General features: G+C 36.7%; 55 protein-coding genes and 1 tRNA gene (2 of these 56 running past the window's edge). 11 read left to right on the top strand and 45 right to left on the bottom strand.

Annotated elements, in window-relative coordinates; genetic code table 11:
- The 6 genes in view from OZX56_RS06520 to OZX56_RS06545 are tightly spaced (at most 57 nt apart) and all read right to left on the bottom strand, a layout consistent with a single transcriptional unit that may run on beyond the window.
- Positions 1-328, bottom strand: partial view of a PTS system mannose/fructose/sorbose family transporter subunit IID gene (locus tag OZX56_RS06520; RefSeq protein WP_277139334.1) — the 5' portion only. It extends 332 nt beyond the left edge of the window; only the first 328 of its 660 coding nucleotides appear in the window; the start codon lies at positions 326-328; the stop codon falls past the left edge of the window.
- 57 nt (positions 329-385) lie between these two features.
- A complete protein-coding gene (locus OZX56_RS06525) occupies positions 386-517 on the bottom strand; it encodes a hypothetical protein (protein ID WP_277139335.1) in 132 nt (43 codons plus the stop codon).
- A complete protein-coding gene (locus OZX56_RS06530) occupies positions 514-1,329 on the bottom strand; it encodes a PTS sugar transporter subunit IIC (protein ID WP_277139336.1) in 816 nt (271 codons plus the stop codon). The genes OZX56_RS06525 and OZX56_RS06530 overlap by 4 nt, the downstream gene beginning before the upstream one ends.
- Positions 1,326-1,802, bottom strand: a complete 477-nt coding sequence (locus tag OZX56_RS06535) for a PTS sugar transporter subunit IIB (protein WP_277139337.1) — start codon at positions 1,800-1,802, stop codon at positions 1,326-1,328. The genes OZX56_RS06530 and OZX56_RS06535 overlap by 4 nt, the downstream gene beginning before the upstream one ends.
- Positions 1,783-2,232 carry a PTS sugar transporter subunit IIA gene (locus OZX56_RS06540; protein WP_277139338.1) on the bottom strand — a complete coding sequence of 150 codons (450 nt, stop codon included), beginning with the start codon at positions 2,230-2,232 and terminating at the stop codon, positions 1,783-1,785. Before OZX56_RS06540 ends, OZX56_RS06535 begins: the two co-directional genes overlap by 20 nt.
- A complete protein-coding gene (locus tag OZX56_RS06545) occupies positions 2,225-3,202 on the bottom strand; it encodes a tyrosine-protein phosphatase (protein WP_277139339.1) in 978 nt (325 codons plus the stop codon). Before OZX56_RS06545 ends, OZX56_RS06540 begins: the two co-directional genes overlap by 8 nt.
- Before the next feature lie 277 nt (positions 3,203-3,479).
- On the opposite strand from OZX56_RS06545, the gene OZX56_RS06550 reads away from it, so the two are divergent.
- Both OZX56_RS06550 and OZX56_RS06555 read left to right on the top strand, forming a co-directional pair.
- Positions 3,480-4,280: a MurR/RpiR family transcriptional regulator gene (locus tag OZX56_RS06550; protein ID WP_277139340.1), complete on the top strand. Its 801-nt coding sequence runs from the start codon at positions 3,480-3,482 to the stop codon at positions 4,278-4,280.
- 88 nt (positions 4,281-4,368) lie between these two features.
- Positions 4,369-5,076, top strand: coding sequence for a Bax inhibitor-1/YccA family protein (locus OZX56_RS06555; protein WP_277139341.1), 708 nt, complete (start codon positions 4,369-4,371; stop codon positions 5,074-5,076).
- A gap of 47 nt (positions 5,077-5,123) precedes the next feature.
- Here the strand turns inward: OZX56_RS06555 and OZX56_RS06560 are convergent, their stop codons facing one another.
- The 9 genes from OZX56_RS06560 to OZX56_RS06600 form a co-directional block, all read right to left on the bottom strand.
- Positions 5,124-6,044 (bottom strand): diacylglycerol kinase family lipid kinase, encoded by a 921-nt coding sequence (locus OZX56_RS06560; protein WP_277126046.1) that lies wholly within the window; start codon positions 6,042-6,044, stop codon positions 5,124-5,126.
- 30 nt (positions 6,045-6,074) lie between these two features.
- The gene (gene gatB, locus OZX56_RS06565) at positions 6,075-7,505 is read right to left on the bottom strand and encodes an Asp-tRNA(Asn)/Glu-tRNA(Gln) amidotransferase subunit GatB (protein ID WP_277139342.1); all 1,431 of its coding nucleotides are present in this window, start codon (positions 7,503-7,505) and stop codon (positions 6,075-6,077) included.
- A gap of 3 nt (positions 7,506-7,508) precedes the next feature.
- Positions 7,509-8,951, bottom strand: a complete 1,443-nt coding sequence (gene gatA / locus OZX56_RS06570; protein WP_277139343.1) for an Asp-tRNA(Asn)/Glu-tRNA(Gln) amidotransferase subunit GatA — start codon at positions 8,949-8,951, stop codon at positions 7,509-7,511.
- Complete coding sequence (gatC, locus tag OZX56_RS06575; protein WP_277126043.1) at positions 8,951-9,253, bottom strand: Asp-tRNA(Asn)/Glu-tRNA(Gln) amidotransferase subunit GatC; 303 nt, start codon at positions 9,251-9,253, stop codon at positions 8,951-8,953. Before gatC ends, gatA begins: the two co-directional genes overlap by 1 nt.
- Before the next feature lie 12 nt (positions 9,254-9,265).
- Positions 9,266-10,405, bottom strand: a complete 1,140-nt coding sequence (locus OZX56_RS06580) for a CamS family sex pheromone protein (protein WP_277139344.1) — start codon at positions 10,403-10,405, stop codon at positions 9,266-9,268.
- Positions 10,406-10,417: 12 nt separating this feature from the next.
- Positions 10,418-12,430, bottom strand: a complete 2,013-nt coding sequence (gene ligA / locus OZX56_RS06585; RefSeq protein ID WP_277139345.1) for an NAD-dependent DNA ligase LigA — start codon at positions 12,428-12,430, stop codon at positions 10,418-10,420.
- A gap of 36 nt (positions 12,431-12,466) precedes the next feature.
- On the bottom strand, positions 12,467-14,701 hold the full coding sequence (gene pcrA, locus OZX56_RS06590) for a DNA helicase PcrA (protein WP_277140365.1): 2,235 nt from the start codon (positions 14,699-14,701) through the stop codon (positions 12,467-12,469).
- Between the two features lie 79 nt (positions 14,702-14,780).
- Positions 14,781-15,428, bottom strand: a complete 648-nt coding sequence (locus OZX56_RS06595; RefSeq protein ID WP_277139346.1) for a glycoside hydrolase family 73 protein — start codon at positions 15,426-15,428, stop codon at positions 14,781-14,783.
- 146 nt (positions 15,429-15,574) lie between these two features.
- Positions 15,575-15,660 (bottom strand) — tRNA-Leu (locus OZX56_RS06600).
- A 233-nt stretch (positions 15,661-15,893) separates the two neighbouring features.
- On the opposite strand from OZX56_RS06600, the gene OZX56_RS06605 reads away from it, so the two are divergent.
- Positions 15,894-17,099 (top strand): CPBP family intramembrane glutamic endopeptidase, encoded by a 1,206-nt coding sequence (locus OZX56_RS06605; protein ID WP_277139347.1) that lies wholly within the window; start codon positions 15,894-15,896, stop codon positions 17,097-17,099.
- A 164-nt stretch (positions 17,100-17,263) separates the two neighbouring features.
- On the opposite strand, the gene OZX56_RS06610 is transcribed toward OZX56_RS06605, so the two are convergent.
- The 5 genes from OZX56_RS06610 to OZX56_RS06630 all read right to left on the bottom strand — a co-directional run bounded on the left by OZX56_RS06610 (position 17,264) and on the right by OZX56_RS06630 (position 22,881).
- Positions 17,264-19,018 (bottom strand): ABC transporter ATP-binding protein, encoded by a 1,755-nt coding sequence (locus tag OZX56_RS06610; protein WP_277139348.1) that lies wholly within the window; start codon positions 19,016-19,018, stop codon positions 17,264-17,266.
- Positions 19,019-19,120: 102 nt separating this feature from the next.
- Positions 19,121-19,585, bottom strand: coding sequence for a SprT family protein (locus OZX56_RS06615; protein WP_277139349.1), 465 nt, complete (start codon positions 19,583-19,585; stop codon positions 19,121-19,123).
- Positions 19,586-20,284 carry a glycosyltransferase gene (locus OZX56_RS06620; RefSeq protein ID WP_277139350.1) on the bottom strand — a complete coding sequence of 233 codons (699 nt, stop codon included), beginning with the start codon at positions 20,282-20,284 and terminating at the stop codon, positions 19,586-19,588. It abuts the gene before it with no gap.
- Position 20,285: 1 nt separating this feature from the next.
- Positions 20,286-21,716, bottom strand: coding sequence for an oligosaccharide flippase family protein (locus OZX56_RS06625; RefSeq protein WP_277139351.1), 1,431 nt, complete (start codon positions 21,714-21,716; stop codon positions 20,286-20,288).
- Between the two features lie 10 nt (positions 21,717-21,726).
- Positions 21,727-22,881, bottom strand: coding sequence for a CDP-glycerol glycerophosphotransferase family protein (locus OZX56_RS06630; protein WP_277139352.1), 1,155 nt, complete (start codon positions 22,879-22,881; stop codon positions 21,727-21,729).
- Between the two features lie 182 nt (positions 22,882-23,063).
- Between OZX56_RS06630 and OZX56_RS06635 the strand changes: the two genes are divergently transcribed.
- A complete protein-coding gene (locus OZX56_RS06635; protein ID WP_277139353.1) occupies positions 23,064-23,819 on the top strand; it encodes a GntR family transcriptional regulator in 756 nt (251 codons plus the stop codon).
- A 7-nt stretch (positions 23,820-23,826) separates the two neighbouring features.
- On the opposite strand, the gene OZX56_RS06640 is transcribed toward OZX56_RS06635, so the two are convergent.
- From OZX56_RS06640 to OZX56_RS06695, 12 genes are all read right to left on the bottom strand, one after another.
- Entirely contained in the window at positions 23,827-24,726 is a 900-nt protein-coding gene (locus OZX56_RS06640) for an ATP-binding cassette domain-containing protein (RefSeq protein ID WP_277139354.1), read from the bottom strand.
- On the bottom strand, positions 24,719-25,795 hold the full coding sequence (locus tag OZX56_RS06645) for an ABC transporter ATP-binding protein (RefSeq protein ID WP_277126025.1): 1,077 nt from the start codon (positions 25,793-25,795) through the stop codon (positions 24,719-24,721). The genes OZX56_RS06640 and OZX56_RS06645 overlap by 8 nt, the downstream gene beginning before the upstream one ends.
- A 5-nt stretch (positions 25,796-25,800) precedes the next feature.
- The gene (locus OZX56_RS06650) at positions 25,801-26,709 is read right to left on the bottom strand and encodes an ABC transporter permease (protein ID WP_277139355.1); all 909 of its coding nucleotides are present in this window, start codon (positions 26,707-26,709) and stop codon (positions 25,801-25,803) included.
- A gap of 1 nt (position 26,710) precedes the next feature.
- Entirely contained in the window at positions 26,711-27,643 is a 933-nt protein-coding gene (locus OZX56_RS06655; protein ID WP_277139356.1) for an ABC transporter permease, read from the bottom strand.
- 77 nt (positions 27,644-27,720) lie between these two features.
- Complete coding sequence (locus tag OZX56_RS06660) at positions 27,721-29,343, bottom strand: peptide ABC transporter substrate-binding protein (RefSeq protein WP_277139357.1); 1,623 nt, start codon at positions 29,341-29,343, stop codon at positions 27,721-27,723.
- Positions 29,344-29,357: 14 nt separating this feature from the next.
- Entirely contained in the window at positions 29,358-30,170 is an 813-nt protein-coding gene (locus OZX56_RS06665) for a PfkB family carbohydrate kinase (protein ID WP_277139358.1), read from the bottom strand.
- Positions 30,171-30,181: 11 nt separating this feature from the next.
- Positions 30,182-31,159, bottom strand: coding sequence for an SIS domain-containing protein (locus OZX56_RS06670; RefSeq protein ID WP_277139359.1), 978 nt, complete (start codon positions 31,157-31,159; stop codon positions 30,182-30,184).
- 229 nt (positions 31,160-31,388) lie between these two features.
- Positions 31,389-32,042 carry an amino acid ABC transporter permease gene (locus OZX56_RS06675; RefSeq protein WP_277126014.1) on the bottom strand — a complete coding sequence of 218 codons (654 nt, stop codon included), beginning with the start codon at positions 32,040-32,042 and terminating at the stop codon, positions 31,389-31,391.
- 12 nt (positions 32,043-32,054) lie between these two features.
- Positions 32,055-32,693, bottom strand: coding sequence for an amino acid ABC transporter permease (locus OZX56_RS06680; protein ID WP_277126012.1), 639 nt, complete (start codon positions 32,691-32,693; stop codon positions 32,055-32,057).
- Positions 32,690-33,502 carry a transporter substrate-binding domain-containing protein gene (locus OZX56_RS06685; protein WP_277126010.1) on the bottom strand — a complete coding sequence of 271 codons (813 nt, stop codon included), beginning with the start codon at positions 33,500-33,502 and terminating at the stop codon, positions 32,690-32,692. The genes OZX56_RS06680 and OZX56_RS06685 overlap by 4 nt, the downstream gene beginning before the upstream one ends.
- 11 nt (positions 33,503-33,513) lie before the next feature.
- A complete protein-coding gene (locus tag OZX56_RS06690) occupies positions 33,514-34,251 on the bottom strand; it encodes an amino acid ABC transporter ATP-binding protein (RefSeq protein WP_277126008.1) in 738 nt (245 codons plus the stop codon).
- Between the two features lie 182 nt (positions 34,252-34,433).
- Entirely contained in the window at positions 34,434-35,840 is a 1,407-nt protein-coding gene (locus OZX56_RS06695; RefSeq protein ID WP_277140366.1) for a DHA2 family efflux MFS transporter permease subunit, read from the bottom strand.
- A gap of 142 nt (positions 35,841-35,982) precedes the next feature.
- On the opposite strand from OZX56_RS06695, the gene OZX56_RS06700 reads away from it, so the two are divergent.
- Positions 35,983-36,429 carry a GAF domain-containing protein gene (locus tag OZX56_RS06700; protein ID WP_277126005.1) on the top strand — a complete coding sequence of 149 codons (447 nt, stop codon included), beginning with the start codon at positions 35,983-35,985 and terminating at the stop codon, positions 36,427-36,429.
- An 85-nt stretch (positions 36,430-36,514) separates the two neighbouring features.
- Here the strand turns inward: OZX56_RS06700 and OZX56_RS06705 are convergent, their stop codons facing one another.
- From OZX56_RS06705 to OZX56_RS06730, 6 genes are all read right to left on the bottom strand, one after another.
- Positions 36,515-37,513 carry a glucosaminidase domain-containing protein gene (locus OZX56_RS06705; protein WP_277139360.1) on the bottom strand — a complete coding sequence of 333 codons (999 nt, stop codon included), beginning with the start codon at positions 37,511-37,513 and terminating at the stop codon, positions 36,515-36,517.
- Between the two features lie 20 nt (positions 37,514-37,533).
- Positions 37,534-38,973, bottom strand: coding sequence for a PTS transporter subunit EIIC (locus OZX56_RS06710; RefSeq protein ID WP_277139361.1), 1,440 nt, complete (start codon positions 38,971-38,973; stop codon positions 37,534-37,536).
- A 12-nt stretch (positions 38,974-38,985) separates the two neighbouring features.
- Complete coding sequence (locus OZX56_RS06715; protein ID WP_277139362.1) at positions 38,986-39,882, bottom strand: alpha/beta fold hydrolase; 897 nt, start codon at positions 39,880-39,882, stop codon at positions 38,986-38,988.
- Positions 39,883-39,910: 28 nt separating this feature from the next.
- On the bottom strand, positions 39,911-41,845 hold the full coding sequence (gene pbp4b, locus OZX56_RS06720; RefSeq protein ID WP_277139363.1) for a penicillin binding protein PBP4B: 1,935 nt from the start codon (positions 41,843-41,845) through the stop codon (positions 39,911-39,913).
- A 231-nt stretch (positions 41,846-42,076) separates the two neighbouring features.
- A complete protein-coding gene (locus OZX56_RS06725; RefSeq protein ID WP_277139364.1) occupies positions 42,077-43,171 on the bottom strand; it encodes an HlyD family efflux transporter periplasmic adaptor subunit in 1,095 nt (364 codons plus the stop codon).
- 15 nt (positions 43,172-43,186) lie between these two features.
- A complete protein-coding gene (locus OZX56_RS06730; protein WP_277139365.1) occupies positions 43,187-45,337 on the bottom strand; it encodes a peptide cleavage/export ABC transporter in 2,151 nt (716 codons plus the stop codon).
- Between the two features lie 171 nt (positions 45,338-45,508).
- Here OZX56_RS06730 and OZX56_RS06735 point away from each other — a divergent pair, with 171 nt between their 5' ends.
- From OZX56_RS06735 to OZX56_RS06755, 5 genes are all read left to right on the top strand, one after another.
- Positions 45,509-45,700, top strand: coding sequence for a hypothetical protein (locus OZX56_RS06735; RefSeq protein ID WP_277139366.1), 192 nt, complete (start codon positions 45,509-45,511; stop codon positions 45,698-45,700).
- Positions 45,701-45,731: 31 nt separating this feature from the next.
- Complete coding sequence (locus OZX56_RS06740; RefSeq protein ID WP_277139367.1) at positions 45,732-45,899, top strand: ComC/BlpC family leader-containing pheromone/bacteriocin; 168 nt, start codon at positions 45,732-45,734, stop codon at positions 45,897-45,899.
- A 97-nt stretch (positions 45,900-45,996) separates the two neighbouring features.
- Positions 45,997-47,193, top strand: coding sequence for a CPBP family intramembrane glutamic endopeptidase (locus OZX56_RS06745; RefSeq protein ID WP_277139368.1), 1,197 nt, complete (start codon positions 45,997-45,999; stop codon positions 47,191-47,193).
- 26 nt (positions 47,194-47,219) lie between these two features.
- The gene (locus tag OZX56_RS06750; protein ID WP_277139369.1) at positions 47,220-47,369 is read left to right on the top strand and encodes a bacteriocin; all 150 of its coding nucleotides are present in this window, start codon (positions 47,220-47,222) and stop codon (positions 47,367-47,369) included.
- A gap of 217 nt (positions 47,370-47,586) precedes the next feature.
- On the top strand, positions 47,587-47,730 hold the full coding sequence (locus OZX56_RS06755) for a hypothetical protein (RefSeq protein WP_277139370.1): 144 nt from the start codon (positions 47,587-47,589) through the stop codon (positions 47,728-47,730).
- Between the two features lie 93 nt (positions 47,731-47,823).
- Here OZX56_RS06755 and OZX56_RS06760 read toward each other — a convergent pair whose 3' ends face one another.
- Together OZX56_RS06760 and OZX56_RS06765 are read right to left on the bottom strand one after the other, a co-directional pair.
- Positions 47,824-50,493 carry a calcium-translocating P-type ATPase, PMCA-type gene (locus OZX56_RS06760; protein ID WP_277139371.1) on the bottom strand — a complete coding sequence of 890 codons (2,670 nt, stop codon included), beginning with the start codon at positions 50,491-50,493 and terminating at the stop codon, positions 47,824-47,826.
- 195 nt (positions 50,494-50,688) lie between these two features.
- Positions 50,689-53,088, bottom strand: coding sequence for a phosphoketolase family protein (locus tag OZX56_RS06765; protein ID WP_277139372.1), 2,400 nt, complete (start codon positions 53,086-53,088; stop codon positions 50,689-50,691).
- A 257-nt stretch (positions 53,089-53,345) separates the two neighbouring features.
- Here OZX56_RS06765 and OZX56_RS06770 point away from each other — a divergent pair, with 257 nt between their 5' ends.
- Positions 53,346-54,119 (top strand): DeoR/GlpR family DNA-binding transcription regulator, encoded by a 774-nt coding sequence (locus OZX56_RS06770; RefSeq protein WP_277139373.1) that lies wholly within the window; start codon positions 53,346-53,348, stop codon positions 54,117-54,119.
- 89 nt (positions 54,120-54,208) lie between these two features.
- Here OZX56_RS06770 and OZX56_RS06775 read toward each other — a convergent pair whose 3' ends face one another.
- The 5 genes from OZX56_RS06775 to OZX56_RS06795 form a co-directional block, all read right to left on the bottom strand.
- The gene (locus OZX56_RS06775) at positions 54,209-54,934 is read right to left on the bottom strand and encodes a GntR family transcriptional regulator (protein WP_277139374.1); all 726 of its coding nucleotides are present in this window, start codon (positions 54,932-54,934) and stop codon (positions 54,209-54,211) included.
- 11 nt (positions 54,935-54,945) lie between these two features.
- Positions 54,946-55,866, bottom strand: a complete 921-nt coding sequence (locus tag OZX56_RS06780) for a nucleoside hydrolase (RefSeq protein ID WP_277139375.1) — start codon at positions 55,864-55,866, stop codon at positions 54,946-54,948.
- 111 nt (positions 55,867-55,977) lie between these two features.
- Entirely contained in the window at positions 55,978-56,673 is a 696-nt protein-coding gene (rpiA, locus tag OZX56_RS06785; protein WP_277139376.1) for a ribose-5-phosphate isomerase RpiA, read from the bottom strand.
- Positions 56,674-56,783: 110 nt separating this feature from the next.
- Positions 56,784-57,251: a DNA starvation/stationary phase protection protein gene (locus OZX56_RS06790; protein ID WP_277125966.1), complete on the bottom strand. Its 468-nt coding sequence runs from the start codon at positions 57,249-57,251 to the stop codon at positions 56,784-56,786.
- Between the two features lie 101 nt (positions 57,252-57,352).
- Positions 57,353-57,671, bottom strand: partial view of an ROK family protein gene (locus tag OZX56_RS06795; RefSeq protein ID WP_277139377.1) — the end only. Its footprint extends 542 nt past the window's final position; the window shows 319 of its 861 coding nt (coding positions 543-861); the start codon falls outside the window, past its right edge; it ends in the stop codon at positions 57,353-57,355.

The following is a 57,671-nucleotide window of genomic DNA, read 5'->3' on the forward strand; positions in this document are numbered from 1 at the left end:
AAAAGTCGATGCCTTTTTTATAACCGTAAACAACTGCATAATATCTACCAAAGACGTTAATGATGTTGTATAAAATAAACATCAAAATTGGACCAAATACATTACCGCTAAATGCCAATGAAGCACCAATACTACCAACTATTGGAATCCAAGTAAATTTAATTAAGCTATCACCTAGTCCAGCAAGTGGTCCCATTAAGCCAGTTTTTAGTGGATTAATACCTTCTTTTTCATCTGGTCTCGTTGTTTCTTCCATCGCTGCAGACAATCCTAGAATTGCCGCATCAAAATTGACATGTGAATTATAAAAGACTAAATGGCGTTTCATCGCCGCAGATAATTCTGCTTTATCTGGATAAATCTTGGCTAAAGCCGGTGCGATTGCTCACATAAAACCCACGCCTTGCAAAGTTTCATAATTCAGCGTAATTCTCATTGTATTCAAGCGTAAAAACATCTGCCACAAATCTCGTTGATTGAGTTTATGTTCTGGGGCCTGCAATTTTTCTTCTGTCATAGGTCATAATCCTCCTCATCAATATTGTCTGAACTTGTTACCTGGGCCATTGCTGGTTTAGTTGCTGAATTAGGTGTAGTTTCCCGTGTTGCTCTCTCATATAGAAAGGCAAAAACTAAAGCAATTAAAGTAATCGGCAAAATTTCCAGCTTTAGATATGAGGAAAGCACAAATCCCAAAATTAAAAACAGCCACAATTCAGCCTTTTTCAGCATCGACATCATCAATAATGCAATACCGACTGCTGGAATAATTGATCCCGCTGTGCTTAATCCATTAATGATAAATTTAGGTAAATCGCTCACAACTTTTTGAATGGCACCAGCGCCAAACTGTAATGCTAAAAAAGTTGGAAAAGCCCTAGTAAAGCCATACAAGATTGCTGGCGGCCAAGTTAACCAGAAAGTCCCCTTGACGTCCGCCTTATCAGCCAATCTTTTCGCCCAACCATTAAGTGAGCAATTAATAGTTTCAACTAAAATTAATAACTGCTGAGCCAAAATCGAAGTGGGAACTGCTAATGTAATTGCTGTTGCTACCATTGTTGAAATACTTCTACCTGGATTACCCATAATTGCTAATGCAGTACTTATCATTGTCCCAGTAATCAGGTCTGGTGCCATATAGGCACCAACATTGCCAATACCCATCCACATAATTTCTAGTGTTGCACCAATTATTAGGCCTGCCTGCAAATTCCCCAGAATTAACCCAACAATCGGAGCAATTAATAGCGGTCTGCGAAATAACTTGGTACTAACATCATCAATTCCTAAGAAAAACGCTAAAATCGTTATGATAAAAACTTTCATTTGCTCAATACCTCACTCAAACTAACCGCGCTATCGCTTGGAACCATTTGAATATTGATCTTGGTGCCTTGAGTAATTAATTTTTCAAGCACTGCTCTTTCTTCATCTGTTAAAAAGACCGCTTTGGTATATTGTTTACGCTGCTCGTTCCCCCGAATTCCACCAATGTTTAAGTCAGAAATTGGATAACCTCCTGCTACCACTTCTGCCACCGCAAATGGTGAGGCGAATAGTAACATAGTTCGCCTGCTAACAGGATGATTAGGTACTATCTTCAAAAATTTTTGAGGTGAAAAAATGTGCAGCTTAATATTTCGCGGTACACTCATTTGCAACACATTAGACTGAATTTTATCATTTGCTACTTGCTCATCAACAATAATTACCTGCTCAATTTGCTTAACATTAAGCCAAGTAGTCACTACTTGACCGTGAATTAAGCGATCATCAATTCTACAAAACTCCACTGCCATTTTCGTCTTCCTCCTGCTCCTCAAATCTAGCTGAAATATTCTGAAAACCAATTTCATATGAACTTGCCAATGACTGCGCCAGCTCTGGCAAACTACGCCCGCGATTAGTAAATAAATCCAGTAACATCGGTAAATTTAACCCACTTAACACTAAAACGTGATCCTTTTCTAAATAAAAAGTTCCACTAACATTCGATGGTGTGCCACCGAGAATATCAACTAAAATAATCGTGCCATTACTTGTATCAAGTGATTCATACTTGCGTGCCATCTGTTCCTTGGCCTGTGCCAAATTCATCTCTTCAGTAACTGCTAATACCGCACAATTAGTTTGTTTGCCAACAATCATTTCTGCACTCTTCAATGCTTCCTGAGCAAAATATCCGTGACTAGCTAAGATCACTGCTACTGATCCATCTTTTTCACTCATTGCTATTTCCTTTCTCTAAATAAAAATCCCTTACCTGCTGAATTTCTGTGTTACTAATTCCAAAATGTTCTTGCAGATAATTTTCAGGTGTTCCAAATAATTCCCTTATTTTATTAAGTGCTGCTTTGATGTAAGATTCTCTAGTATCAATCATTGCCATCAAATAATCTAAATACGCCTTTTCTTGAACCAATTCATGATACAACTCATATTTAAGGTGATTACGGTCTTTACGTATTACTTTGGTTAACATGTAATCCTTAACAATCTCATCTTCTTGTACATTTAATAGTAATAAAACTAACATTGAACCAAAGCCCGTTCGATCTTTGCCACCGCGGCAATGGTGGAGTATTGGTAAAGCCTCCTGCCTAACCACTGCTTTTAATAGGCTACCGTAAGCCTTTTGAGCAACTGACGAGATAACTAAGTCCTGATAACTTTCAATGACATTTTCCCCGCGATCGTTGAGATATTTTTGTGCAATCTCACCATTTTTCAATGATTGGACTAATTTTTCATTTTCGCCTTTCAAATCAACTACACTAGCAGCTGCTTCAGAAAAACTTGATTGTGGATCACAATTTAAAATTTGCGTGACTGTCGGAATAAATTTATTCGGGTGAATCTGCCTTTCATGTGGCGAACGATAATCCACAATTGTCTGTATCCCGTAATTAGTTAAGATTTGTTGATCTTCACTATTAAGATTGGTTAATTGATCACCACGGAATAGTTTTCCCCATCTGACAAAGCGTCCATCATTAGCCCGATACCCGCCCATATCTCGCAAATTAATCGCATTATCTAACGGCAGAACACGTTCAGCAAAAATATTCGTGGTAAAACTATCCGACCTGATAATAAAATATTTTGGTAACTGACTACGTGGTAGCTTTATTTGAAAAGCTCCAGTTTGACTTTCGCTAACTACTGTATCAATTTTTTGGCTCTGTGGCTGATTGCCCATCAGCAATTGACATTTTGTAGTTTTAGCAGTCTGCAATTTAACATTTAGATCATCACCAGATCGCTAAATTGCGACTCCTGGTATAACATATGGCTGTTTTTCCATTATTGCAACCCCTTTCAAAAGTATTATACTTTATGAAAAATATTTTATCAATATACTTTTTTAGAAAATAATTTTCATTTTTAAACAAAAATATAGTATAATTAGTAGCACATTGTTTATGCTTTAACTCTTAACTTAACGTTCTAAGTAATTTATAGAGGAGAAAATCATTTTGAATCCACTAATTTCTATCCAAAAAAAATATTTAACTTTTTCCAAGAATGAAAAAGTTATCGCTGATTTTATTTTGCAAAACAGTCCTGATATTAACAACATGAAAATTTCCGAATTAGCAAGCAAGACTAACACTTCTAATGCAACGATTACGCGCTTTGTCCATAAGCTCGGTTGTGCGAGCTATTCTGATATGAAAATTAATATTGGCAAGCATTTAATCCATGCCACTTCCAAAAATGAGAATAATATCTTAAATGAAGTTTTCAATTTTTACCAAACTGTGATTAAAAACACGCAACAAATGATTGATGAAAGTTCGATTAAGAAATTCATTAACTTACTTAAACAACAAAAGAACATCATTATTATTGGTGCCAGCAGTTCTGGTACTTCAGCACAAACTTTTGCATTACGGCTAATGCGCATGGGATTAAATGCACAAAGTTTTGCTGATCCCTATTGGATGCAGATGCGTGCTAGTATTGCATGTTCGCAAGATTTATTCTTAGCTATTTCTAACAGTGGCGTCACCGATTCAATTGTCAAAACCTTAAACTTTGCCCAAGAAAACCAGGCCAAGATTGTCTCAATTACAAGTTATTTAGCTAATCCAGTTGCTAAAATGAGTGACTTAACCTTTCACGTTTATAACCCTCGGTTTGCTAATAATGAAAAATTTATTAATTCACAGTTTTCCAATATGTATCTGATTGACGTGTTAACTTCATACTTGCAAGAAGATAATTGCTTTAATCAGACCATGAAAACTACCAGAAATTCAATTGGCGACAAATAATATCACTCCACCTTTTCCTTCAGTTCTCCTAATTTTTATGTTACTGTATGTTTTAACATCTAATATTTAGGAAAGGATGTTTTACTAGATGAATAATTTTACTAATCCTGAAAGACGTCAAGTACATTCGATTTCAGAAACCAACAGTTTTTTGACAAAAATGTACGGCTTAATGGGTATGGCTGTTTTAGTCTCAGCTTTGAGCGCTTATCTGACGATGACAACTTTTAGAAACGTCGTCATGCAAATGCCACCAGCAATGATGTGGATCATTTTATTAGTTCCACTTGGATTATCGATGGGAATAAGCTTTAAGGCTAATCGTAATCCAGTTGCTGGACTAGTGATGCTAATGTTGCTTTCAGTCATCTACGGGTTCGAATTTGCCCTCTTAGCTGGCTTTTATACTGGTAGTCAAATTGCCTCAGCCTTTGTTGCAGCAGCTGCCGTTTTCATTTCAATGGCTCTTTTCGGTACTTTTACAAAGAAGGACTTGACAAATTGGAATGCGTATTTAGGAGCTGCCTTAATCGGCTTTTTAGTTGCTTGGATTGTCAACATGTTTCTTAACAGTCCAACAATTACCTATATTTTCTCATTCATTGGCGTTATTATTTTCACCGGTTTGGTCGCAAGCGATGCCCAACAAATGAAGCGAATCTATACAAATTATGGTAATCAAGTTTCAACTAACGGCTTAGCTATTTTAGGAGCTTTGCAATTGTACCTGGACTTTGTTAATATTTTTATGTTCTTGTTAGAAATTATGGGTATCGGAAACGATAACAATAATTAAAATTATGACACACAAAAAGCAGTTGCTTTTCAAAGGCAACTGCTTTTTTATTTGCCAACATAAAATTCAATTCGTTGTTGCAGATTTTCAAAGGTAACTGGACAATAGGCACCAATTTCACCATCAAGGTTAACTGGCAATTTTTGCTCAGCACTTTTACCAACTAATTCAATCTTTAAATTACGGGTTTTGGTATAAATAATATCCGGATCGTCAACATGACGCCCATTTAAGGCTAACGCCATCAAACGTAATAACTTAACAGGATCTGCTGGCTTAACGATGATTAATTGGAATAATCCGTCGCTTAATTGTGCATCTGGCATAATCTGCTCGAAACCGCCGATTGAATTAGTCATCCCTAACAGCAACATTGACAACTCGCCTTCATAGACGCCTTCATCATACGTTAGACGCAATTCATTTTCAGTCAAATGTGGCAACATTTCAGCGCCCTTAATCAAGTAAGCTGCATACCCTAAAGCTGATTTAACTTCTGAAGGCACGCCATAAGTTAACTCAGTCAGCGATCCACAAGCGGCAATATTAACGAAATATTGCCCATCTTCAGCAAATGTTGCTCGTCCAATATCCATTTTGCGAGTTTGGTCAGCCAAAATTACTTGAGCAGCTGCTAGCGGGTTATCCCGCGGAATATTTAATGCCCTAGCATAATCATTAGTTGTACCGGCAGGAATGATGGCCATTTTAGGACGATGCTCCAAAAATGCAATTCCATTAACCACTTCGTTAATCGTACCATCTCCACCGGCAGCAACAATTAAATCAAATCCAGCATTAGCAGCACGGGTTGCTTCCGTTTGCGCACTCTTAGCCTGCGGAGTAGTCCGAAAACTACTTGCCTCATACCCGGCTTGCTCCAAAACATCTAAAATATCACCGACATTTTTGGGCATTTGCTCGTGACCGGAGACAGGATTATAAATTAATCTTGCTTTTTTAGTCATAGTTTTTACCTTATTATCTTAAACTCAATACTACCGTTTTTGTAATTCTTGATTCAGTAGTTGGTTAATTACCTTCGGATTGGCCTTACCACGAGTTTGTTTCATAATTTGACCAACAAGATAGCCAATTGCCCGATCTTTACCATTCTTAAAGTCTTCAACCGACTGCGGATTATTGTCAACTACTTCTTTAACCATTGGGGCTAGAACACTAGTATCTGACAACTGTACCATGCCTTGATCTTCAACAAATTTTTTAGGATCAGTTCCATGTTCAATAGTTTCTGCAAAAACTTTTTTGGCAATCTTAGAAGAAATCGTACCATCTTTAATTAACTTAATCATTGCAGCTAAGTTAGCCGGTGTTAACTTAATGTCAGCTAGTGATACCCGATTATCATTTAAATAACCATTAACTTGGGTATTCATCCAGTTAGCGGCTAATTGCGGATCAGCGCCAGCAGCTACAGTCTCATCAAAGAAATCAGAACTTTCTTTAGTCTGCAATAAAACATTTGCATCATATGGCTTTAAACCGTACTTGTTAACATAATCATCATAGCGATCTTGGGCAGATTTTGGCAAAGTTTGCGCAATTTCATCAATCCATTCTTGGCTGATACGATCTGGAGCTAAATCTGGTTCTGGGAAGTAACGATAATCTGCATCTCCTTCTTTAACCCGTTCCAATACAGTTTTGCCAGTTGCCTCATCGAACCGACGAGTTGAAAGCTGTACGCGACCACCAGAAAGTAAGACTTGTGCTTGCCGCTTTTCTTCATAAGCAAGTGACTTACGCACATGTTCAAAGGAATTAAGATTCTTCATTTCAACCTTAGTTCCCAATTCTTTTTGGCCAGCTGGTCTGATCGAAATATTAGTATCAACCCTCATCGATCCTTCTTCCATTTTAACGTCAGAAGCACCAGTAAACTGCACAATTTTACGTAATTTCTCTAGATAAGCATAGCCTTCATCAGGATCAGAAATCTCTGGTTCTGAAACCACCTCTAATAATGGCACACCTTGACGATTCAAGTCTACGTACGAAAAACCGTTTGTTCCGTGAGTATTCTTACCTGCATCTTCTTCAATATGCATTTCATGGATACCGATCCGTTTTTTCTTACCATGAACTTCAATTTCTATATAGCCATCACGTGCCAATGGTTCAAAAAATTGTGTAATCTGATACGCTTTAGGGCTATCAGGATAGTAATAATTCTTACGATCAAAATGTGTTACCGGCGTAATATGAGCATGAGTTGCTAGTGCAACCATAATTCCCAATCGATAAACATCTTTATTAACGTAGGGCAAGACACCTGGCATTGCCCAGTCAATGACGTTGGTTTCAGTATTTTGCTTAGCACCATAACTTACTGGCGAAGGTGAGAAAATTTTACTTTTAGTTTTTAATTCGAAGTGAACTTCGAATCCAATTGTCGATTTAAAATTCATCAGTTAATCCTCCATTCCAGCTGGCTTTTTTTCATAAAATTTATTTGTTCGTTCGATAAAATCAGCAGTCTTAAAGATACTACCCTCATCAAAGCGGTTAGCCATAATTTGTAACCCAATAGGCATACCATCAACTAATCCGGCTGGCACACTAGCTGCAGGAATTCCAGCTAAGTTAGCAGAAATAGTTAGAATATCATTGTTATACATTTTAATTGGATCTGAAATTTCGCTGCCAATATCAAATGCAGGAGTCGTCGTCGTTGGCCCTACTACTACATCATTTTGGGCAAAAATATCATCAAATTCTTGGCAAATTAGAGTTCTAACCTTAGCAGCTTGTCTAAAGAACCGGTCATAAGAACCAGCTGATAAAGCAAATGAGCCTAGCATAATCCGCCGCTTAACTTCCTCACCGAAACCCTCCGAACGAGACTTGACATAAACATCTAACAAATTCTTCGTATCATCTGCGCGGTAGCCATAGCGAATTCCGTCATAACGTTGCAAGTTAGAAGAAGCTTCACTGGACGCAATAATATAGTAATCTGGCACAACATATTTAGTTAGCGGTAGCGAAACTTCATTAATAATTGCACCAGCAGCTTCTAAAGCAGCAATTTGTTCTTCAACAACTGTGCGAATTCCCGCATCAACAGCATCACTCAGATATTCTTTAGGAACACCTACACGCAATCCCTTAATATCTTGACCGATAAACTGAGTAAAATCTGGTACATCCCTAGTTGATAAAGTTGAATCATGATCATCGCTGCCAGCAATTACGTTTAACACTTGTGCAGAAGTTTTGGCCCGCTTACTCATTACTCCAATTTGGTCAAGTGACGAAGCAAAAGCAATTAAGCCCCAACGGGATACTCGACCATAAGTCGGTTTAATCCCAAAAATTCCGTTAAAAGCTGCTGGCTGACGAATTGAGCCACCAGTATCAGAACCTAAGGCAGCAACTACTTGACCAGAGGCAACTGCTACTGCCGAGCCGCCTGACGAACCACCAGGAACCTTGTCCAAATTCCATGGATTATGAGTCACACCAAAGTACGAATGTTCAGTTGAAGAACCCATCGCAAATTCGTCAAGGTTAGTCTTGCCAACAAAAGTTGCTTGGGCCTTTTTTAGTCGCTCAATTACGGTTGCATCATAAACAGGCAGATAGTTGTCTAAAATATGACTCGCAGCTGTAGTCTTCACACCATCTGTCATAATATTATCTTTAATTGCAATTGGAATCCCGGCTAGCTTATTATGTGAAAAGTTCAGCTCTTCACTAACTTTAGCATCCTCTTGAACCGTTATCCACGCATTCAGCTTTTTATCAGTTTGCTTAATATTGGCCACAGTGTCTTGGGCTAGCTTATCAGCCGACAAAGTCCCCTGTGCCAATTTTTGATTTAATGAGTCAATATCTTCATTTAAGTAATTCATTACTCGTCCTCATCCTTATTAATAATTACCGGAACCTTGATAAAGCCATTAGCTTGTTCAGGAACATTTTTCATTAATTCTGTCCGATCCTGCCAATGTTCTGGTTTATCTTCTCTAAACACAGTATCACGGTCAACTACCTGAACTGTTTCTGAAACACCAGCTGTATCAACCTCAGATAATTGATCAGCCATATTAATAATTGAGTCCATCTGCTCCGTTATTTTACCCATCTCAGCTTGACCAAACTCAAGTCGCGATAAAGTCGCAACATGCTTAATTGTTTCTTCTGTAATTTTCATATAAATACCTCCTTATTCACCGCCATAAACATGGACTTGATAACTACTATCAGCAGTTTCTTTGGCAACTAGTGCTTGAATATCGTTGACTGAGCCAATCTTGATTTCAATTGGAACATTGTTAGCCAAATACTTTTTTGCCGTCGATAAGACTAACCGAGTAAAACTTTGTACTTGTTCATAACCATAAAATTGCGTCGTAATCGAAATATTTTCTTGCGCTAATTTACCATTTTCATACCGCAAAGTCGCCGTTACGCCACTGATATTAGGAAAATAGTTTTGAATTGATTCCTTAAAGCTGCTAAAGCTTGAAGCATCATTACTATTAATTGCCTTTTTATTTCCCACAGTTGGCAAGACTTCTGTTTGTGCAGAAATAGTTTTCCATTTAGCTATTTTACTACTATTAGCTGCTGCTGTCCCGCTCAAAAAGTAAGTTCCACCAACTAAAGAGTCTTTACTTTCTTTTGAAAATAGCCCAACAGTAATGGGGATATTTTTTAATGACTTCTTTTTGCGCAAACGTGCAACCACCTGCTCAGCTATTTGCTTACCAGCCTGCTTTTGTTGCGCACGCGTAATCTGCTGCTGATATTCTGGACCACCACTAGTCTTTTGATAATAATCAATCGAGTTTAAAGCCAAACCAATACTAATACCACCAATATGATAATTAGAGCCAGAGCCAGTTAAATAGTCCTGCTCTAAAATTTCTTCTAAGTAATAAGGATTATATTGCTTACCCTTAGCTTTTTCAGGGTTAAGCCCTACTGGATTAGTCTTAGACTTGCGAGCCAGCCATTTATTAACAGTTGCAGCACTGAGATACTGTCCTTCTTGAAAATAAAACGACTTGGTCGAATATTCTGCTTTAGAAATTTGCACCAAACCACGCTCAAGCTCGCGTGTATCAACGGAATTATCATTATCAGTGGCAGTTAATCCAGCAATCGGACTAGTAACATAATGACCATTCTTTAATAAAACCGTGTAACCATTATTACCCGTGTCAGTTGTTTGGTATGATTTTGTTTTTGTATTTTGCGTTGTCTTGGCATTATTAGCTAAATCAGAGTTTTTTAAATTACCACAAGCAGTCAAACTCAATCCTAATCCCAAGAGCGCAAACATCTGCAAATATTTTTTCAATGTAATATTCCTTTATTTAATTTGGTCAATCGCAGCTTCTTCAGTCAAAAGCGCTACACCAAGCTTCTTTGCCTTGGCATACTTAGAGCCCGCATCTTGACCATAAATAACATAATCAGTTTTACCAGATACTGATCCTGTAACCCTAGCACCCAGAGCTTGCAGTTTTTTAGTAAATTCAGGTCTAGTATAATGTGCTAGCGTCCCAGTAAGCACAACTGTCTTATTTTTGAAAAAGTTATCAGGGATTTCTGCAATCTCACTTTCGGTTTCACCTAAATAAGTTAGATTGACTCCATTTTTTTCTAATTGAGCAATTACTTGCTTAACTTCAGGTTGAGCAAAATAGGTAGTTAATGATTCCGCAATTGTCATCCCAATTGTATTAATTGCAACAATATCTTGCACATCAGCCTGCATAATTTTAGTCATATCTTTAAATTTTTGAGCGATTAATCGAGCAGCTTTAGCCCCAACATGGTCAATTCCTAAACCTGTCAGTAATAATTCAACTGAATTACGCTTAGAATCAGCAATCGCAGTTAACAAATTGTTAATTGCTTTATCCTTAAAATGATCTAGTTGTGCCAAATCAGTCGCAGTTAATTGGTATAAATCAGCCACATTATGAACTAAATCATGGTCGATTAACTGCCGCACAATCTTCGGCCCCAGACCAGCAATATCCATTGCAGGACGAGAGGCAAAATGCGTTATCCCCTCTTCAATCTGTGCGGGACATGATGGATTAACGCAGCGCAATGCCACTTCGTCTTGCAGATGAATTAGCTTCTGACCACATGATGGACAAGTAGTAGGAACCTCATAAGGAACGCTATCCTTGGGACGTTTAGCTAATACAACTTGTGAAATTTCCGGAATGATATCTCCAGCTTTATGCAACATGACTGTATCGCCAATACGGACATCTTTTTGTTTAAGCAATTCAGCATTATGCAAAACGGCGTGTGATACCGTTGTGCCAGCTAACTGCACCGGATCCATTATCGCCGTTGGCGTCACCACACCTGTCCGACCAACAGTCCACTTAATTTCATGAACGACTGTTGCCTGCTCTTCAGGCGGAAACTTATAAGCAATTTCCCAACGTGGCACCTTAACTGTATTACCTAACTCTTTTTGCAAGGCTAGACTATCAACTTTTAGTACAATGCCATCAATACCATAAGTTAAAGTATCTCTTTTAGCAGTGTATTCATCAATAAAATCAAAAATTTCTGTTAACTTAGCTAACTTTTGTCCAGTTTCATTGGTATGAAAGCCCAACTTAGCCATTTCAGTCATCGCTTGATGCTGACTAGTAATATCCTGTGGGGGATTGACCCAAGTATAAATAAACGTACTCAAATTACGCCGCTTAGTAACCTGTGGATTTAATTGCCTTAACGAACCCGCAGCAGCGTTACGGGGATTAGCAAAAACTGCTGCACCTTGCTGATCACGCTGTTCATTTAGCTTAGCAAAGGCTTCCTTGTCCATGTAGCATTCGCCACGTACTTCAGTCGTCAACTTTTTAGGTAATGTTTGCGGAATATCAGCTATATAGCGTGCATTCGCCGTTACATCCTCACCAACATTACCATTTCCCCTAGTAGACGCCCTAGTTAACTTACCATCAGTATATTCTAAGGCAATTGACAAACCATCAATTTTTAATTCAACATTGTAAGCTACAGCATGTCCCACCAGTTTTTGAACTCGCTCATCAAAATCAGTCAGTTCTTGTTTAGAAAACACATCGCCCATTGATAGCATTGGAATTTCATGTTCGACTTTGCTAAATTCGCTATCAACCTGACCGCCAATACGCTGAGTAATTGAATCAGGTGTAACTAATTGCGGAAACTCCTGCTCTAGTTTAACTAATCGCTGATAGTTTTGATCGTAAACACTATCTTCGACTGCAGGATTATCCTTAGTATAATAAGCATCAGCCCAACCATTCAGTTTTTTTCTCAGAGTAGCAACTTCCTGTTTAGCTTCATCAAAAGTTAAATCTGCCATTTTATTCCTCCTGACTAAAAACTAGCTTCAAATTCATTATACCTTTTTAATTGGTGCAAATGCTGCTAAAAGCCGCTTAATTCCTTGACCGGTAAAAGCAATGTCGAGTTCCATGTCTTCACCCGTACCATTAACCTTAGTCACCACACCGCGGCCCCATGATTTATGCTCTACTTGATCGCCAATCTGCCAACCTTCATGCTCAGCACCAATTGCTCCTTTAGGCTTGACTTTAGGTGTATAAACTTGCGCACGTGCGCGTTCATCAGCACGTGCAAACGGTGCAGCTTGTACCTCAAAGTTACTTGTTGGAATTTGCGGATTAACCACTTCCAAATCAGCGCTATCAATCTCTTCCAAAAATCTTGAAGGTGGATTATTTTGCGTACGACCATACATCATCCGTGAATAAGCATTAGTCAAAAATAGCTCTTGTTTAGCTCTAGTAATTCCCACATATGCTAAGCGACGTTCTTCTTCTAACTGATCGTCTTCTAGCAGGGCACGTGATAATGGAAAAATCCCATCTTCCATTCCTACTAAGAAAACTACCGGAAATTCCAGACCCTTAGCAGCATGCAAGGTCATTAAGGTCACTTGCTGCTCACTATCAACCAGGTCATCCTGATCACTTAATAGCGAAACTTCCGCCAAAAAATCACTTAACCTACTAGCATCATCACTATCTGCCTCATATTGATCGTCAAAATGTTTGGTAACTGATAAAAATTCATCTAAGTTTTCTAACCTAGTTTCAGCTTCAATCGTGTGCTCAGCCTTAAGTGCAGCAGTATAACCAAAGTCTTGCAAGATCTTTTCAGTTAAACCAGTTACGGTATGATCACCACTGTACTTAATTGCGTCTCGTAATTTAGCACCAAAATCACTCAACTTGCTGGCAGCACGCGTGGCTATCTTAGACATACCAATACTGCTTAGCGCATCTAACAGTGTAAAATTATTTTCCTGTGCAAAAGCCAAAAACTTATCAACTGTCACGGCACCAATTCCACGCTTAGGTGTATTAATAATCCGATTAAAACTGAGAGTATCACTAGGATTAGCTACTAACTTCAAATAAGCCATAATATCCAAGATTTCCTTACGATCATAGAATTTATGACCACCAACTATTTTGTAAGGAATATTAGCCTTCACAAAAGCTTCTTCAACCGTTCTTGATTGCGCGTTTGTGCGATATAATACGGCAAAATCTTGATATGAACGCTTTTTTTGGTCAACCTCCTCTTGAATTTTAGCTATGAGGTAGTGCGCCTCATCATCGCCGCTTTGTGCTTTATAATAGGTAACCTTAGCTCCTGATCCTTGATCGGTCCACAGATTTTTCGACTTACGATTACGATTATTTTTAATAACTGCGTTCGCAGCCGCTAAAATATGACCAGTAGAACGGTAATTTTGTTCCAACTTGACTGTTTGCACGCCATCAGCTTGATAGTCACGCTCAAAGTTCATAATATTTTCCATATTGGCACCCCGCCAACCATAAATTGATTGATCGGCGTCACCCACCACACAAATATTTTTATGTTGAGCAGCTAATTCATGACAAAGTTCATATTGCGCCTCATTGGTATCCTGATATTCGTCAACTAATAAATACCGAAATTTATTCTGATAATAATGTAAAACTGTTGGCTCTTGTTTAAACAAGACGAGCGTTTGCATAATTAGATCATCAAAATCCATAATCTGATCGCGCTTTAAGCGGTGTTGATACTCCTGATAAACTTTCGCCGCCATTTTTTCAAATGGTGAACTGCTACTAGCCGCATAAGCATCAGGAGTTAATAAATTATTCTTCGCATTAGAGATAGCCGATAAAATTCCACGCGGTTCATACATTTTAGGGTTAACATTTAATTCTTTTTCAATATGCTTGACCAAAGTCAATTGCTGAGCCGAATCAGCGATTGAAAAGTTATGAGTATAGCCAATTTTGTCCGCATCACGTCGTAAAATTCGGACACAAAGAGCATGGAAAGTCGACATCCAAATATCTCCAGCACTAGGACCTAGCAATTTTTGCTCACGTTCACGCATTTCACTAGCTGCCTTATTAGTGAAAGTAATTGCCAAAATATTCCAAGGCAAAACTTGCTTTTCTTCAACCAAATAAGCGATTCGTCTAGTTAACACGGAGGTCTTCCCCGATCCAGCTCCTGCAACAACTAACAATGGTCCTTCAGTTATTTTAACCGCTTTTTGCTGCTGCGGATTTAATCCTGCTAAAATTGCTTCTTCACTCATGAATTTTCCCTTCATTAAAAGCTTGCATAACTATTTTATTGTACCAAAAAACTCAGCACCTTTTGGGCAAATTATCTTACTAATTATCGTATTGCTCCAAATTATATTGCTTAATCAATTTGATCAATTTGTCCGCATAATTCGGATCAGTCGCATAACCATCTTGAACTAGGGCATGTGCCTGTTTTTCATAATCTTTAGCTGCCAAAACATGTCGGTATTGCCGATGATTCCAGGTTGTTCCTTTTTGAAAAAGTTCTGCATGAGCTCTAATTGAAGCTTCATATGAATCATAAATTTGAAAACGGGCTTTAACCTCAACCCACTTGCCTTTAACATATTCTTTAGTCGTCAAAACAGCTGAAGTATTAGGATTAGTTCCCTTAACTCCAAATAGGTTGTTGTATTTTTGTGATAAGCTACTTTGACCATAGTCACTTTCTAAACATGCTTGCGCAATCGTGATACTGGGTAGTAAGTCATAACTTTGATCAACTTTTTTGGCAATTGGACCAATCTGTTTAATAAACTGCTTGTGCTGCTTGATAACTTTTTCACGTGCTTCTTTGCGAGCCAATTGCTCTTGACGAATCTGTTCTGATTCAATCGCTTGATTTCGATAATATCGTGCACCAGCTAAAACTACAATTAATAAAAATAAGATAATAAAGGTAGTAATTATAATCCGCCAACTAGATTGTTTTTTACGTTTACGCTTTTTTGCCATGAAATTTTCCTTGCTTTAAAAATCCTGTCTTAAGTATAACCCGACTGCGGGTAATTGTTGATTACTGTAAACAATTTTTAACCAAAAAGTTTTGCTTTGAGGGTTTTTTAGGCAAAAAAAATAGAGCCAATAGCTCTATTACATCATGCGGGCAAGAAGACTCGAACTTCCACGATCTAAAAACGATCACAAGATCCTTAGTCTTGCGCGTCTGCCATTCCGCCATGCCCGCAATACATGTATTACTATACCCTAAAAATCGATTCAGCACAAGGTGTTGCGACCACTTTTTCCTAAAGAATGTACAACAGTATCTAAAAATTGGAGGCACACTAAACAATTACAACAAGCAAAATCATCAATCGTTTAGAAAAAATTGATATCTCAGTGCTATACTGAATAAAGTACTAATTGCGCAGGCTAGCATTAGCTGATTTGCTAAAAATTTGTAAGGAAGTATAAATTTTGAGAGAAAAAATTTTTCGTAAGTGGCATGTTTTTCAAACCATAGCTCAAATGATTTTTTGGATCGCTATTGGGATTTTTACTATAATTAATCCCAATCATCTTATTTTTAAAAAGCGACTGTCTAATGGAGTAATGTGTTTAATGCTTTTAGCAATGCTCATCTTACAATTAACAATATCAAAGCCAGAAAAACGAGACAACCATTGGACACAGCTTAATCACTACCTACAGGTTTTTCTAATCGGTATCACCCTTCAAGGTAGCGTAAGTACCTTTTTAGCATTTGTTCATAAATATCATATTTTAAACTTTAATTTTTGGACTATTTTAGCTACCCTCTATTCTCTTATAATGTACTTGCCACTAGCCCAGCTTGCTCTGGCTAAGATCAAAAACAATTGGGGTCGCATGTTTATGCTGGCATTTGTCATCTTTTCATTTGCGCTTAGTGGACCCACTTTGGCTGGCAACAGTTCTCACTTATACTTACAGCCATTGCAACTGCTAAATAACTCTGGCGTCACGGGAACTATTGCTCTGCTTTTAATCACATTACCAGTAATGCACGAATGGGGATTCGCCAGTCCTCATTTTAAAATAAGTAGGAATGCCGGTCTAGGAGTATTGACATTTATTGTGCTGGTAATCTTTGTTGACATTATGTTCAACAGCTTCAATGTTTCATCATCATTCAAAAACCTCTTCACAGCTTGGGATTTCAAATTCGTCAAAGTCAGTTGGATGTTCACATTAGAAGCTTGCGAAGCCGGTATTGCCGAGGAATGGCTTATGCGTTACTGCATGAGTCGCCTGCTAATGCGGCAATTCAGCAATAGTAAAAATATGATTATGTGGAGTGTCATAGGTAATGGCATACTTTTCGGTCTTTTTCACTTTGGCAATATTGCTGGACAACCTGCTAGTGCAACGTTTGAGCAGATGTTCTCTGTCGCCTCATGGGCATTATTGATGACTGCAATTTACCTGTATACAGATTCTTTGGCAATTAATATGGTTTATCATGGAATCTATGACATGCTGGCATTTTATACCAGCGGCTCAGTTCATGAAGCTGTTCCCGATGCTTTTACTTGGCAGATTGATATTTTACTTTTCTTTATTTATGCCTCTGTTGCCTATTTCCTAATTTCAGGAAAACGCAAAAAGACAATTGAACTAAACTTGGCTAATAATGGGATATAAAGAACATTCTTTATGAAAGTATACAGTCAGAATAACTAATAGATATTAACTAAATAATCTTTGATGAATAATGAAAAAACATGTATTTGCCCGTTCGCAAATACATGTTTTTTATCAAATTCCAAAAATTAAATTATAACTCTTAACCTCTTCCAATAAGAAAATTAATTAACCATTTGTTCATTGACATAGCGTGCATATAATTGATGGTGCTGCATCAAATATTGGTGCGTTCCCTGACCAGTAATTTGTCCGTGCTCAATAAAGTAAATCTGATCAGCATTCACAATCGTTGCTAGCCGATGCGCAATTACCAGAGTTGTTCTGCCCACCATCAATTGATCAAGCGCTTGTTGAACCTTGCTTTCTGATTCAGAATCTAAACTAGCCGTAGCCTCATCCAACATTAGAATCTTAGGATCCCGTAAAAAAGCACGTGCAATCGCAATTCGTTGCTTTTGACCACCAGATAAGTTAATGCCACGCTCACCAATCTTAGTTTCTAATTGATCTGGAAATTCACGCACAAATTGATCTGCATAAGCCAAACTTAAACCATGCCAAAGTTCAGCATCACTTAAACTTTTACCTAAGCCATATTCCAAATTATCGCGAATAGTACCAGAAAAAATTGCACTATTCTGAGACACATAACCAATTTGAGAACGCCAGTTATGTAAATCAACTTCAGCAATATCCTGATCGCCTACCTTGAATTGCCCCTGATCAGGCTGATAGAAACGTTCTAGCAGAGCAAAAATCGTTGACTTTCCGCCACCACTAGGACCAGCAAAAGCAATTACCGTATTGGGCTGAGCGCTAAAAGTAATGCTATGCAAAACTGGTTCACCAGAATGATAACTAAAACTAATATCGTTTGCAGTTAAAGTTTTACCCTCAACATTAATTTTATGATTAGCCAACCCTTCTTTTTCAGGAGCCAGCCTCAGAATAGACTGAATTCGCTCAGTTGAACCCATCGCCTTTTGTAATTGGGAAAAGAATGTCGCAAAGTTGGCTACTGGCTCGATTACATTGAACAAATATAGCAAAAAAGCAACCAAAGTCCCGTTAGATAGGGTTCCTTGACTGATTCGGAAAATGCCATACGCCAAAATTCCAGCAAAGACCGCCATCATGACCGTAGTCATAACTGGCTGCAAAATTGCCTCAACTCGTGCACTTTTAATCCCAATCCCAAAAATTTGGTTAATTAAACCTTGACCACGCTGTTGCTCAAATTTTTCACCATTACTGGCTTTAATCAAACGTACCTCGGATAATTTTTCACTCACATCACCATTAAACTTTGCCGTTGCCGTCTGTAATTTACGCCCAAGGTGGGCCATAATCCGACCTACTGGTAATAAAATCGCTACAACAATTGGTACCAAAACAAACATCAACGCTGCCATTTGCCAATCCATTACAAAGAGAATTATTAATGAAAACAGCAACTGGATTGCCCCAGTAATAAAATTAGGGAATTGTGAAGCAATCAAATCCTTAATTACGCCAGTATCATTGACCAACCGTGAACTACTTTCACCAGCTTTAGTGGAGTCAAAATAGCTTAGTGGTAATTTTAACAAATGTGACCAGAGCTTTTCCCGCAGTCTTTTAACAGCATCTTCACCAAAATAACGCAAAATATAGCCACTAATCGTACCCAAAATTAATTGAGCCACAAAAATAGCGATTAACGCGATTAAAATCGTAAAGTTAAACTTACTAAAACTGCTAGTATCAACTAAATTACGGGTCATAAGTGGCAAAATTAAATTAACACCGCTCGTAATCATGCTAAAACCAATCCCAACAAAAAATAACACTTTTTTCAGTTGTAATTCATTAAGCAGATGGAAAAAATCTTTTAATTTTACGCGATCTAACTCATCTTTACGTGACTTAAACGTCATTACTTTACCGACTTTCTCTTTTTGGTCTTAATTATATTTTCTAAATAAAAAACACTAAGTATACTTGATTAATTATATTGCATCCATATCGTTATGCAAAATTTATTTTGTAACATTAGAATTAATTAACTTAAGTTGACCGCCGCAGCGTCCACATCGGTAACGATACAGATTAACTCGGCGAACCCTAGCATATTTTTGTCCACAACTTTGACAAATATAATGATAATTTGTCTTTTTACAGCGTCTTAAACCAATATCTGGCGTATATCTCAGACCACCAACTTGTTTTAGCAAAACTTGAAAATCACGATCACAATGCCGATATCCCTGTCCTGATAAATGGAGATGATAATGCGTTAATTCATGCTTAATAATCCCAATTAAATCAGTCCGATATTTTTTTGCCAGAAAATGCGCATTAATTTCAAGATGATGATCACTTAAATGATAACGGCCACCAGTAGTTGTCATCCTCGTATTAATTTTAACTTGATGAGTAAATGGTAATCCGAAAAAATCTAATGAATCTTGTTGCACCAAATATTCTAATTCTGCTTGTGTCATTTATCTGAAAAACCGAGCATACAAAGCCGCTTGCCGTTTAGTTTTAATTCTAACTTTAAGTGCTGTTACCAATTTGCGTTTAAGCGGCTTAGCGCCTTCCATCCAAGTACCAGTGAAAACATGAATCGTTTTAGAATCAGCAGAGGGATTACATAAAACCCCATCTGGATAAACCTTAATACCAGTTTTGAGCATTTGAGCTTGATTGTTAGGCTTAGCGCCATACTTATTTTTGAGGATATCAGCAACCGATAATGTGTTAACTCCAGCTAGCTGATGGTCTTTATCAAAAGTAAAATCGCGATCATCATAATAGTCTAGCATGTCCTTAAGTAGCGGATGCCCTTTTTGCGCACCAAAAACTGCAGTAAAAGGATTATCAGAATTTTCAAAGCCAACAAAAGCTCGATTTGCTAGTAATGAATGTAAATTATCTAGTACTAATACATCAGTATCTAAATAAATACCACCCATTTCGTAAACTGCTTTGGCACGAATATAGTCAGATACAAAAGCCCACTTTTTTGCTTGATAAGCTTGCTCAACATACTTATTTTCATGAATATCAAAATTAGTTTCATTCCACTCTATTATTTGATAATCTGGTAAATGTTTTTGCCAAGTTCGCATACAGCGCTGAATATTTTTAGGTTTCGGATTACCGCCAACCCAAACGTAATGAATAATTTTGGGAATCATTTTAACCTCGTTTACAAAAGTTCTTAACTAGTTCAATTATATCTTGATTAAAGTCCAGTTTCAGTAAAAACATTAAGGCCATATACAAGACTAGCATAATCACCGATTTCAAAACCATATTGATAAAAGCGGACGAAGATAGCTGGGGCAACACCATGCCTACTGCTAATACTACTGCAGCAATTAAAAAATACTTCGGGATCTCTTGAAAAGAATACTTAAAATCATATCCATCTCGTACAATCCATAATCGTAAAATTAGCACAACAAATTCCGTTATCAAAATCGCACACATTGCCCCAGTTGCACCATACAGTTGATCCAAGAAAAAGCTCAAAATCACCTCTAAGATCGCACCGATAATTACAGGAAGCGCATAATCACGATCACGGTGATTTGCTAGCGCAAATTGATTAGCGAACACACCACCAGTTGGGATCATAATAATAGTTAAAGTAAAGAAAAACATCAATGGAATCATCGGTGTAAATTTTTCACCAAAAAAGAAGGGCACAAACTCTTTAGTATTAGCCATAATCACCACTGCAAACATAGTTCCGAGCCAAACTGTGGCTTCCAATGATTTTTTTAAAACAACTCGCTGCTCTTTTTGACTTTCACTAGCCATTTTGGGCATAATCACCAAAGAAATGCTAGTAATCACGCCTAAAACCATATTAGAAATTCGCTGTGAGTTATCATAATATGCTACTTGAGTGGAGTTTTGAAAAAAACCTAAAATCGGCTTATCAAGAGAAGTGTAGATTTGCGTGGCGATTTGCGGAATTAACAACGTAATGATGGTTTTGACCGTTGTTTGAAATTGATAAAAATGACCTACTGGCCGATCTACATAACGATGGATTTCAAACCAAAAAACTAGTGAACCAAGCATAGTCGATACTGACATAATTAACATGTACTTCCATAAGTCCGTTGGCTGCTTGACCCATAATAAAATTAGCACCACAGAAACCAATTTAACAGCAGTATTCTTTAATACTACCCGACCAAATTCTGCTAATCCTTGAAAAAACCAGGAAATATCGACCTGGGCTGAAATAAGGTATGGCACCATTAATAATAAATACTGCCAATATTTGATCCTGAAAAAGCTAGCAACCGTTACCACAATTATAATAGTAGCAATCCCTGCCAAAGCTTGAAAGTACCACAATCCCCAAAAGGCTTCAGTTAATTGCTGACGATTACCAAAAGCACGCTTTTGAGAAATCGTTCGCATCCCAATATAAGAAACTGATAAGGTACAAAAAATCATCAAGAATTGCACAGTGTTATTGACATTGCTGTATATCCCATAAGTTTTTGGACCCAGTATTCTTGACAAATATGGCACTGTAATTAGCGGCACTAACACAAGAAAAATCTGGTAAACTGCATTATATAAGATATTTAAAAAAGTTTTTTTCACAGTTTTCCCTCTAAAAATTACTAGTCAGGTAGTTAAAGATATCCTCGCAATAATTGGAACTATCAACTTGGTTAGTTAATGCTAACCAGTATTGCCTTAGCGATTCATATTTTTTCTGATTTTGTGGCAATTGCTGCAGACTTTGAACTAGCTCCATTTGATTATTAACACACGGTCCAGGAACAACCTGCTGATAAGGTCCAATTAGTAATCCACGAACTTTTTCATATTGCGGTAGATAATTGGTTAAAAAGATGATTGGCCGATCTAAATGAAGATAATCAAAATAAATCGAGGAAAAATCGGTCATCAAAAAATCGGTTGCACCTAATAATTCATATAAATCAATATCATTAGCAAATAAATAGTCATTTTTCAAGAGCGCAAAATTAGAATAGCTACTAGTTAACTGTTCAACTAACTGCATTTCGTAAGGATGTAATTTAATGATTAAATATTGGTGCCGCTTTTTAAGAGCGTCATTCAATGCTGCCGCATCAAAATCCGACAAACCCAAAAAATTTCCATTCTTAATTGCCTCTATCAGCTGCTCATCAGCTAATTCTTCACGAAAAGTTGGCACGTATATTCCTAGCTCAGCTTGTTCATCATGTTGGTTAAACAAATCTTTTAAAATTTGTTGTTTAGCAACTGCCGCTTGCTGCAGAGCATCCCATCGCGGAAAACCCAACTGCTGATACTTAGGAGCGCTAATCGGAATACAAGCGCTCATCAACGTTTCGTATAAATCAGAACTTGAGCAAACTACATCTGTTGTCTTAAGCCATAATCTTGTATTACGACGATTATCTTTAGCTTGAGTATTATAAGCAGCTAGACCCATGCGCTTGAGCGGAATTCCATGCCAAAACTGTAAATTTACTTGCCTTTTGTGTACCTTAAATGGTTGGTGAGTCGTTAACACAAATTTAGCCGCGCCAATTTCATACCAAGTTTGCCAAGATAAGTGAGCAGATGGCCACGGTTCAACTAGTGTAACCGTATATTCTGGGTGTGCATTTTTTAGATATTTGGCAAATAGATACCCATTAGAGCCAGACCTTCCCGAACCATTTAGCACCACAATTTTTGTTGCTTTTATTTTGACAAAACGTGCACAAAATTTCATCAAACTTAAATAGAGCCGAAATAAAAAACTTTTCATTAACTAACTTCCTAAATAATCTATTAACTTAAGAGTACAAAAAAAGCCTGAGCAAACTCAAGTACTTTTATGATATTTTTTATTTTTTTAAACTTAAAACTGTACCAGGTAAGTTTGCATTTGTTATTTCTGTGACTATTTACTAAAATTAATCTAGTAAAAATAATTAAGGAGTATCCGTCGTGAATTCTGAGCAAGCATTTTCTGCCATTCCACTTTATAAAAAAATCTATCTTGATTTGAAACAACAAATTACTAATGGTAGCCTCAAGCCACAACAAAAATTACCTAGTGAGCATTTTCTCTGTCAAAATTATCAAGTCAGTAGAATTACTGTACGCAAAGCATTGAAACTACTAGGTGATGAAAAATTAATCGTCTCAGTTCAAGGTAAAGGTTCGTATGTTTCTTCTACAAAGATGACGGGTAAGTTAAACCGAGTTCAAGGATTCTCAGAATTTGCCGTTTCACGCGACAAAGCCAGTAAACAAACAATTCTTAAACGAGAAATCTTAAAAAATCCTGCAATTGCTAAAGCATTGCTTCTACCTGAACAAGCAGATTTAATTTATATTAAACGGTTATTTCAAGTTGACGAAGTTTCAATTGCAATTGATGAAGCCTGGCTTTCAGCAAAACACTACCCTGATCTGCTAGTCAATATCAATGAGCAGACACCACTTTACGAATACCTTGAAAACAAATATCACGAAATTGCCACCAGTTCCCATCGTGAAATTAATAGTGTTTTACCCTCATCCACACAAAAAGAACTGCTTAGTCTGACTAAAACAGTTCCTTTATTTGAAGTCGAAAAGCTGGCTTACGATCAGTTTAAGCAGCCACTGGAATATTCACACTATGTGGTTCGCGGCGATAAAATGACTTATACTATCGACTCGACTTCTGATAGCCATATTCACTTAAATGATAAGTAATAATTAGTTAACTCCATGAGCCATCATCTAAAACAAAATGATCATTGCCAAGATTGATCATGGCTTTAGCTTCATATTGTTTTCTGGTTGCCTGATAATTAGGCAGCTTTTTATTTTGTTCTGCAATTGGATTCGTAGTAGGAATGGCAGCTAATAAACTCTTAGTATAGGGGTGAGTTGGATGAGCAAAGATTTCTGCAGTTGGACCCGATTCAACGATATGACCTAAATGAATTACTCCAAGATGACTTGAAATATGTTTGACCATTGCCAAATCATGGGCTATAAATAGCATTGCACTTCCAGTTTCTTGCTGAATTTTTTGCAGCAAATTAACCACTTGTGCCTGAACAGAAACATCTAACGCCGAAATTGCTTCATCAGCAATAATTAGCCTTGGACGCATAATTACCACGCGAGCAATCCCAATTCGCTGTCTTTGCCCTCCAGAAAGTTCTCTTGGATAACGATTAATAAATGAACTATCCAGTCCTACCACTTGCAGCATATCTACCACACGTTGCACTTTTTCATCATCAGTCAATTCAGGAAAATGAATATCTAGTCCCAATTTAATAATTTCGCCAACTTTTTTACGCGGATTTAAAGACGACATCGGATCCTGAAAGATCATTTGCATATCTTTGCGCAACTTCGTTGTTTGAACTTTAGTAAGCTTACCAGCAATTGGCATCCCTTCAAATGAGACTTCACCACTAGTTGGTTGGTACAAACGGATAATTGATCTGCCAATCGTAGTTTTTCCACTCCCCGATTCACCTACTAAACCATAAGTTTCGCCACCCTTAATATTAAAAGAAACATCATCAACGGCTTTAACAGTTTTTTTATTTGCCATCGGAAAGTATTGCTTCAGATGGCGCACTTCAAGAATATTATCAGTCATTTAGATCAGCTTCTTTCATTTTTCGGATACGCTTTTGCAAGATTGCTGGAACCGCTACTTTAGGTGCACGTGAATCAAGTAACCAAGTTGCCGCATAATGATGATCATTGATCTTAAACATTGGTGGTTCTTGTTTAAAATCTACATTTAATGCATAAGGATTACGTGGTGCAAAGGCATCACCAACAATTGGTTGAGTCAAGTCAGGGATCGTTCCTGAAATTGTCGGTAATACAGACACATCTTCATTAATATCTGGTACAGATTCAAGTAGTCCCCAAGTATAGGGATGCCTTGGATCAAAAAAGATATCTTTACTTGTACCTGTTTCAACAATCTTGCCAGCATACATCACATTTACATAGTTAGCAATGTTAGCTACCACTCCCAGATTATGAGTTATAAAAATTACTGACAATTGTCGATTGCGCTGAATTTCTTTAATTAAGTTCAAAATACGAGCTTGAATTGTCACATCGAGACCAGTAGTTGGCTCATCACAAATCAATAATCTTGGATCCCCAGCTAATGCAATTGCAATTACAATTCTCTGCCGCATACCACCAGAGAGTTGGTGCGGGTATTGGTTTTGGACAACCTTTGCATTATGAATTCCAACTGTCGTAATTAGATCCAAAACCCTTTTGTTTATTTCCGTTCGCTCAAGTCGTGGATTAGCTGCCTTAACAGCTTCAGCAATTTGTTGCTTAATTCTCATTGTTGGATCAAGAGAGGTCATTGGATCTTGAAAAACCATGGCAATTTCTTTGCCTTTAATTTGATTTTGCAGAACTTTAGATTTAGTTTTAAGCAAATTAATCGTTTTTTGTCCTGCAGCTGTTTGATAGGTAAAGTTGATAGCATCCGCGCTAACAGATTGATTAGCCTCTGGCTGTCCCATAATTGGTTTAACACTAGCAGATTTACCGCAGCCAGATTCACCAACTAAAGCAACAGTCTCCCCCTGTTTAACTTGATAACTAATTCCCCTAACAGCCTGAACATCACCACGGTCAGTATGGTAAACTACTCGTAAATTTTTTATTTCTAAAACAGTTTGTTTCATCATCTCACCTAGTTTCCTTCAATCGCATCGCGCAAGCCATCGGCAATTATATTAAATGTCAACATAATTGCTGCTAAAAATAGCACCGGGAAAATCACCATATATGGATAAACAATTGCTTGAGTGTAGCCATCATTAATCATTGTCCCAAGTGATGCTAAAGGTGCAGGGACTCCCAACCCAATAAAGGCCAAAAAGGCTTCCAAGAAAATAGCATTAGGTACAGACAACATGAAAGTGGTAATAATTTGTCCGAGCGCATTAGGCAAAATTTGTGAAAAAATAATTTTTAAATTACTTTCCCCCATAGTTCTAGCAGACAAAACGTACTCACTAGTTTTCAATTCCAAGACTTGTGCACGTACAATTCGGCTCATATTAATCCAACCAACTAATACCATGGCCATAATGATACTAACTAATCCTGGCTTCATTACTAAAACCAGCAAAGTAACAATAATAATCATTGGTATGGTGCTTAGAATTTCAGTAATCCGCTGCATAAATAGATCAACTTTACCGCCAAAATAACCTGAAACTAAGCCAAAGCTAGTACCAATTACCAAATCAATTATCATGGCAACCATAGCCACTTCTAAAGAAACTGAAGTACCTGCTGCTACCCGGACAAAAATATCTCGACCCAGATTATCCGTACCAAACCAGTGTCCTTTCATTCCAGGTGCTAAATTCGAATCACTAGGATAAGGAGTATTAGGTGAAAATCGACTAAAGTGTGGCGCCAAAAAAGCAATTAAAACGATTATAATTAATACAAAGACACTAATGACCGCTGCCTTATTTTTTAAAAAACGTCGCCAAACTAACTGACCAAAAGAATATGACTTACCTGCATAATGATCAGATGTGGTAGATTTAGGAGCAAATTCGAAATCAGTCTTTTCATTATTGTTCATCTTACTCACCCTCATCCAATCTAATTCGTGGATCAATTAAGCCATACAAAATATCAACTACTAGCATAATTCCGATAAAAAGCAGTGCATAAAAAAACGTAATACCCAAGACAACGTTATAGTCATTTGCTTGAATTGCACTAATATACAAGGTCCCTAATCCTGGAATTGCAAAAGCTTTCTCGATTACCATACTACCAGCAATTAAATCGATCATTAATGGTGCTAAAACAGTAATCACAGAAATTAAAGTATTTCGTAAAACGTGATGACCGATTAATTGATATTTTTTAATTCCCTTAGAATCAGCCAAACGATAATAATCAGAATTCATGATTTCAACCATATCGTTACGGACATATTTTTCAATACTTGCCATCGTAAATGTACTCAAAGCCACAGTTGGCAAAATACTGGATAAAAATGGCTGATTAGGTTGATAAGTGCTTGGGAAAAACATCAATTTGTAAGAAAATAACAAAGAAATAATTAGTGCAACTACAAAGTTTGGTAAACTAATTCCTAAAACTGATACTCCAGTCATTAAGTTATCCCAAATGGTATTTTGCTTTAAAGCAGCAACAACACCCATTAAAAAACCAGTAACTGCTCCTAAGGCAGTAGCTTGCAGCCCAATTTGAAGTGACACAGTAAAATGTTGCAAAATCATGGTTGTTACTGGTGTATTAACTTGAATTGAATATGACACTCCAAAATCACCAGTTAGCATATTCTTCAAATAATTCACAAATTGCAACCAGACTGGTCCGTCTAAGCCATATTTATGATAAAGTGCTGCAACTTGAGCATGGGTCATTTTTTCATCATTAAACGGTGATCCCGGCATGACCTTTTCCATCATAAACAGAATTAAAGTAATCAAAAATAAGGTAACAATTGCAATTAGAATTCTTTTTAAAACATATTTTTTCAAATTCATCCCTTCTAACTATTTAATATAATAATGGAGCTGAGATTAACTCCCAGCCCCGATTAAAAATTCCTTGATTTCTATTTAATTGATGCATATTTAAAGACAAATGGTACACCAGCAATGTGCATCTCTAAGCCTTTAATATTAGGTCTAATTAAAATCGGATAACCATTTTGGTATAGCGGTGGACAAGAAGCGCTGTTAATTAAAACATTATTAGCTTTAAGGAGCTTGTCATAGCGCTTAGCCTGATTGGTCATTTGATTAGAATCAGCTAACAGTTGATCAAATTCTGCATTTGACCAGCGACCATAGTTACTATCATTTTTGGATTGGTACATACTTAAAATCGCTGTTGGATCAGCATAGTCAGGTCCCCAACGAGTAAGGGTTGCATCATAATTGGCCTTCATCATCTTATCAACCCGTGTCTTCTTAGAAACCTGTTGCAGATTAACTTTCATCCCTGGCAAATTCTTTTCAATTTGCGCTTTAATATAAGCTGCCACGTTCGCATAAGAAGGATCACTATCATCATAAAGTAGCGTAAACGATCTTAGTTGTGTACTTGACTTAGCTTTCTTCCAATAACGCTTAGCCTCAGTAGGTGAATATTGTGAATAATTTGTCGTTGACTCATCTGCAAAATCTTTACCAGTTTTAGGATTGGTAACTAAATCCTTCATAACCATTGAATGGGTTGGAACAGATCCGTCTTTTAGAATATGTTTTGTTATCTCTTGGCGATCAATACTTGCAGAAATTGCCTTACGTAAATCAGCATTATCTAAGCCAGGCTTTTTAACATTAAACATTACATATTGGGTAAAATTACCAACCTTATTCTTAAAGCCTTTATCCTTGCGATACTTAGAAACCAATTGACCACTTAAGTGAACATAATCGGCACTACCATTTTGATAAGCTATTGCTGCCTTTTCAGGATCAGTAATCACATTAAGCTTAACTTCTTTGATGTTAACGTTCTTAGCATTCCAGTATTTAGGATTTTTTACTAAATTAACGTTATTATCGCCTGACTTCCAATCTTTTAATTGGTAAGGTCCCTCATATACAAGATGCTTAGAATCTTGAGCAAACTTCTTACCTACCTTTTTAAAGTATTGATGATTGACTGGCGAAAAAGCGCTAAACGCCAATAATTTAGATAGGTATGGCACTTCCCTATCGAGTTCAACTACTAATGTTTTCTTATCTTTAGCTGAAACACCTAATGATTTTACCGGCTTTTTTCCTGCCACAATAGCATCTGCATTTTTAATTCCAGCAGCGCCTGGCTGAAAATTGAACGCAGAAGCAATCTTAGGATCAGCTAGACGTCGCCAAGAAAAGACAAAGTCATCAGCTGTGACTGGATCTCCATTTGACCATTTGGCATTCTTACGAATAGTGTAGGTCTTAGTCAAGCCATGATTACTGCTTTTTACTTTTGAAGCTAAGGCTAATTCTGCTTTTCCCTTAGGATCAATTGTATAAAGTCCTTCATTAATATTATCAACTACAGTAGATGAAGTATTTTGATATGCTAATACTGGATCAAGTGAGTCAACTGGCACATCTTGAACGACCGTTATTTTGCTTTGCTCTTTATTACTTGAATTGGAATTGTTCTGACAACCTGTTAACAGCATGCCAAAGCAAGCCAACGTAGCCGTAGCAAATATTGCTCTTTTTTTCATAATCTCCCTCTTTTCTAAAATGATTTTTGATGTCCAAAGCCACCAGAAATCTTGCAAGTAGCTGCTGCACTCTTACTAGCTGCCACAGCTGCTTTACATAAATCTGGTTCATCCAAATAGGAAACTAAAAAACCAGCGATAAAGCTGTCACCAGCTCCCATGGTATCAGTTACCGTAATACTTTGAGCTGGTTGATAATATCCACTTTCAGCATTGAGCAAAAAAGCGCTGTTCGAACCGCGAGTTATGACTATAACTTCTGGTCCTAATGTTAAGCAAGATTTCGCAAAAGCTTCAGCCTCTTGATCACTTAAATCAGCTCCAGAGAAAAAAGCATAATTAATATTAGGTAAAACTTGCTTTAAATAATGCTCCTTGCGACAATCAGAAAAATCAAATGCTACTTTAGTTACATCATGTAAGTCTGACAAATAATTTTCTAAACTGGCATAAATCCCAGTATGGACAACATCGAATTTTTTGATTTCAGCAAAATCATCTGGTGTCAGCTGCAAAGCTAATAAATGCTGTACAGAATTTTTTGGTCCTGCCTGAAATTCACGCTCACCATCGTTAATGACAACTCTTGGCTGAGCTGTAGGTGCATAAGCTTTACGACAATTCACTAACTCAACCTGTTCTTGTTTTAGCGATTCATTAATGTGGGTTGCACGATCATCATTGCCAAAGATTCCCAAATATGCTGCAGTAGTTGCACCTGCTCTTTTAGCATCGACTGCAACATTAACACAATTTCCACCAGGAAAATATATTTTTTGCTGGATATAAGTATCAGCAACATTATCCCCAATTGCAATTAGTTTCATGGATTACACCTTTAATAGTCCAAATGCCACATGTAACGACGAGCTTCTAGTGAATGTCCACGATGATATTCAAACCCTTCTGCTAGCTGCCTATATACAACACCAGACAAAATTTGAGAATAATAATCTCTAAAGTCTTCCGCAATTTCATGCATATCAAAATCAGCATTATCAATAACATAAACTTTTTGACTATGTTGCTTAGCAAAATCAACTACGCGTTGATCCATTTCTCTAGAAACACCCATACCTTCACAAATAATAAATGGTACGTCGTAATCTGTAACTTCGAAAGGACCATGGAAATATTCGGCTGAATTAATATAGCTACTATTAATCCATTGCATTTCCTGTAGCCAGCATGCTGAAAACGAATAAGTTTCACCAGCATTAATTCCTGAACCAACAGCATAGATCAATTTCTCGCGCTTTAATTCGCTAGTCCATTGATCCGTAATTGATTTATATTGTTTACGCGTGCGAGCTGCAATCGTTTCTAAGTCATCTAGACCCTTTAAACCTTGGTCATATTTAGCATCTCCAGTTAGTTCTTTCAAAAAGCCAAATGTAAAACCGTACAATACTCCAGTATTTAAATCTGCAGCATCTGTACCCTTACCCCAACTATAGTGCAAAGTATAATCTGCAGCTTTTTCCAAAGCGGAGTCTGCTGTAAAGGTAATTGCTACGGTCATTGCTCCCTTTTGTTTAGCAAACTTGGTAGCTTCAACTGTTTCAGGAGTACTTCCAGAATGTGAACAGGTCACTACTAAACTGTGCTTGCCTAAATCATGGGGATCACGACTAATAAATTCACGAGCAGGCAGAATTGTAGCCGGAACATCACATTCGCGACCTAAAATATATTCTGCTGGCTGCATAAATGCTAAAGAACCTCCACAGGCTGCAAAATAAACATGATTAATGGGCATAATCTTTTTTGTTGCAGCAACTGCCTGCTTAATTTCTTGTTGATATTCTTTCTTCATAAATAATTCCTTTCTAATTACTTGTTATATGATGTTATATAATAAGATAGTAGTATTATTTTAATCTGTCAAGCTTTTTTTAAAAAATATTTCATATAATATCCAGACTAATTAAGGGAATCACTTTTTACTAGCTGTATGGTATTGAATTAAAGGTTATGTTCACAACAAAAAAGCTTTCACAAGTTTGTGAAAGCTTTTTTAAATTTATTAATTTTTGTTTTATCTTTTACGACAAATGTTTACCGATTTGATTACCAATAAGTGATAAGGTAAAACAAACCACAAAGTACAGCACCGCTAATGCCGCAAACATTGGTAAAATGTAGTTGGCATTTTGCCCATAAATAACTTGAGCATGCTGCATCATCTCGGGTACCACAATAATTGTCGCTAAGGATGTATCTTTGATCAACGAAACAAATTGACTAATAATCGTGGGAATCATATTCTTATACGCCTGCGGAAGCACCACATGCCACAAAGCCTGGACGAAAGTCATCCCAGTTGAACGTGCGCCTTCCAGTTGCCCCGGATCAACAGATTGGATACCTGAGCGAACTATTTCGGCTAACATGCTTGATTCAAAAACGGTCATGGCGATAATCGCTGCAGGAATGGTTTCCGGTCTTAAGCCAAAATTCGGTAAGCCAAAATAAGTAAAGAAAATAATCAACAACAGCGGTACATTGCGGACAATATCGACAATAAAACCAACAATTTTTGACAAATACTTAATCTTAGAATAGCGAATTATTCCTAAAATTGAACCAAAAATAAAACTTAAAATAACAGAAATTACAGAAATATAAATCGTTACCCAGAGGCCCATTAACAAAAAACGTATATTAAGCCACGAAAACGCGTTAATCCAGTTTTGCATTGTTTGTCCTCCTTAACTAAGCTTCTTCTCTAAGTGCTGCATATAATAACTGATTGGTAAGGTGATAATCAAATACAGTACCCCTACTACCAAATAGGTATTAATCGTATCAAAAGTAGTTGAAGCAATTGAGTTAGCCTGATACATCAGATCAAATCCAGCTACAAAAGCTAGCACTGATGAATTCTTGACCAAGTTGACAAATTGATTACCTAAAGGCGGAATCACAATCTTGAAGGCTTGCGGTAAAATAATATACCGCATCGCCTGCCAATAGGTCATCCCTGTCGAACGTGCACCTTCCATTTGACCAGCACTAACTGATTGAATCCCTGAGCGAATTGTTTCAGCTATAAAAGCGGATGTATACAAAGTTAATCCGATTGTACCAGCTGTAAAACCATTAATCTTTACCAAATACATTGGAATCACCAAGTAGAAGAACATTGTAACTACCAGCAGTGGCACATTACGAAAAATTTCTACATAGGCATGCCCAATTATTCGGGCCACCTTATTAGGCAGCACTTCCATAATGGCAAAAACAGTACCAATTATCAAACTAAAAAATAACGCAATTATACTAGAAAGGACTGTCCAGCCCAATCCAACTAATAAGTCATTACTAAAATGGGTAAAAATATTAATCATCGGCGATACAGCTCCTTATATTTAAAACCGGGAACATTGCCAAACCATTTTTTAATTAACTGGTTATATTCACCATTATGTTGCATTTCAAGGACTGCTTTATCAACAGCCTTAGTAAATGAGGATTGCCCCTTATTTACTGCTACACCATAAGGCTCATAGGTAAATGTGCCACCTCTAACTTCATAACCTGGGTTTTCAACTGCTAATCCCATTAAAATACCATTATCACTGGTCAAAACATCACCTTGACCAGACTTCAAAGCATTCATTGCCTGAGCATAATCTTGTAATTCAATTACTTTAGCTTTAGGAGCAACTTTCTTAATATTGGCAACATTATTAGCTCCTACGACACCAATAACGGTTTTACCTGCCAAATCCTTAGTAGACTTTATCTTGGAATCTTTGGGTACTAACAGCGACTGACCTGCACTAAAATATGGTTTAGAAAAAGTAATCATTTTTTTACGTTCAGGTGTAATTGATAAAGTAGCAATTACCGCGTCAATATTATTATTTTTTAATAGCGGTATTCTAGATTGTGAAGTAGTAGTAACAAACTCGGCTTTACCCTTAGGCCCCAATATGTGCTTGGTAATGTGCTTGGCCATATCTACATCAAAGCCCTTTTGCTGACCATCACGAACATCTATTAACCCAAATAATTTAACATCACCTTTAACACCCCAGGTAATAGTATTGGATTGCCGCACATTATTTAAAACAGACTGATCCTTGTTATTTCCACATCCAGTTAGAAACAAGATACTAAACAACAAAGGAAATAGCCAGAATTTCTTTTTCATGATTGGCCTCCTTAATGGTCGATAATTTTACTTAAGAATTGTTGTGCCCTTTCTGTCTTAGGTTGCTTGAAGAAGATATCACTATCGTCATCTTCAACTACTCTACCTTGATCCATAAAGATTACTCGATTAGCAACTTCTTTAGCAAAGCCCATTTCATGAGTAACAATTAGCGAAGTCATGCCACTATCATTAGCCACTTTCTTGATAACCTGCAAAACATCATCAATCATTTCAGGATCAAGAGCAGAAGTTGGTTCATCATATAAAATGAGCTGTGGTCGCATTGCTAGCGTTCGCGCAATTGCTACACGTTGCTTTTGTCCACCAGAAATTTGTGCAGGCATATTGTGAGCCCACTTTTCTAAGCCGACCATCTTAAGCAGCTCCATAGCCTGCTCTTCATTTTCTTTTTCAGGCAGATGGCTAACTATACGTGGTGCTAGCATAATATTTTCTAGCACGTCTTTATTTTTATAAAGATTAAAATGTTGAAATACCATTCCAACATCACGTCGCAAAATGTTAGGGTCAGTCTTAGGATCAGAAAGATCATGATTATTAACAATCAATTTACCTTCTTGGAATGATTCTAATCCATTAACTGTTCGAACCAGTGTACTCTTTCCTGAACCAGAAGGCCCAATCAAAACAACGGTTTCACCCTTGTCAATTTCTAAATTAATGTCGTGCAAAGCATGGAAATGACCATAATACTTTTGCACGTTATGGAATTCTATCATCGACATTTTATCACTTCTTTCATAATTTTTTTGGTTACGCCGACTTCTATTTTACTATACCGATAAAGAATTTAGAAAAATATTCTCTTTTTTTAATAAAAAATTATATTATTTTTATAATTATTAGTCACCAAAAAAGCCTTGACGCAGACGCATCAAGACTTAAGCTGTTGTTTAATTGTTAAATTTTATTCATTAATATCTTTACTTGGAGTTCGCTTGCCAAAGTTTAAAGCTAACATTACTCCAATAATTGCTAGAACTAAAGTAAAGTACAGTCCATAATGAACACCATTAGTAAACTTAGCTGCGACATTGGCACCTGAATAAGCATTTTGTCCCCAGCTCAAAAAGCTCGTAGCTAAAGCAGTAGCAACGGCACCAATAATTTGCTGCATTGTATTCAAAATCGTACTACCATCAGCAGATTCCGCGCCCTGCAGTGAATTTAGCGCGTGTGTTTGAGCTGGCGACATTGCCAGCGGACAACCAATCATTAAAACAATATGAGCAGCAATCACATAACCTAGTGATGAATTGCTATTAGAAAAAATCAACATTACGATTCCGATAACCGCAATCACAAAACCGGCTACTGCTGGCTTTTTAGCACCAAACGAATCATACAAGCGACCAGCAAATGCTGAAACGATCGCATTGATAATACCACCAGGTAACATAATCATTCCCGTTATCGCAACTGGTAATGATAAACCTTTTTGCAAATATTGTGGCAATAAATACATCGCCGATAAAATAATGGCAAAATCAATCATCACTCCGCATGCTCCCAAAGCAAAAGCACGCTGATTGAAAACATGAAGATTCAAGACTGGTTCACTTAAACTGAGTTGCCGTTTGGCATAAAGCACCAAAACGATCACTCCGATAATCAACAGACCAATAATTACTGGTGAAGTCCAGCCTAATTCACTCGCTAGACTCACACCCATTACTAGGGCTGAAAAACCAACAATAGATTCAATTACTGACAACAGATCAATCTTGGGTTTGGTCAATTGACCCACATTTTTCAAAGCAAAAATCGCTAAAATTAATGCAATTACTAAAAAAGGTACAAACATCCAAAAAACGTAGTTCCAGGATAAAGCTCCTAACACAATCCCAGTTAAAGTTGGCCCAATTGCGGGAGCCAGCATAATTACTAATGCGCAAACTCCCATGGCTGTACCCAATTTTTGTGGTGAAAAAATTAGCATCGCAACTGTGAACATTAACGGCAAAATTAACCCGGTTCCAATACCTTGAATCATTCTACCAGTTAACAAAATCGCGAAGTTAGGTGCCATTGCCGAAACAATAGCTCCAACGATAAAATCAACCAAACCAAAAATCACAATTTGTCTAGTAGTAAACCATTTTGATAAAACGCTTGAAAATGGCAAAATAATGCCAATTAATAGCATATAGCCTGTAACTAGTAGCTGAACCTGCGAGGCACCAACATTAAATTCTTTCATTAACTGTGGTAAAGCAATATTCAGAGATGTTTCTGAAAGCATCCCCACAAATGCACCAATCAACATGCTGGACATGACTAGCCACGGCTTTTCAACCTTGACAATTGCATCCATTTTTTTCATTTAATAAACTCCTCCTATGCGCTCCATTTTCGAGCGACTCGATTATCATAGCAAAACAAATTTTTTTGTGTAAGTTTGATAGCACTTCCAAAATAAAAAAAGTTAGTTTACACTATTTTAAAAGGAGAGAATTATGGAAAAAACTGAAAAATATCAATTGCTTGTTAACCAAGCTCGCAGCTTACTTGAGAATGAACATGATCTAATCGCCAATATGAGTAACATTAGCGCTCTACTATTTACTTTACCAAATGTCAGCTATGCTGGATTTTATCGCTATCAAAATCACGAGCTAATTTTGGGACCATTCCAAGGACCAGTTGCTTGCATGCATATTGCGCTTGGCAAAGGAGTTTGCGGTGTTGCTGCCAAAACTCAAAAAACGCAAATCGTATCTAACGTTCATAAATTTGCTGGACACATTGCCTGCGATGCTGCTACTAATTCGGAAATTGTAGTTCCAGTAATCAAAGATAATCAGCTGATTGCGGTCTTAGATCTTGACAGTAACGACTTTAATACCTTTGATGAAATAGATGCCAAATTCTTGGAAAAAATTGCCCAACTAGTCGTAAAATAAACGGGGAATTGAACCGATTTTTAATACAAGCAAAAAGCCTAGCTAAAACTAGGCTTTTTTAATTAGCTAATTTTCAGAATTGATATCACTTAACAAAAGCAGTCTTTTTAACATACTTATTCTTACCTATCTTGTAGAATTTCTTTCCTGAGATTTTTGTCAGATTACTTTCTGTATTAACTTTGGTCCCCTTTTTAAGTTTTTTCTTGGATATTACTTTGCCCTTTTTATTATAAACACGAGCATTATGCTGCAACTTTCTTGAAACTTTAGGCTGCTTTTTAGTAAGACAACTACCATTAATCCAACCCTGGCCTGAAATGTACATTCTTTGCGTAGCATTATAATACGTAATAGTCTTAGTTACTGTAACTTTTTGCTTTGAAGTAACAGTTGATGCTTTATCCGTTTCAGTATGATCAGTTGGCCACTGATAAGTTGGACCATTCTTTTTAACATAATAAGTTATTTTAGCATTCGAAATTTGTGGATCATATTTCGTTAAATCATAATCAACAATTCTTTTATCAAGAGTTTGATAATAATCGTGGGCTGTAGCATAAGTTCCGGTCAACGCCTTAGTCACATCATGAAAAGTTGGTGCATTTTCAATCCAAGTTTTTTGATAAAACAATGGATCAGTAGAAATGCCATGACGTAATTTAGTTCCATTATCATTAAATGAATCATTGAAAGTCGCATATTTTCTAAAATCAGCAGTTATATAATAACTATTACCGTTGGCATCTTCTTCTCGAGTTTTCTTAGCATATTTATCACCTGTCCACGTATCATTAGCTTTCATACCAAATAAGTTATTGGCATTAACCGCTAACTCAGATTGTCCCCAGTTTGATTCAACAATTGCTTGGGCCAACATTACTGATGGATAAACACCATATTTTTTAGCTGATTTTTCTGCCTGAACTGCCGCAACATCTAAAAATTCTTCTTGTTGATCAGTTAACAGAGCTGTTTTGGATTTTGACGAAGCTGAGTCTGCCAAAGCTATTTGACTAACATTAAATGGAGTAGCTGCTACAAAAATTGCTGCTGCTACCAGACTAGTTATTATTTTTTTCATAATTAAAACACCTTCCATATCTACTCTGGAAATAGCTCATTGATTCTATTTTCATCAAAGCCGAAAAACCAAGTTAATAAAAATCCACCTAAATACGCAATTAGCATGGCAATGATAAATTGTAATTGCTGACCAGGTTGAATAATCAATAATCCAAAGATTCCTGATACACCTTGAGACACTGTCCCTAAGTGAAACAATGATGCTGCAACACCACCAAAACCAGCACCTAAACAAGCGGTAATAAATGACTTACCTAATGGTAAAGTTACAGCATACATTAGTGGCTCGCCAACACCTAAAATTGCAACTGGGATTGAACTCATTGCCAATTTTTTAAAGCGCTTATTTTTACTTCTAAAATACAAGGCTAGTCCAGATCCTACTTGACCACCACCGGCCATTGTTATGATTGGCAGCAAATAATTGATACCATGCGTTGGCCCCGTTGGGTCGTTTAACATTACATGGATTGGCGTTAAAGCCTGATGCAACCCAACTGATACTAAACCTAAGAATGAAGATGACAGAATATAGCCACCAATCCAACTGAGCTTAGTATACATAAAGTCCATTACAACATATATGATATTAGTTAACCAACTACCAAAAGGCTGCAAGAATACCACGGATACTAGACAACAAAAGACAAGCGTTAAGATAGGTGTAAAGAAAGTATCTAAAATATTTGGCATCCAAGTTCTTATCCATCTTTCAGTTAGAGCAATAAAAATACCCATAAATAACGCAGTCATCAACCCGCCAATTCCTGTAACATACGGTTGATTAGTAATTGGCATCGAAATAGCTAATGAGGCCAAAGGAAATGACGGGATTCCACTTAAACAAAAAATACCGCCAATCCCACCTAAAATTGCTGAACCCTTGAATTCCTTTGCAGCATTCATTCCAACAAAGACGGGTAAAAAGGCAAATAGTCCCCAGCCAATAGTCTTAATGGTTATATACCACCAATCATTAGCAAAAGCATTACCTGTCTGATAATCAATTACGTTAGTTATTCCGTTAACTAGTCCTGCAGCAATAATACCTGGTAGTAATGGAACAAATACATTGGCAATATGGTGTAATCCTCTTTGAAGAGGTTTATCATGCTTAGCCTTTTGTGTAGCCTTATTCTTCTGGGCTTGTACTTTAACATCATCTAAATTGCCAACATCATCGTCGTCTTGTCCCAAGTCCAAATTAGCCAAAGCAGAAAATTCTGCCGCCACTTTAGCTACCTTCCCAGGTCCAAGTACAACTTGCAAATCATTATCTTGACTAACAACACCCAAAACACCATCTGTACTCTTTAGTTCATCAATATTAGCCTTAGATTTGTCAATAAGAGTTAGACGCAAGCGAGTCATACAAGAAATAACTGCTTTTACATTTTCTTTACCTCCCACTGAATCCAGAATTTTTTTGGCTAAAATTTGTTCGCTATCTTTCTTCATTGTAGTTACCCTTTAATTTAATTGATCTAAAGCCCAACCATAAGCATTTGGTGCAACTTTAGTCCAGTAAGTCCAATTGTGATTATCGCCAGAATCCTTAACGAACTTAACATTAACATCATTAGTCTCTAGCTCTTTAACAAATCTAGAAACATCTTTAATTGGTACAGTCGTATCAGCTGAAGTCGATTCTACAAAAAACTTTACCTTGCGTGAATCAGAGTTTATATATCTAGTTGGAAAAACCGAATTATAAAATTTATCAGACCAGCTAACATCACCGTCCATAAAAGCATGCATCCTCATTCTAATTGGATTATCTTTAGGCAAATGCCGCCAAACCGCTGGAGAAATTAAGACTGCTTTATTAAAAATAGTTGGGTACTTCAAAGCTAAACGAGCAGCACCATAACCGCCCATAGAAATACCACCAATTGCGGTACTATTTGGATCAGTCTTAGTCTTATATAGCTTATTGATTGTTGGGATCAAGTCATCAACAATCGCACTCTCCATTTGCATTCCACCATTTTTTTGATTGATGTAGAAGCTGTTAAAACCATCAATAAAAACCACAATCATTTTTTCATTTTTACGGTGAATTAACCCATCCAAAATCTGTTGCGAATTAAAGCGTTCTAGCAAATTTCGGTGATTGCCATCAACTCCATGCATCATATAGAGGACTGGATAACGCTTGTTACTATTTGCGTTATATCCTGCAGGCAAATAAACATCATAATCCCAATCCATATGGAGTTTTTTCGAATACATTGTTGTCGTTACAACTTGACTTTGATTCGGTTTAACCGCAGAATCAGCAGCAGCTTTTTTCTGTCCACAACCAGTTAACAATAATCCTAGAGGTAATACTGCTAATGCTGAAAGCCAATATTTTCTTGATTTCATTACTTTTTCTCTTTCTAAAGTAAGAATGTTATTTATCTAAAACATAATCTTTTATTTGCTTACCAAGCTTTGATTTTAAAAACTGATCAATGCTATTTCCACGCTTGCTTCTAGCTTTTAAAGTATCAAATATCGCATGGAGATCATTTTTATCAGAATAGCTTTGATCACCAGAATTTTTCTGAATTTCATTATAACGTTGGGTCGCTAAGCTAATTAGTTTACTATTATTAGCAGAAGTGGAATCATTATTAATTCCTGCATACGCTAGTCCAACAATATCACCATATTTAGCAAGTAAATAATGGCTGCCAGCAAAATCATTCGGGGTTTCTTTAGCATTAATAATCGGTGTGTTTCGACAATTCGTTAGCAATATAACTGCTGTATTATCACGAGGATCAACAACTGTTAAAGTTCCTGTCCAACCTGTATGACCTACAGTATTTGCATCAGACAAGTTAGAAAAGGCCCATGAATATTTCCCACTAGCTTCACGCCTCCAACCCAAACCGTATGAAGAATCTGTAGATTTAGGCTTTATAAATTCATCCAAAGTGTCCTCATCAAAAATTTTACTTTCACCGTAACCGCCATGATTAATGACAGTTTGTGCTAAAACGGCTAAATCGCTCGCATTACTAAACAATCCGGCATGTCCGCTGACACCTTTCATCGTATAGTAAGCTTTCTCATCGTGAACTTCGCCTTGAATCGTATGTGTTCTAATGTTGTTAAAATTAATCGTATGATCTCGAGTATTACCATTTAATTCAGTTGCCGCAATTTGATTCTTAGAAAATCCTTTCTTTAAAGGGTTAAAAAGAGTATGCGTCAAATTTAATTGCTGATATATATTATTTTCAACATAGTCATCTTCAGACTGGCCAGTTACTTTTTCAACAATTAATCCTAATAACATATAATCTACATCTGAATAAATAGTTTTAGTTCCTGGCTTATAAGCAAGCGGAGTTGCAATTATTTTTTTCAAAACTTCAGACCGCTCTTGTGTATACACCGGGTTGATATTTTTACTAGTTTTATCAGAACCAGTTGGATCATAATTATTGTTATGATATTGCGGATCTGCTGGAAAACCAGCTTGATGCATTAAAATATCACGAATAGTTAAATTGGATTTACCCTTAATTGCGTCACTGGCTCCATCTTGAAAATCAGGAAAAATTGTTGCTACTTTTGCATTAATGTCTAATTTACCTTCTGAAACCAGTTTTTGAATTGCAAAATTAGTGGCATACATTTTGGTATTGGAAGCCAAATCATACAAGGTATTATTATTTACTTTAGTACCTGTTTTTAGCCGCTTATCGTTTTCAGAGTAACTATTTAGTAATCCATATGCACTTTTCTTGATAATCTTACCATTATGCACAATGGCTAATTGAGCTGAACTAAATCCATGATTAATTTCTTGTTTAATTAATGTATCTAATAATTTAAACGAATTGTTCTGTAAATTAGCTTTTTTCTTTGAAGCGTCAGTTAGAGTTGGATATGGAACCCTAACTTTAAGGATATCTTTTTCATTAATCGCTTTATTTACTGAAATTTGTAATGAATTATTGCCATTCTTGGTTAAAGATCCGATTTTTAACTTAGTCCAAGTATTTGACTTGACCGAACTTAAGTTAACTTTTTGACCATTAACATATAAGCCAAATTTTTTTGGCTTATTAGAATAAACTGAAACTTCCCCTTGTCCAGCAAATCCATAAAACTTTCTTGTAACATTATTAAGCAAAGACCAAGTATCAAAATCAGGATTATCATCTTTTTCATCAATTGGAAAAGTCTGAGATAGTTGATAGTCTTTTTTATCATTTGAAGTAGCCAAAACACTCGCCTCTACATTACTCGCTGCCATACTATGACTTATTAAAATTCCAATCAGTAGAACTGAAAATACAACAAAATACTTGTTAAGAATCCTTTTTTTCATTCTAATCCCCTTCATATCGCATTTTAAATTGCTTACATTTTTGAATTCGCTTTCAGTATATAGCAAAGGAAAATAATTTTCAATAAATTTCAAAAAAATAAAAATTTATTTTTTAAGTAAAAGGTGAATCTATAGATAGCAGTATCTTCAATTTTAAAAGAAAAAAGCAGTGGCTTAATATCTCATTGAATATCAAGCCACTACTAGGTTAGTGTATTTTGTGTTAAAGCTTTAATTTTGATTTAGTAATTTATCCTTATAATAATTAAAGAAACTCTTCTTGCCTGTAATAATTGAAGTTGACCCTACCATACCGTATTTTAAAAGTTTTCTAGTTGCTGGGGATACTTGCGCTGTCGAAGTCACAACATAAGCAGTTTGTTGTTTATCAATATTAACTGGTGAAACACTAATTTGTTTAATCTTACCTGTAATGATGACTGGTTTAGGAACATTACGGGTAATTTTAAAGCGGATTTTTTGTCCTCGTTTTACTGAAGAAATATCTGCTGTTGACACGTATGACTTAAGTTGCAGTTCCGTCTGTTTTTGTAAAACCGGATAAATTTGTGCTACTTCACTACCAGCTGGGATATACTGCGCCTTTTGATATTGGTCATTAATATGCAAAACTCCACTTTTAGGTGCTTTAATCCGATAAGTCTTAGCTTGATCTGTCAAATTATCAATATTAGCAGCAACTTCCTGTAACTTTTGACGGTTATCAACTAATTGCTGAGACACTTTCTCTAGTTCCTGCATTTGTAATGAATCAAGCTTGGAGTTATTTTCTTGTAATTGATAATCTGTATCTTTTTTAGATTGCTGATGGTCTTTATGTTGTTGATTTGCTTGCTCATTCTGCGTCAGCACTATCTGCCTTTGTGCCAAATAGTCCTTCAAAATAGCGCGATAACCATATTCATCATCAGTAGTAAAAACATCTTGATTTTGCGAAATTCCCTGCTTTAACAAATTTAAGTTCGTCTGTTGTTGTTGCAAATTCGATTGCTGTTGCTTATAGTATTGCTGCTTATGTTGATCTGCACTAGCATTGTAAACTAATAATAACTCTCCTCGCTTAACTAGCTTACCTTCATGTAATAAATTACGCTTAATTACATTAGTAGAGGATGATTGCACGACCGCTGCCGCGTGTTTAGGTTCAATCGTACCCATACCAGCAATCGTAATCTCCTTTTGTCCCCAAAAAGAAAAAGCTAGAACCACTACAATGATTAACGCCATTGGAATAATAATCATTGTGGAAAAGTTATTGAAACGTTTGGTATAAAATTCGCTACTTTCTAGGTATTTTTGATCCATTATTAACTTCTCCCCTTATTCACTGACCAAATCATAGTAATAGCCATGCTGTGCTAACAAGTCTGCATGCATACCTTGTTCCACTAACTTACCATTATTAAGTACCACGATATTGTCTGTTTCTCGGGCAATCGATAAACGATGCGCAATAAAAATAATGGTGCGATCAGACAACTTCAAGAGATTCTTAACTAGTCGTTTTTCGGTAATAGTATCTAGTCCACTGGTTGACTCATCTAAGATCAACACTTTAGCTGGTGATAATAATGCACGAGCAATTGCCAAACGCTGCTTCTGTCCACCTGACAGAACTGTTGCGTCTTCGTCAAGATGAGTTTCAAATTGCATTGGCATTTTCGCAATATCATCTGCAATTAATGCTGTCTGACAAGCCGCCAAAATATCATCTGGACTAGTATCTGACCGGTTACCTAACTTTAAGTTATCAAGAATTGTCCCTGAAAATAAATACGGATCTTGAGGCAGATAATTAACATAGCTGCGCAAAGTATGCTTATCAATATTCTGTAAATCATGACCATTAATCAAAATTTGGCCTGACTTTGGCTCAAAGAAATTAACTAGCAACTTAACCAACGTGGACTTACCCGATCCACTCATACCAACAATGGTTAACTTTTCATTAGCTGGAATCGTTAAATTAATCTGGTGTAGGACATCTGCGCCATAGCCATATTGGTAGGAGACATTCTTTAATTCAATTGGTCCTGCCAACTGACTAACCTGCTTGACTGGTCTAGTCTGTTTAAATTCACTCTCGACCAAAAAGACCTCATTTAACCGATTATTAGCTACTTGGGCGCTCTGCAACTTAGGTTGTAAGTTAATAATATTCTGTAAAGGATTAACGAAAAAGGATAATAAAGCATTGTAAGTCATCAATTGACCAACCGACAATTCGTTATGAATGACTAAGCCAGCCCCAGTCCATAAGATAACAACTTCTAAGGCTAACTGGACGAACAACTTAATTGCCTGTTGCAACGTATCTGACTTAGTATAAGCCAAACTCTTCTTAAGGAAGTCAACAAACTCACTATCTATCTTTTGGTAACGAGTATCTTCACTATTTAGGCCCTTAATCGTTTCAATTCCACGAATATCTTCAATAATTGAAGAACTAACTACACTATTAGCTTCCATTTCCTTTTGATTAAGGCGTTCAAACGGTTTAGTAAAGGCAAGGATAATTACGACATAAATAGGAAGAGAAATTAACGTAATTAAAAATAGTTTGCTACTTTGAATTCCTAGAATGACCCCCATAATGACCACAATACCAACATCTAGTAACATGGATAAGACAGCACTAGCAAGTGCATCAATAATCTTACTAGCATCTGAGAAACGGGAGACAATCTCACCAGTATTGCGAGTGGCGAAGAATTCCATAGGCAACTTAAAAATGTGCTTAATGTAACCCAGAATAATTTCAATCGATAGCCGTTGCCCCAGAATTGCTAAGAGGAAATTCTGCGCATAGGTGAAAATCGCTTGAAAAACATAGAACACGATTAATCCGATTGCAATAATTGCCAAAGTATTCTGTAAGTTATTCGGAATGTAAGTATCAATGATCGCTTGTAAGAAATACGAGCCAACAATACTGATAAGTGTGGTCAATAAAGCTGCTAGCACAATGTTAAGTAGCAGCTTCTTTTGCTTAAGTAAGCCTGGAATAAAAGAGAATAAAGAATTTTTCTTTTCTTTCACCGGTTCATAGGTAGCCTTAGGTGCAATAAAGATTGCCACCCCAGTCCACTCTTGTTCGAACTTAGCCTTGGATATTTTCACAACGCCAACTGACCCATCTGGGTCAGCTATCGTCACCGTTTTTTTACCCACTTTTAGCACAACATAGTAATGTTCAAGTTCTTGATTTTTAATCACATGTGCAATAAATGGTAGTGGTAAGTCTTTGACATCAAATAATGACATATCTGCCTTAATTGCTTTAGTTTCAAAACCAAACTTCTGAGCAGTCTTGACCAAGCCAAGTGCTGTCGTTCCCATTTGATCAGTCTTGGCCAAGTTACGCAACTTGGCTAAAGAAACTTGAGTTCCAAAGTGCTTGAACAACATCGCCAGAGCCGCTACCCCACAATCGGTCTCATCAACCTGTTGTATATAAATTTTATTATACATAAATACCCAACTTCTTAAATCGCTTTCTTTTTATATTCCTAATTATACTAATAAAAAAAAAAAAACAATTTATTCCTAAAAAATGTTGACAATTTTTTTGAATGGTTTTAATCTATAAATGAACTTTCGAAAGTTTAAGTAAATTATCATATTTTTATTAGGAGTAATATCATGGAAAAAAACAAAGTTTTATCGATGTATTCTAATATGTCAGATAAAGAACTCACAAATTTTGTTGGTGGAAAAAAGAAGAAAAGTGGTTGGGACAAATTTTGGGGTAGTGTAGGTACTAACCTAACTAATTTTGGTCATGCCACTGCTGATGCAATTAATAGTTTTGGCGATGGCCTTTTCGGTAATTAATTGTTATCTGGATTTTATTTAGGAGATAAAAATGAAAACTATTAATACAATAAGCAGTTATAATACTTTAGATTCAACTGATTTAGAAAATATACATGGTGGTCGTAACAAATTGGCATACAATATCGGTAAAGGTCTTAGACAAGCCTTGAATATATTTTCAGAAGCTGCTCCCATCATCATGCATTATGTGAAGTAATGGAAAAGCAAAATATAGTACATATCTAAAAGAAAATTTAAGTGATAAGAAATATTTTTTTCTTATCACTTTCTTTTTAAAATATAAGGGAAGATACATGATTAGAAATAAAATAATCAGAAAATGGCATTTAGTTCAAACTTTAATACAATTTATTTTGGCAATTTGTATAACTATACTAAACTCTCGCTATGCATCAAAAAACAATTTAAAAAGTTCACTTATTATATCTTTAGTTGTTCTCTTGTTAACTGGATTACAGTTTACTCTTCTAAAAACCACGGCTAAACATAAAAAATTAATGCAATTAAATTTCTACTTTGAGTGTTGTATTATTCCATTCACTTTACAAACAATCTTGTCTGGTATATTAATCTGTATAAAAAAATCGCATGTATTGAATTTAGACTTTTGTATAGTTATCGCCATGCTTTATTCCCTTATTATGTATCTTCCGATGACACAATTAGCTTTAGCTAGGATTAAAAACTTTTGGGGACGAATATTAATATCAATAATAATTTACTTTTTAGTTCTTTCTGCTCCCACAGTATTCAATAGTTCGACTTCTAACTGGCTTACCAAGATTAGCAATAGTGGCATACTCGGTACGATCAGCTTTGCTATCATAGCCTTATTTGCCATGAAGAGTTGGGGATATAAATTATCAATCTTCAAAGTAAATTCCAAAGTATCTCTTATTCCCATGATCTTGATTATTACATTTATAATTTACCATTGCTCATTTAATGGATTCAATGAATCAAGTTCTTGGAATAATTTTTTAACCAGTTGGTCTTTCAAAATCCCTTATTTAAAATGGAACTTTATCCTGGGAGGAATTCAAGCAGGAATAGGTGAAGAGTTTTTATTAAGATTTGTTATTTTAAATCTATCGCTCCAATTGTTTAAGACCAAAAAAAATCAAATTGTTATTGCATTATTTTTTAACGCTTTAACTTTTGGTTTGCTGCACCTAACAAATTTAAGTACTCAATCATTTAATGCAACTATTCAACAAGCTTTATCTGCTGCCACTTCCGGTATTGTATATGCTGCAATTTATTTATATACTGGTTCATTATTAATTAGTATTATCTATCATACTTTATTTGATATTTCTGGATTCACTACTGCTGGAACAATGATTATGACTGCCCCTGCAAATTATGATTGGCAACTAACTTTATTTTTTGCAATTATTTATTTTGCTTTAGCTTATTTCTTAATTAGTGGCAAACGTAAAAAAGTAGTAGAAGACAATTTAAGACAGCATGGTTTACTTGCTGTTTAACTATATTTTTATTTAAGGAGATAATTATGAAACAACAAAATTTTTCAGAACTAACAGAAACAGAAACCCAACAAATATATGGTGGTCAGAATGTAGTTGCTCCAGCCTATAATCCATTTAATCATAGGTTTAAAAAAAATAAGTTCAAATTGAGAATACCTATTATTGTCTACTAAAATCTAAAAAGTTGTAACGCTAAAGATTATAAGACTTTCATACAAAAAGCAAGCAGCTATTAATTATGGATTGCTGCACCTGTAAATTATACTTGGAAACTAACTTTTTAGCGTATTTCTTAATTAGTGGCAAGCGTAAAAAAATAGTAGCAGACAATTTAAGACAGCATGCTTTGCTTGCTGTCTAACTATATTTTTACTTAAGGAGATGATTTAGATGAAAAAATATAAGACTTTAAGTATTGCTAATTTATCAAGTATTCGGGGAGGCAGTAACTATATCATTGCTCCAAAAGATCTCTTTACTATGCATGGCCGACAGAAATTGAAGCACCTGCATATGATGGGAGTTTGTGAATAGATTAACTTATTATCAGCCAGCGTTTTGAAACGCTGGCTTTTTTCTTTCGTCAAAATAAAAACAACTCTCTATCTAAGAGAGTTGCACATATTTCTATTTCTTACCTAGCTTACGCTCAAATAATTTTACTATTTCAACAATAATAATCATGCTAACTCCCGCTGCTAAAACAATTCCCCATTGTAAACCGTTAAGTTCTGTAACCGCAAAAAACTTAGTCATAAATGGCAATTCAACTGCAGCCATGATGATAGCAGAAACTAAAATCGCCCAATTAAACCACTTATTAGCTAAAGTTCTTTTAGTAAAGATTGATTGGTGAACATACTTAGAATTGATCGCATGGAAAAGCTGGATCAAGCCTAAAGTTAAGAAGGCCATCGTCAAAGCATCACCATGTTGTAAGCTTGGATTACCCACATGAGGACCAAAGTTCAAGCCCAATTGGTAAGTAATTAAGACAATTACCCCTTCTAAGATTCCTTGATAAACAATTGAACTAGCAACTCCACCGCTAAAGAAGTTAGATTTCTTTCCTCTTGGTTGGCGCTCCATAATCCCTTTTTCTACCGGTTCAAGTCCTAATGCAATTGCCGGTAGTGTATCAGTAACCAGGTTAATCCATAATAGTTGCACTGGTGCCAAAATGTCCCAACCAAGCATGGTCATCATAAATACCGTCAGAACTTCTCCGACATTACAACTCATCAAATACAAAATGGCTTTTTGAATATTACTGAAGACTTTTCTACCTTGCTTAACTGCTTCAACAATCGTTGCGAAGTTGTCATCGGCTAGTACCATGTCACTAGCGCCCTTAGAAACTTCAGTCCCAGTAATTCCCATCCCAATTCCAATATCAGCTTGTTTCAAACTTGGCGCATCATTAACCCCATCACCAGTCATGGCTACGATCTTGCCGTTAGCTTGCCAAGCCTTAACAATGCGCACCTTATGTTCAGGTGAAACTCGAGCATAAACGCTGTAATCTTCAACATGCGCACTCAAATCGGCATCACTTAATTCGTCAAGTTGGGCTCCTGTAATTACTCGATCGTCTTCACCTGAATTTAAAATTCCTAACCGCTCAGCAATTGCTTGAGCAGTTACCTGGAAATCACCAGTAATCATCACCGTTTTAATTCCTGCTGCTTTAGCTTGAGCAATAGCAGTTTTGGCTTCAGGTCTTTCAGGATCAATCATCCCTACTAATCCTGCAAAAATCAAGTCTTGTTCAACATTATCAGTTTTTGGATCAGTATATGTCTGATCAACAACTTTATAAGCAAGTCCCAGCACCCGCAATGCTTTTTGGGCCATTTGTTCATTAACCGCTGCAATTTCAGCTTTTTGCTCATCAGTAATAGGTGTAATTTGACCAGATTGATCAATTTTAGTGACCCGTTTTAGTAATTGATCCGGTGCCCCTTTGACAGCTACAAAATACTTGTCATCTGCCTGATTAACCGTGCTCATTAGCTTACGTTCAGAATCAAAAGGCACTTCTTGTACACGCTGATAATCATGCAATAATTGCAATACATCAAGCTGCTGATCAAAAGCATATTGAATTAAGGCAGTTTCTGTTGGATCACCTAATAAGTTTTGGTCATCGCTAATTTTAGTATCATTTGCCAAAATCATTGCTAGTAATGCAGGCTCAGTATCTGATATTTTTTGCTGCGTAGAATGCGTCTGTCCATCATAAAAAAGTTGCTCTACGGTCATTTTATTTTGAGTCAATGTTCCAGTCTTATCAGAACAAATGACGTCTGTTGCACCGAGAGTTTCAACTGCAGGCAGTTTCCGGACAATTGAGTTGTGTTTGGCCATTACCTGAGTACCAAGTGCCAGAATAATTGTCACAATTGCAGGTAGACCTTCTGGGATAGCAGCAACAGCTAATGAAACTGCCACTAAGAACATTTCAATTGCCAATTTATCAGCTGGTTGACTACCTTGCTTAGTGAAGAAGCCAACTACAAAGACAACCGCACAGATAATCAAAATCATAATCGTCAAGGTCTTACCTAATTGATTCAGATTTTGCTTCAAAGGCGTATCAGTTTCATCGGTGTTATTAAGCATAGTTGCAATTTTACCGACTTCAGTTTTCATTCCAGTTTCAGTGACAATACCTTCGCCGCGACCGTAAGTGACATTGGTATTGGAAAAGGCCATATTAACTTGGTCAGCTAACGCAACTTTTTCATCTTGTAAAGTTGTACTACTTTTATCAACGGGTACTGACTCTCCTGTTAGCGCTGATTCTTCAATCTTTAGACTATTTGAGCTAATTAACCGCAAATCAGCCGGTACAACATCTCCAGCTTCAAGTAAAACAATATCCCCAGGTACCAATTCCGTACTAGGAATCTTGACGATCTGCGAATCGCGGCGAACATGAGCATTGGGTGTCGACATTTCTTTAAGTGCGTCGATGGCTTCTTCAGAACGAGTTTCTTGGAATACTCCCAAAATCGCATTTAACATTACCACTACCATGATAATAACCGCATCAGTCCACTCTTGAGCAACAAATCCGGATAATACGGCAGCAATAATTAACACAATGATCATAAAATCCTTGAATTGGGCCAAGAATCGTTGCCAAATACTCGTTTTCTGTTTACCTGCCAAACTATTGGGACCATATTTTTGCTGACGCTGCTTAACTTGGTCAGTGCTTAGTCCATTAGCAGTACTGGTTTCTAACTTGGCCTCAACCTGCTCAATTGGCTGATCATAAAAACTCTGTGGCATTTTTTCCTCCTATAATAAAAATGAGACTTACATGCATGACGCACACAAGTCTCACTAATTAAGATAAGTCCAGAAAGGTAATCTTTCGGCTGTTGGGCTTATCGCAAGTAATTGCTGTTACTCCCTTATGGTTAAGTTCATTATAAAGAAAATCACTAATTTACACAAGGGAAAATTAGTGATTCGTTATCATACCTACTTTAAGCCAGTCCATTGCCAGTTAGTAACTTCTGGCATATCTTCACCATGATCACGGATATATTGGTGATGCTTAGCAAGCAATGCATCCATCTTATTGATGAAACCGGCACTCTTATCCGCTAAGCGAGGGATACTTTCTACTGCATCCTTAGCTAGATGGAAGCGATCAAGCTCATTTACTACCCGCATATCAAATGGCGTAGTAATATCACCCTCTTCTTCATAACAGTGAATATGGACATTGTTCCGTTTACGGCCAAACCAAATTGACTGCATCATTGCCTTGAACCCATGCCAAGCAAAGATTACTGGCACATCACTTGGGAACAATTGCTCAAATTCTGCATCAGAAATAGCTGCAGGGTTATCTTCAGGATTCATTAACTTCATGACATCAATTACGTTGATATAGCGTATTTTTAAATCTGGAAATTCATGATGTAATAAATCAATTGCAGCCAAAGTTTCCATGGTTGGTTCAGTTTCAGTTGAAGCAAAGACAACATCAGGGTTGGCATTTTGATCAGTAGACGCCCAATCAATGTATGACAAACCATGTTCAGCTATCCGGGTTGCTTCATCAATTGAGAACCACTGCGGACGAGGTTGTTTCGAAGTTACCAATACATTAATACATTCCCGATCGCTAAAAGCTTTTTGCGAAATAGCCAGCAAGGAATTAGTATCAGCTGGTAAGTATTCATGAATTAAATCCGGACGATTCTTTTCATATAAATGCGTTAATACACCTGGATCTTGGTGAGTATAACCATTATGATCTTGCTGAAAAACAGTCGAAGTAGCCACAAAGTTAAGCGCTGGATAATCATTACGCCAATATTGGTCTTTAGCTTTCTTCAGCCACTTCATATGTTGAGTAAGCATTGAATCAACTACACGTCCAAATGACTCATAGGTCGCAAAGAAACCATGACGTCCAGTTAACACGTAACCCTCTAACCAGCCCTCATCTTGATGTTCAGACAATTGCGAATCAATTACTCGACCACTTGGAGCCAAGTCCTCATCATTTGGTGCATGAATATCAGCTTCCCATTGCCGCTTTTGTTCGTCTAATAGTTTAAATAAGCGGTTTGACTTAGTTTCATCTGGACCAAAACCACGAAATGTAGTTGGGTTCAATTCCGCAATTTCATTTAGATAATTAGCCCATTCACTCATATCCTGAGCCTCAACAGATCCTGGCTTATCAAAATCTAAGGCAAATTTACGATAGTCAGGTAGATTCAAACGTTTAGGACTCTTACCGCCGTTAGTAATTGGATTCATCGCCATTCTGCGATCGCCATGAACCAAATTTTGCTTAACAATCTCAGTTGGCGCACCATTTTCATCGAATAATTCCTCTGGGTGATAGCTTTCGAGCCAATCAATCAGCATTTGCTTGTGCTCCATGTCAGCCTGATCAACAGGAATTGGAATTTGGTGAGCCCTGAAAGAATTTTCAATTGGATTACCATCAAGATCGGTCTTAGGACCGGTCCAACCTTTAGGTACACGGAAGATGATCATTGGCCAGTGCGGCAAGGTATCATCATTATTTTGGCGCGCATTTGCTTGGATTGCCTTGATTTCTTCAATAACAGTATCCATGATATGTGCCATGTCTTCATGCACTTGCATGTGGTCCTTATAACCAGCAAACTCACCGCCATCGTATGCAGAAATAATATATGGTTTCCAGCCCATACCTTCAAAGTACTTGGTCAATTCTTCATCAGACATCCTTGACAGAATAGTCGGATTAGAAATCTTAAAACCATTAATTTGTAAAATTGGTAAAATCGCACCATCTTTAATAGGATTAATGAACTTATCACTAAACCAACTTGCTGCAAGCGGACCAGTTTCCGCCTCGCCATCACCAACCTCAACTGCAGCAATTACATCAGGATTATCTAAAATTGCACCTGTCGCATGAGAAATCGAATAACCAAGTTCACCACCCTCATGAATTGAACCTGGAGTTTCAGGAGCAGCGTGTGAAGCCGAACCACCTGGAAAACTAAACCGCTTGAATAATTTAGCCATACCCGTTTCATTTTGGGCAATTTCCGGATAACGCTCGGTATAAGAACCGTCTAAATAAGCATTAGAAACCATTACCTGGCCGCCGTGACCTGAACCTTCAATATAGAACATGTCTAAATCATATTTTTTAATTGCACGATTAAGATGGGCATAAATAAAGTTTTGTGGTGAAATCGTCCCCCAGTGACCGATTGGTTTGGGTTTAACATCACTGGCTGTTAGTTCACGCTTTAATAACGGATTGCTCATTAAGAAGAGTTGTCCAACTGATAAGTAATTAGCTGCACGCCATTGTGCATCTACACTTGCTAAGTATTTCTTTGAATCGTAGTCAAATGCCATTTAATTTCTCCTTTAGCAATTAATTGCTTAACTTCTTTTCAATACTTACAGTATAACAAATTTTATTTAAAATTCAACCATTTAGTAAATTGGTGCGTTCCAATTTTGCGAAGTGATAAAGTTAAAACATCCAGCAGATAAACTTAATGGTTACTATACGCAAATGCTGACAAGTACTTACAAAAATGCTAAGTTTACTTAGTAAACCATTAAATTCCACATCAAAAAATGCTAAATTACTTTGAGGGAGAAAATCAATGAAGCAAGAAGAACGATTACGAGCAATTAAGCAATTATTAACTAAAAAACATCAACTTGAAACTAAGGATCTTGCTAAATACTTCAATGTTTCCTTTGATACGGCCCGCCGAGACGTATTGCGACTGACTTCAACAGGTCAAGCAATTCGCGTACACGGTGGCTTACTTGAAATAAGCCACGATGACGTACCCAATTTTTTAACTAGAAACCAGATTGATTCGCCAGTCAAAACCCAAATGGCGCAAATGGCAAAGCACTTCGTTCATCCAAATCAATGTGACTTTATCGGTCCATCGACTACTCTTAAAAAATTATCACAATTGATTAATGGGATGGATTTACAAGTTGTCACTAATTCCATCGATAATTCATTGGAATTGATGCGTTCAAATCTGCCAAGTGTACGTTTATTAGGTGGTAAAATTGATAAGCAACACCGCTTCAGCTATTCTATCAGTGCCCTTGAAATTTTGAAAAGGATGAATTTCAATACTGCATTTATCGGTACCTCCAACGTTAAAAGCGATGGCTTATATTTAACCAAAATGAGTGATGCCGAATTAATCAGAATCGCTGCTCAACGAGCCAATCAAGTTGTAGTAATTGCCGAAGCGTACAAGTTTAACAACCAAAATACTTCTCCCTACCTGTCGATTCCCTTAGATAACATTGATGTGTTAATTACAGACACATCATTACCAACGGAAATCAGACAAAACTTTGCGACAAATACGCAAATTATTCCAGTACTCAAAAAAAGAGCTAACTAATATCCCCTCTTTTAATATAAATGTATCCAAATTTAAGAGTTACTGGAAACTCTATATAAAAAGCGTCAGGACAAAATCCTAACGCTTTTTTATTGATTCAAGTTAACAAAAGTATTAAATCGCATGTACTGATAGTGAATTCGCATTGTTGAAAATTCAAATGGTGTGCCGTCATCTAAAAAAAAGATTCCCGCCATTACACCAACTGGTTCTGTAGTCTGCAATTTAAGCAGCTTTTGATCTTCTATACTTGAAGGTTCAACTGTAATATTCAAAAAAGCTTTGGTAACTACTTTATTTTGAGTATCTTCTAAATAATTGAACAACGAACTTTTTAAGTGCTCTGCTTTTAACTCAGGTACAATCTTAATTGGTACATACCCAGTTTCCAGCAAAAATGGTTGCTGATCAATTAATCGTAACCGATGAAATTCATAAACAAACTCATTTTTATTTAAAAACAGGTCTTGAGCAATTTCAGCTGTCGCCTCAACTACATGAAAATCGAGCAATTTAATCCCCAATTTCTTACCCGGAACCTTCAAACTATCGGTTAGTCCCAGATTAGATCCTTCATAACGAAACAACGATTGATTTTTTAAATATAATGGATTAATGAAAGTGCCACTTCCCCGCTTTTTGAAAACTATTCCCTGCTGTGACAATAATTCCATCGCCCGCTTCATTGACGAACGACTAACATGATAGTATTCTGCCAAACTTCGTTCATCTGGCAAACGCATTCCTTCATATTTGTTATCCAAAATATTTTGTTTAATATCGTGCATTACCGTACGATAAACAAAGTCTGCCATTTGTTCCCTCGCTAATTCGCTCTACTGATCGCTTTAACAAACCAATCCGTAAACACGGCTTGATCAACCTTGACTCCAACTAATACATTATTAGGCTTACCAAAGAAGCTATCAAAATCAATGATTGATGCACCATAGGCCTTAGAGTTCCCCGTATCAACTTCAAGAAACGCTGGCTTAAATTCATACATTGCTGGATTAAGCAGCATTCCAGCCGCTAAAGCGTCATAAATTTCGCGGCCATCACTATCAGTTTCATCATGCAAGTTAGTCAAGATATGGTAAAGCATTTGCCCAGTCTTACCAAACTTGGCGATTTTTTGGAGTGTAGCTTGCGTGATAAACGCTTGATGTCCTAATTCAAGTGGTGCCAGTAAAATCTTGATACCACTACTAAAAACTATCTGGGCAGCTTCGGGATCACCAGCAACATTATATTCACTGTATGGCCCCCAGTTGCCACGACCAATTGCACCGCCCATGATTACTAATTGCTCAATCTTAGCTAAATCACCAGGATATTGTTTAAAATACAGCGCAAAATCAGTTGCTGGACCAATTTGCATTAAAGTTACTTTTTCTGAGCTACTTGCTACGACTTCATGAATTGCGTTAGCGGCAATTCCAGATTTTAACAAAGTCTGATCAGGATCTGGAAAATCAAAACCTGCCATTCCCGACTCACCATGAACACTTGAAGCATCAATTTGCTGTCTTAATAAGGGACTTTGCGCTCCAGCAACAACTGGTACCTTAGTCTGCAAAAAAGTTTCTAATTTTAATGTATTCGCCAAAGTTTTATCTAAGCCTACATTGCCCCAGGTCGCAGCAAGCAATTTAACATCCAATTGTGCTGAAAATAAGGCAATCGTGATTGCAACTGCGTCGTCAATTCCCGGATCGGTACTAATGATCAATGGTTTTTTCGTCATGTATTTTCCTCTTTTAATTATTTGCTAAGACCATCATACCAAATCTTAACAGTTGTTGCTTGTTAATAATTATAAATTAAGACCTGAAATTGCTATATACTCTGGTAAATTTTATGCTTTTTGGCGTTGCACAATCGAGCCATCTGCTTTAGCAATAACTACTTCATCACACATATTCAAGAAAAGTCCATGCTCAACTACTCCAACAGTATGATCTAAGTAATCAGCTAATCCGTAGGGAACCGGAATCGGATCAACATTTAAATCAATAATATAATTGCCATAATGCGTTACAACGCGTTCGCCGTTTGCCATGCGCCATTGTGGGTTTAATCCCTGCTTAGCAAAACGTTGAAAGTTCTGCTCACACGAAACAGGCAAAACTTCCACTGGTAAAGCGAAGCCACTTAGCTTCTGAACTAGCTTGGATTCATCAACAATCCAAACTACTTTTTTGGCATTTACAGCAACATTTTTTTCAAGAGTGAGAGCGCCGCCGCCGCCTTTGATGCCGTTAAAATTATCGTCAACACGATCAGCACCATCGATAATTAAATCAAGCTCATCAACTGCGGCAAGCTGGTCAACTTCAAAGCCCCAGCTCTCCAACTGCTTCTGACTTCTAGTAGAAGTAGTGACCACAGCCGATAAATTCAAATTACCTTGTTGCTTTCGTTTCCCAAGTTCATCAATCAAAAATGCTACTGTCGAACCAGTACCAATGCCTAGCTTCATTTTTGATCTCACGAGATCTGCTGCTTTAACTGCGGCTTTTTGTTTGAGTTTATCTTGTTCTTGCTTGTCCATTTTTCTGCTTTCTAAATAATTAATAAATTAGTTCTATTATAGCAAATCTAACCTACGGCTAGACATAAAAAAATCAGCTAATTAAAGCTGACCTTTTTATTATTTTTATTTTACTTATCAATATTAGGGGCTTGATTAATTTCAGCCGACATCATCCAAATTCGTTTTTCAACTTCAGTGTGACAAGTCGTGAACATGTCATTAGTTGAGTAGTCGCCTTCCTCATCGCTAACTTCCAAGCCCTCTTGGTAATCTTGCTCTAATTGACGATAACCAGCAATTATCTTAGCATAGCGTTCATCAATCGTTTCGTTCCAATTAGGCTCTTCATCCTTGATCTTCGTCTTTTTAGCAATATCACTTAAAGTTGAAACTGGATCACCATCAAGAGTGATCAATCGTTCAGCTACCAAATCTTGTTGATTGGCTAGTTCATCCATTACCTTATCAAGATATGGATGCAATTTCAAAAAGCGTTCACCACGCATATACCAATGATGTTGGTGAACCACCATATGCATTTGGGTTAAGTCAGCAACCAATTGATTTAAAACTTCTTTTGTCTTAGGATACTTCATTGAAAATTCCTCCTATTCCAACAGTTCTGTTTACATTTTTATACTAACAGAATGAGACAGATTTTTCTAAGAAGTTGTTTATGAAAAAGTAAAAAACTCTATCACGCATTATTATTTCCAGCTAAAAAATTATAAGCCGCACCATATAAATTTGCTGCATTGTGTTGTTGACAATTCTTAATCGCTGGCATAATTTCATTTAGTTGAAACCTGCTTAGTCTTGCTTTAACCCGCTTGCTAACTTCAATAGCAAGATCAGCTCTAGCAGAAACACCGCCACCTAAGATAAAAGCATCAAAATCAAATGCAACCTGCAAATTAGTAATTGCCTCAGCTAAAACATCATAAACATGATTAATCAACTTTTGCGCAGTTTTATCACCCTGATTAGCTAATGAAAAAAGCATTTTACCATCAATT

The organism is Lactobacillus sp. ESL0684, from assembly GCF_029392675.1.
Lineage (GTDB): Bacteria > Bacillota > Bacilli > Lactobacillales > Lactobacillaceae > Lactobacillus.

Bases quoted from the DNA above. Each gene is read 5' to 3' on its own strand.
- OZX56_RS06700 (WP_277126005.1), top strand. From the start codon at position 35,983: ATGGAAAAAACTGAAAAATATCAATTGCTTGTTAACCAAGCTCGCAGC.
- pbp4b (WP_277139363.1), bottom strand. From the start codon at position 41,845: ATGAAAAAAAGGATTCTTAACAAGTATTTTGTTGTATTTTCAGTTCTA.
- OZX56_RS06770 (WP_277139373.1), top strand. From the start codon at position 53,346: ATGAAGCAAGAAGAACGATTACGAGCAATTAAGCAATTATTAACTAAA.
- OZX56_RS06790 (WP_277125966.1), bottom strand. From the start codon at position 57,251: ATGAAGTATCCTAAGACAAAAGAAGTTTTAAATCAATTGGTTGCTGAC.
- gatB (WP_277139342.1), bottom strand. From the start codon at position 7,505: ATGAATTTTAAATCGACAATTGGATTCGAAGTTCACTTCGAATTAAAA.
- OZX56_RS06745 (WP_277139368.1), top strand. From the start codon at position 45,997: ATGATTAGAAATAAAATAATCAGAAAATGGCATTTAGTTCAAACTTTA.
- OZX56_RS06530 (WP_277139336.1), bottom strand. From the start codon at position 1,329: ATGAAAGTTTTTATCATAACGATTTTAGCGTTTTTCTTAGGAATTGAT.
- OZX56_RS06780 (WP_277139375.1), bottom strand. From the start codon at position 55,866: ATGACGAAAAAACCATTGATCATTAGTACCGATCCGGGAATTGACGAC.
- OZX56_RS06595 (WP_277139346.1), bottom strand. From the start codon at position 15,428: ATGGCAAAAAAGCGTAAACGTAAAAAACAATCTAGTTGGCGGATTATA.
- OZX56_RS06705 (WP_277139360.1), bottom strand. From the start codon at position 37,513: ATGAAAAAAATAATAACTAGTCTGGTAGCAGCAGCAATTTTTGTAGCA.
- OZX56_RS06760 (WP_277139371.1), bottom strand. From the start codon at position 50,493: ATGCCACAGAGTTTTTATGATCAGCCAATTGAGCAGGTTGAGGCCAAG.
- OZX56_RS06535 (WP_277139337.1), bottom strand. From the start codon at position 1,802: ATGGCAGTGGAGTTTTGTAGAATTGATGATCGCTTAATTCACGGTCAA.
- OZX56_RS06620 (WP_277139350.1), bottom strand. From the start codon at position 20,284: ATGATTCCCAAAATTATTCATTACGTTTGGGTTGGCGGTAATCCGAAA.
- OZX56_RS06650 (WP_277139355.1), bottom strand. From the start codon at position 26,709: ATGAACAATAATGAAAAGACTGATTTCGAATTTGCTCCTAAATCTACC.
- OZX56_RS06685 (WP_277126010.1), bottom strand. From the start codon at position 33,502: ATGAAAAAGAAATTCTGGCTATTTCCTTTGTTGTTTAGTATCTTGTTT.
- OZX56_RS06670 (WP_277139359.1), bottom strand. From the start codon at position 31,159: ATGAAGAAAGAATATCAACAAGAAATTAAGCAGGCAGTTGCTGCAACA.
- OZX56_RS06540 (WP_277139338.1), bottom strand. From the start codon at position 2,232: ATGAGTGAAAAAGATGGATCAGTAGCAGTGATCTTAGCTAGTCACGGA.
- OZX56_RS06715 (WP_277139362.1), bottom strand. From the start codon at position 39,882: ATGAAATCAAGAAAATATTGGCTTTCAGCATTAGCAGTATTACCTCTA.
- OZX56_RS06690 (WP_277126008.1), bottom strand. From the start codon at position 34,251: ATGTCGATGATAGAATTCCATAACGTGCAAAAGTATTATGGTCATTTC.
- OZX56_RS06750 (WP_277139369.1), top strand. From the start codon at position 47,220: ATGAAACAACAAAATTTTTCAGAACTAACAGAAACAGAAACCCAACAA.
- OZX56_RS06630 (WP_277139352.1), bottom strand. From the start codon at position 22,881: ATGAAAAGTTTTTTATTTCGGCTCTATTTAAGTTTGATGAAATTTTGT.
- rpiA (WP_277139376.1), bottom strand. From the start codon at position 56,673: ATGGACAAGCAAGAACAAGATAAACTCAAACAAAAAGCCGCAGTTAAA.
- OZX56_RS06555 (WP_277139341.1), top strand. From the start codon at position 4,369: ATGAATAATTTTACTAATCCTGAAAGACGTCAAGTACATTCGATTTCA.
- OZX56_RS06525 (WP_277139335.1), bottom strand. From the start codon at position 517: ATGACAGAAGAAAAATTGCAGGCCCCAGAACATAAACTCAATCAACGA.
- OZX56_RS06640 (WP_277139354.1), bottom strand. From the start codon at position 24,726: ATGACTGATAATATTCTTGAAGTGCGCCATCTGAAGCAATACTTTCCG.
- OZX56_RS06740 (WP_277139367.1), top strand. From the start codon at position 45,732: ATGAAAACTATTAATACAATAAGCAGTTATAATACTTTAGATTCAACT.
- OZX56_RS06730 (WP_277139365.1), bottom strand. From the start codon at position 45,337: ATGTATAATAAAATTTATATACAACAGGTTGATGAGACCGATTGTGGG.
- OZX56_RS06665 (WP_277139358.1), bottom strand. From the start codon at position 30,170: ATGAAACTAATTGCAATTGGGGATAATGTTGCTGATACTTATATCCAG.
- pcrA (WP_277140365.1), bottom strand. From the start codon at position 14,701: ATGAGTGAAGAAGCAATTTTAGCAGGATTAAATCCGCAGCAGCAAAAA.
- OZX56_RS06675 (WP_277126014.1), bottom strand. From the start codon at position 32,042: ATGCAAAACTGGATTAACGCGTTTTCGTGGCTTAATATACGTTTTTTG.
- ligA (WP_277139345.1), bottom strand. From the start codon at position 12,430: ATGGCAGATTTAACTTTTGATGAAGCTAAACAGGAAGTTGCTACTCTG.
- OZX56_RS06680 (WP_277126012.1), bottom strand. From the start codon at position 32,693: ATGATTAATATTTTTACCCATTTTAGTAATGACTTATTAGTTGGATTG.
- OZX56_RS06615 (WP_277139349.1), bottom strand. From the start codon at position 19,585: ATGACACAAGCAGAATTAGAATATTTGGTGCAACAAGATTCATTAGAT.
- gatC (WP_277126043.1), bottom strand. From the start codon at position 9,253: ATGAAAATTACAGAAGAAACAATTAAGCATGTTGCGACTTTATCGCGA.
- OZX56_RS06725 (WP_277139364.1), bottom strand. From the start codon at position 43,171: ATGGATCAAAAATACCTAGAAAGTAGCGAATTTTATACCAAACGTTTC.
- OZX56_RS06610 (WP_277139348.1), bottom strand. From the start codon at position 19,018: ATGACGTTTAAGTCACGTAAAGATGAGTTAGATCGCGTAAAATTAAAA.
- OZX56_RS06560 (WP_277126046.1), bottom strand. From the start codon at position 6,044: ATGACTAAAAAAGCAAGATTAATTTATAATCCTGTCTCCGGTCACGAG.
- OZX56_RS06660 (WP_277139357.1), bottom strand. From the start codon at position 29,343: ATGAAAAAAAGAGCAATATTTGCTACGGCTACGTTGGCTTGCTTTGGC.
- OZX56_RS06645 (WP_277126025.1), bottom strand. From the start codon at position 25,795: ATGATGAAACAAACTGTTTTAGAAATAAAAAATTTACGAGTAGTTTAC.
- OZX56_RS06735 (WP_277139366.1), top strand. From the start codon at position 45,509: ATGGAAAAAAACAAAGTTTTATCGATGTATTCTAATATGTCAGATAAA.
- OZX56_RS06765 (WP_277139372.1), bottom strand. From the start codon at position 53,088: ATGGCATTTGACTACGATTCAAAGAAATACTTAGCAAGTGTAGATGCA.
- OZX56_RS06775 (WP_277139374.1), bottom strand. From the start codon at position 54,934: ATGGCAGACTTTGTTTATCGTACGGTAATGCACGATATTAAACAAAAT.
- OZX56_RS06695 (WP_277140366.1), bottom strand. From the start codon at position 35,840: ATGGATGCAATTGTCAAGGTTGAAAAGCCGTGGCTAGTCATGTCCAGC.
- gatA (WP_277139343.1), bottom strand. From the start codon at position 8,951: ATGAATTACTTAAATGAAGATATTGACTCATTAAATCAAAAATTGGCA.
- OZX56_RS06710 (WP_277139361.1), bottom strand. From the start codon at position 38,973: ATGAAGAAAGATAGCGAACAAATTTTAGCCAAAAAAATTCTGGATTCA.
- OZX56_RS06545 (WP_277139339.1), bottom strand. From the start codon at position 3,202: ATGGGCAATCAGCCACAGAGCCAAAAAATTGATACAGTAGTTAGCGAA.
- OZX56_RS06755 (WP_277139370.1), top strand. From the start codon at position 47,587: ATGAAAAAATATAAGACTTTAAGTATTGCTAATTTATCAAGTATTCGG.